Genomic DNA, 57,671 nt, shown 5'->3' on the forward strand with positions numbered 1-57,671 from the left:
GCACGGCCCTGCGTAACGCCAGGCGCCACATCACGATCGCGCCCGATGCGATTTTTCACTCCGATCGCGGCAGCAACTACACCTCCCGTGAGTTCGCCGCAACCGTCGCCCAACTCGGCATGCGCCAGTCCGTTGGCAGAACCGGCGTCTGCTACGATAACGCGATGGCCGAATCGTTCTTCGCCGCACTGAAGAACGAGCGCGTCCACCGCACCGTCTACGCCACCCGCGAACACGCCCGCCGCGACATCACGCGCTACATTGAGGCCTGGTACAACCCCACCAGAATCCACTCAGGGTTGGGCTACAAATCCCCCCTGGAAGTCCTCAAAGACTGGACTGATCTCCAGCAAGTCGCATAATCGAAACAAATTCAAGCGGTCCGAAATTTGCGTAGCAGATCACACGCGGCCGCCTCGGCTAGCAGGTCCAGCACCACAATCTGCTCACCCGACCGCGCAGCACGGATGATGATCTCCTCGGTCAGCCGCTCCGAGCCCTCCACAATCACCCTTACCTGGGTGCGGTCGAAACTCACGAGCATCTGCGGTCGCTTGTCACCGTCAGAGCCACCTCTAGCAATGGCTCAAGGAGGCAGCCCTGCACTACGCCGCGACGCGGAAGCAAACACCGGGTCCATCAGCGCGACTCATGCACGAACGTCGCCTGGCCAAGAGAGCACCGCAGCAGCTTCTAGTCCCTACTCGCCGTGACACACACCCGTAACGTATCGCTGTTCACTCACGAGCACCAAGCACTACCTGCGATCTGGCCTGGACAAGATGGTAGTAGGCCTTGAGGGAGATCATCACATGGCAGGCATTCACGTACCGATCGAGCAAGTTTCCTCAGTTCGACATCTGGAAGTCCTGGCTTCCCCAATCTGAGGGGACAGGTTCCGGCTAAGAGGTCTACACCGGATGGGTTGGGGTCGATCGATCGATCGGCGACAGCCTTACGCACGAGACCGTCTTGACGTTCGTCCCCATCAAGGACAGCGTCAACATAAGCTCCAACAGGGTCGTGGCTATCAGGGGTCGGGTTCGATTGTCGAATGGACTGCGGTTGCCTCTCCCGCTGCCTCTTGGCGCGACGGTGACGAGGAAACCGTCGTGGCCGTCGATGCCGCATTGCACGTCAAGCTCGAACCCCGCCTCGGCCAGTTTCCGGACGGAGAGAAAGGATGGTGCCTGACGCTTCTTGTCGCGATCGGACTCAGATCGGCGAGACTCTACAACTTCTCGTATCAGGTGACAGCGCTCTCCAGGATAGGAGAGGACCTGGAGCACGACCTATTCGCTGGCACTCTTCCTGAGGAGTAGCGCTCGCAAATCGGGGAGGCTAGTCGCGCCGATCGTGGCCCACCTCGCCGATATGGCCCACTCCCCCGGGAGAAGATCGCGCTCAGCATGCAGACCCGGTCTGGTGTCGCACCCGCGCCGCCGCATCGTGAGAACGCCACAGCGGTGATCGCCGACCTGCTCGCGGTCAATCCGCAGTTCACCAAGCCCAGCTTCCCGTGGACCAGACACCCGTGCTCGACGAGCTCACGCCGGGCTGGCCGCCTCGCGTTCCGGCTTGCCCACCTTCGCCAGCGGCAGGCGGTAGGTCTCTCGCATCGTGAGCGCAGCGATCGCCCCGATGAGCGCAGCACCGGAGCCCAACATCGCGACGGGCACCCAGTCCTCGAGCTTCGGTCCCGCGAGCGCAGCGGCGATCGTCGGGGCGAAGCCACCGAGGGCGAACCCGAACTGCGTTCCGACCGCCACTCCGGACATCCGGACCCGCGTGTCGAACTGCTCGTTCCACAATGCGAACGCGGCACCGCTGTAGGCGCTGTACACGATGCCCGACTGCACGATGCCGAAGACGAAGACCAGCACGATGTTCTGCTGGTTGATCGACCAGATGAAAGGCCAGATCAAGATCGCGGGGCCGAGGGCACCGATGATGTAGACGGGCTTGCGGCCGATCCGATCGGCCAGCATCCCCCATAGCGGGATCACCGCCAGCGCCACGACGTTCGCGAGAGCGACCATCCACAGCATGCTCGTACGGGACAGCCCCATGGTGTTGACGCCATAGGTCAGTGCGTAGATCGAGAAGAGCGTGCTGATCACCGACACCAGTGCCGCGAACAGCACCTTCACCACATCCGGCGTGTAGTTGCGGAACAGGACCGGAAGCGGTGCCCGCGGCACTTGCTGACGCTTCTTCTCCTCTTCGAACACCGGGCTCTCCGGCAAGGACCGGCGGATCCACAGACCGGCCACCATCACCACGACGCTGAGCAGGAACGGGATCCGCCATCCCCAGCTCAGCAGCGCATCCTCTGGAAGCGCACTGACCGGGATGAACACCACCGTGGCAAGGATGTTGCCGCCCTGAGTACCGGCCAGGGTGAAGCTCGTGTAATAGGCCCGCCGCTCCTCAGGGGCGTGTTCGAGCGTCGCGGAACTCGCACTGGACTGCTCGCCCGCCACGGCGAGACCCTGCGCCACCCGCAGGATCAGCAGCAGGATCGGCGCGATGATGCCGATCTGCGCGTACGTCGGCATGACCCCGATCAGGAACGTCGCCAACCCCATCCCGGTCAGCGTGATCACCAGGACGTTCTTCCGGCCGATCGTGTCGCCGAGGTGCCCGAGGATGAACGAGCCGACCGGCCGGGCCACGTAGGCCACACCGAATGTCGCCAAAGAGGCAACCGTTGCCGCGGTGGGGTTGCCCGCCGGGAAGAAGATCTTCGGGAAGACCAGCGCCGCGGCGGTGCCGTAGATGAAGAAGTCGTAGTACTCCAGGGCGCTGCCGATCCAGGAGCTGATCGCAGCCTTGCCGGGCGTCTTCGCCAGGTGCGTGGAGTTGTCCATGTCATCCTCTCTGATGACGTCGGAACGGGGTCCCGGCGGCGTGGCGGCAGCGGCCGCCTCCGCGAGTTGCGTCGAGGGGTACGTCGGAGCGCGCCGAGCTAATGTACTGAATAGTGAGGTACTGGATGGTGAGTTAGCGCGCCAAGGCTGTCAACCCCTGGGCCGGAACGGGATCGGTCAGGCCCGGCCCACGTGTGCGGTCAGGTACTCCAGGACCAGGTCGCCGAGCATCCGCCGGTAGTGGTCGCGACGGGCGGGATCCAGCAGGTCGCGCTCGAAGATGGCCTGGAACGTGTGCCGGTTGGCCGTGCGGAAGACGCAGAACGCGCTGATCAGCATGTGCACGTCGAGCGCGTCGACGTCCTCGCGAAACAGGCCTGCCCGCCGGCCGCGCTCGAGGATGCCGCCCAGCACGTCGACGGCCGGCGCCGCGAGCCCCGGCAGCATCGGCGAGGTGCGCAGGTGATCGGCGTGGTGGATGTTCTCGATGCTGACGAGGCGGATGAACGCGGGGTGCGACTCGTGGTGGTCGAAGGTGAGCTCGGCGACCGCGCGCATGGCACGGGCGGGGTCGAGATGGTCCACGTCCAGCTGCTGCTCCAGCGATCGGATCCCCTGGTAGGCGCGCTCCAGCGCGGCCACGTAGAGACCTTCCTTGCTGCCGAAGTAGTAGTAGATCATCCGCTTTGTGGTGCGCGTGCGGGCCGCGATCTCGTCCACCCGCGCACCGGCGTAGCCCTGGTCGGCGAACTCGGCGGTGGCGATGTCGAGGATCTCGGCACGGGTGCGCTCGGCGTCGCGCTGGCGCTCCACTGCGCCGACCTGCCCGCCGACCTGCCCGCCCACCTGCCCGCCCACCTGCCCACTGACCCGACCGCCGACCCGACCGCCCACCGGGCCGCTCGGTTGCTCGCTCACAGCGTGGCTCCGACTGCTCGACTCACGACTCGACGATATCCGCCCGATGTGCCCGCGAGCCTTTCCTTCACCGCACCGAACGGGTACAAGTAACTATCTCGTACATAAATCGATGCGGGAGGGGCCCTGGACATGCAGGAGGACGGCTTCGCGCCGCGTCAGATCCTGACCGGACTGATCGGCGCGGGCATCGGCCCGTCGCTCTCCCCCGCGCTGCACGAGCGCGAGGCCCGCGAGCTCGGACTGGAATGCACCTACACGCGGTTCGACCTCGACGATCTCGGTCTACCGCCGGACGCGGTCGGCGACCTGTTGACCAGTGCCCGCGCGGAGGGCCGCGCCGGGGTGAACGTGACCCACCCCTGCAAGCAGCTCGTCATCGCCCAACTCGACGAGCTCTCCCCAGATGCGGCCGCGATCGGCGCTGTGAACACCGTGGTGTTCGAGGGCGATCGCCTCGTCGGGCACAACACCGACTGGTCCGGCTTCCGCGACGGCTTCACTGCCGGGCTGCCGGACGTCGCCCTCGACGACGTCGTGCTGCTCGGCGCGGGCGGCGCGGGCGCCGCGGCAGCGCACGCCCTGCTCAGCCTGGGGGTCGGGACGCTGACAGTGCTCGACGTCGACGCGGACCGGGCGAACGGCCTGGCCCGGGACCTGTCCGGCCGATTCGGGGACCGGCGGGCCCGCGGCGGTGAGGTCGCCGAGCTCGGCAGCCGGGTGGCCGTGGCCGACGGGCTGGTGCACGCCACGCCGGTGGGCATGGCCGAGCACCCCGGCCTGCCGTTACCGGCGGAGCTGCTCCGGCCCGAGCTGTGGGTCGCCGAGATCGTCTACCGCCCACTCGAGACGCCGCTGCTGCGGGAGGCGCAGGCCCGCGGCTGTCGCACGCTCGACGGCGGCCGCATGGCGGTCCACCAGGCCGCAGAGGCACTGCGGTTGTTCACCGGCGTCGACCCGGATCCGGCCCGGATGCTGCGTCACCTCGCCGAACTCGTCGGCGCTGTACCCACCAGCACCGACTCCACCAGCGCCGACTCCACCAGCGCCGAGTCGGCGCAGGGCGGGGGTGCCGGCCGTGTCGCGTGAATTCGACGGAGCCCCCCGCACGGCGATCGCGACGGTGTGCCTGTCCGGTGCGCTGGAGGACAAGCTGGCGGCCGCGGCGGCGGCCGGGTTCGACGGCGTCGAGATCTTCGAACCCGATCTCGTCGCCTCCCCGATGCCAGCCGGCGAGGTCCGCCTGCGCTGCGCCGACCTGGGTCTGTCGATCGACCTCTACCAGCCCTTCCGCGATCTCGACTCGACCGACCCGGAGCGCTGCGCGGCGAGCCTGCGCCGCGCAGAGCACAAGTTCGCGGTCATGGAGGCGCTCGGCACGGACACGGTGCTCGTCTGCTCGTCCGTGGCGCCCGACGCCGTCGACGACGTCGACCTGCTCGCCGAGCAGCTGCACGCGCTCGCCGCCCGTGCTGCCGCGCATGGGCTGCGGGTCGCCTACGAGGCGCTGGCCTGGGGTCGGCACGTGAACACCTACGAGCGGTCGTGGGAGGCGGTGCGGCGGGCCGACCACCCCGCGCTCGGCCTCTGCCTGGACAGCTTCCACATCCTCTCCCGCGGCTCCGACCCCGCCGCCATCGCGGACATCCCCGGCGAGAAGATCTTCTTCCTGCAGCTCGCCGATGCCCCGGACCTGACGATGGACGTGCTGCAGTGGAGCCGCCACCACCGGTTGTTCCCGGGCCAGGGCTCCTTCGACCTGCCCGCGCTCCTCGCGCCCGTGCTGGCCGCCGGGTACACCGGGCCGCTGTCGCTGGAGGTGTTCAACGACGTCTTCCGGCAGGCCGACCCGGTCCGGGCCGCCGTCGACGCGCACCGGTCCCTGCTGGCGCTGGCCGAGGCGACCGCCGCCCGGGGCGCCAGGATCGTGGACCCGGTCGCCGTGCCCGCTCCCGAGCTGCACGGGCACGCGTTCGTCGAGCTGATGGCCGACAAGTCGCTGGCGCCCGTGCTGGCCGCGCTGGGGTTCGTCCACACTGGCACGCACCGCACCAAGCCCGTCGAGCGCTGGGAGCAGGGTGCCGCCCGGATCCTGGTGAACCGCTCCGGAGGGCCGCTGGCCATCGCCGCGCTCGCCGTCGAGTCGGTCGACCCGTCCGCAGCGGCCCGTCGGGCAGCGCGGCTGAGCGCACCGGCGCTGCCACGCCAGCACGGGCCTGCGGAGGCCGACCTCGCCGCCGTCACCGCCCCTGACGGGACCGCCCTGTTCTTCTGCCGGACGGGCGCGAACGCTGTTGAAGGGAACGACTGGACGGGCGACTTCGTCCCGACCGGGGAGCCGGCAGCCGGGCTCGACGCCACCGGAATCGGCGTGACCCGAATCGACCACGTCGGACTCGCCCAGCCCTTCGACTACTTCGACGAGGCCACCCTCTTCTACCGCACCGTGCTGGGCCTCGAACCCGCGGCGACCGCCGAGTTCGCGGCACCGTTCGGCCTCGTCCGCAGCCGCGCCGTCGTCGAGGAGCACCGCCGGGTACGGCTCGCCCTGACCGTCTCACTGCTCCGGCGCGGCGAATGGGTGCCCGGCGTGTCCGAACCGCAGTACGTCGCCCTCGCCGTCGACGACGTCCTCGCGGCCGCCTCCGCCGCCCGCGCGGCCGGTGCACCCCTGCTGGCGATCCCGGACAACTACTACGCCGACCTCGATGCCCGGCTGAGCGTGCCGGCCGAACGGCTGGCCGCCTACCGCGAGCTCGGCGTGCTGCACGAGGAGACCCCCGAAGGCACCTACCTGCAGGTCTGCACGGAAGTGCTGGGCGGACGCGTCTTCCTCGCCCTCGTGCAGCGCACCGGCAACCACGACGGCTACGGCTGGAGCGACGCACCCGTGCGCATGGCCGCCCACCGCCGGCGGCGCCTGGCCCGGGAATACCGAGCCGTGCCGTGACCGTCGCCGTGCCGTGACCAGCGGCGATTATGCCTTCGGCTCCCGGGCGGACCATGCTGATCGTCCACGTGCACGCCGACCTCTTGTGCAAGCCCAGGTGCCGCCGGGTTCTCTCCAGCAGAGTCGGCCTCGACCAGCTCCACGGCCAGCCGGTCCGATTCACCCCGCACGACTTCCGGATTCCTGCTCCGCAAGGTCGCCCTCGGCGACTGCCACCGCCCCTACGGCGACCTCGGGGAAAGCGAAGCTGGCCGAGCGGCTGCGCCTGTCGGTGCCAGGCGCGCACATCGTGCACATCGATGACATCGCCTGGGCGCATTCGCGGGTTCGGCGCGCCTGCACGAGTTGTGGTGCAGGCGTCACACCGGCCGTGGCACAGGGAACCTCCTGGCCCTATCCGCCCGGGTCAGAAGGGCACCTCCTGGGCGAGGAGCCCCTCGCCCGGCACCCGCCCTCCTAGCGTCCGGCAGAACGTGATCGCGTCGAGGGTGAGTTCGGGGCCACCGGTCCCGCTGCTGAAGTGGGCACCGGCGGGTCCGGTCAGGTGCAGCTGGAATGGTCGCCCGTGCCGGCGCGCCCATTCGGCGACGACGTCTGCGACGATGCGCCCGTCGTGCGCGGCGGTGAGCTCGAGCGAGCGCCCGGTCGCGGTGGCGATGTCGACCCGGTGCATCCAGGTGTCGCGGGTCAGGATCACGTCGAGGATGTACCCCAGGCGCCATGGCTCGGTGGTGCCGTCGTGCAGCTCGTTCGTGACCGGGATGGCGCGCATCAACCGGCGGCTTCCCCGCCACCGGGCCTGAGCCGGGCCCGCGGTTCGCATGCGCTGGATCAGCTCGTCCGTCGACAGCCCCGCGTTCCCGCGTACCTGCAAGTCGGTCATGGCGTCGACCATGGGCCCGGCGCCCTTCGCGCGGCTCGCCCCGATCATGGTCCGGGCGAACCGCGGCACGCTGGAGAACGACTCGGTCATGCCGAGCACGTGCCCGGCGATCGCGCGCACGTCCCACTTGGTGCAGTCGGTGGGCCGTGCCCAGTCGGCCGGCTCGAGGCTGCGCAGCAGCTCGACCATCCGAGCCGTCTCGGCCGCGCCCAGCTGAGCCGCCTCCGGACGCTGGATCGGCGGGTGATCCTCGACGCGCATGGTCCCGATCATCTCCTCGCCCTTCGGTATCGGATGCCACGAACTCATGACCGGACCGCGCACGCCGCACTGAACCGCGCCTCATAGGCATCGCCCAGCCCGTGCAGCGCCGCGACGCAATCGCCGGCGAACGCCGGACCGTGCATGAGCGCGAGGGTGCGTGGCTGCAGGTCGGCGAGGCGGCGCAGGGTCGGTGCCGTCGCCGCTGTGACCGCGGTGTACCCGAACAGGTCCTCGGCCGCGATCGCCGGGCCGACCGGGTCGTCGTGATGCACGATCGCCGGCGTGTCGCCGGTCCTGGTGAACAGGTCGCCGCAGAACAGGGTGCGGGTCGTCTCGTCGAACACGACCTGCGCCTCCCAGCCGTGCGGCAGGTGCGGGGTCATCAGCGTGCGGATGCGGTGCCCGCCGATGTCGTGAACGTCGTCCTCCGACGTACGCCGCGGGGGCCGGTCGGCGAGGTCGTCGAGCGACAGCATGCAACCGAGCGTGTTGAACGCCACCGCCGCACCGGGAGCGGCGGACAACCAAGCGTTCATCGACCCGCATTCGTCGGACTCGACGTGACCGAAGCTCAGCCAGCGCAGGCGCTCCGCCGGCACGATCCGTTCCACCGCGGCGGCGACCGCGGGGAACATCCGCCGCGGGCCGAGGTGGAACAGCATCGGCACCGGCGCGCCCGCCGCACCGAGCATGGTGCGGCAGCGCCGCGCGGCACCGTCGAAGCCGCCGGCGGTGAAGAACGCCTCGCACTCGCGCAGCCAGCGCACCGGGTCACCCCAACCGTCGCGCGTCGCCGCGCCGGCCACCAGCATGCGCACCCCGCGCATCAGCCCCGTCCCCCACGGACCGACCGGCATGAGCGCGTCGGCAGCGGCCAGGCTGGCCGCGGCCCCCTCGGCATCACCCTGCCGGCCACGCACGATCGCGTCGACGACGTGTTCCGTGTGGGCGAACATGAGCAGCCCGAGACCCCGGGCCGACGCGTCGAACTCCGCACGCGCCGCGGCACCGAGATCGTCGTCGTCAATCGTGTGCGCAATGACCCACAACGCCCGACCGGGGTATACCGACCGCAGCGGCGGGGCCACCCGGACGTGCTCCATCCCGATGTCGAGGTACACGAGCAGGGCCTCGAGATCGCCGGTGACGATCTCGTACGTGGCCAGCACGCGGCCGTACAGGTCGGCCAGGATCCGCGCGTCACTCGGGTCACGTGCCAGTGCGGCGTCGGCAGACGCCCGCATCGCGGCCTCGTCCCCGGCGAGCGCGTGCGCCCCGGCGAGCCACAGGTGGGCGACCGACTCGGTCGCGAGCCCGTACCGGCGGCTGGCGTCCACGCACGCCTGCGCAGCCGCGCGGCAGCCGTCCCGGTCGAAGTTGGAGAGGGCGAGGTCGGCCAGACTGAGGTCCATCACGGCCACGGTCACCATCGCCCCGTACTGCTGCGCCAGCTCGCGGGTCGTCCTCAGCTGCGACACGTCCCCACGGGCCCACGCGGCGATCGCCAGCTGCTGACGTACCCGCAGGTGCCAGGTAGTGAGCCCGGCACGCTCCGCGACCTCCGCGGCCTTCTCCTGCCACGGCGCCGCCGCGTCCGGTCCAGCCACCGACGCGACGCGACCCAGCACCTCCAGCGCCTCGCACTCCACGTCGGGCTGACCGGTGCTCCGCGCCGCGGCAACGGCCGCACCGGCCAGCGCCTCGGCCTCGGCCAGCCGCCCGTTCTCCAGCTCGACGTGCGCCGCCACGGCATCGATCCGGGCGCCCGCCGCCGTTGCCAGGCTGCCGTCCAGAGCGGAACGGGCAGCGCCGACGTGCTCAGCGGCCCGACCGGTATCGCCGCCTTGCACGGCGGCCCGGGCGAGCACGACGAGCAGGTCGGCCCGCCGGTGCGAATCGATGTCGGTGCGGGCGACCACGTCCTGACCGAGCGCCGATGCGACGGCCGGCTTGCCAGCGGCAACCAGGACCCTGACGAGCAGCTCAGCTGCGTCGAGGTCGGCGTCGCAGCCGTCCGGGGCGAGCCGCTGCGCCCGCCGCGCCGTGGCCTCCGCCGTGCCCAGCGCGCCCTGGTCCAGCGCCCGGCGGGCACTCTCCACGAGATGGCCGGCCGCCTCCGCGGGCGCGCCGGCCGTCTCGGCCAGCTCCGCGGCCAGCTCACACAACCCGCCAGGCAGCTCGGGGTAGGCCCGCTCGATCACCTGCCAGGCGCGCCGCGCCAGGTCCAGCCGGTCCGGCGGCAGCAGGTCGGCCAGCAGCGCCTCCCGCGTCAGCGCGTGCCGGAACAGGAAGTCGCCGTCCTCCACCTCGACGAGCTGCGCGGCGACCGCTGCTCGCAGCCCGTCCACGACCGCGCGACCGTCGACGTCGGCGACACCCGGCAGCAGCTGCCAGTCGAACCGCCGCCCCAGCACGGCCGCGGCGTCGACGACCTGGCGGCTCGTCGGATCGAGCGCGGCTGCCCGTTGCCGGATCGAGTCCTGCAGGCCCGACGGCACGGTCGGGGTCAGCTCCCCACCCCTGTTCCAGCACCCGCCGGTGAATGCCAGCGCGCCGGACGAGACCAGGCCGGCGAGCAGCTCCTCCACCAGGAACGGACTGCCCTCGGCGTGGGCACCGACGAACTCCCGCACGTCTGGCGGCGCCGCGGAGACCTGCAGACAGGCGGCCACCATGTGGTCGACGTCTTCCGGCAGCAATGGCTCCACCGGCAGCACGGAACCCGGATCGCGCCGGGCCAGCCGATCGACGAGCCCGGCCGCGGCGCCCTCGGGCCGGGTCGTGCACACGCAGAGCACCGGCGTAGTGGGCAGGGCGTCGGCCATGTAGTCGACCGCGTCGAGCGTCTCGGGATCGGCCCAGTGCAGGTCCTCCAGGACGAGCACGCACCCGGAGCCACGGCCCAGCACCGCCAGCAGGCGCACCACCGCCTCGCTGAGCAGCACCGGTGATTCCTCGACCCCCGCCGCTCCGCGCCACGCCGGCACTATCCGGCCGAGGTGGCCGTGGAACCCGGCGAGCTCCGGGGCGTCGGGCACTGGTGCGGCCCGGAACGCCGCGAGCATCGCCTCGGCAACGGGTCGGTACGGGACGGGGTTGCGGCCCGGCACCGCTCGCCCGATCAGCACAGCGGCGCCGGCCGCACGGGCCGCGTCCGCGACCTCCGCGGCCAGCCGGGACTTGCCGGCGCCCGCCTCCCCGACCAGGACGGCGAGCCCGCCCGCGCTCCTCGTCGCCGCCGTCACACGCTCGCGCAGCGCCGCAACCTCGACCCGCCGGCCCACCAGCTCGGTGCACAGCAACGACGGGCCGGAGCCGACCCCGAAGGCTCCCGCGCCTCGCACGTCGGCCATGGGGCCTCCCCGGACGAAATTCGCGGAGGGCCGAGGGTAGTCGCCACAGCGATGCGAAGGCCACGCCGCCGGCGCGCCAGAAGGCCTCGTCGACCTCATGGAGCTTCGTCGACAGATCCCCGACCGTCGTAACCCCCCGAAACCACCACGGGCCGACCATCGACCTGCGCGACTGCTACCGCGCGCACCGCGCCGATGTGGCCAGCGAACGGGGACCCGACCGAATCACCCGTTGTCAAATCCAGTACCGGCGCTGTGTTGTCCGCGGCGCCGACGACTACCACCGGCTGCGCACCGACACGAGCAGTCGCCAACGAGTACACGATGGTCCTCACCGTCCATACGGGGCCAAAGGTCTGCCGATCGGGATCTCGATGAGATCGGCGGGAAGCCCAAGGAGTTGATTGGCGCGGGGTGGCAGTTGTGTGGCTTCTTGGCATGGCGCTCGGAGACCCGTAGCTCTGCGTCGGTATCGCTTACACCCTCATCGCCCTTTACCGGTCTGCGTGGTGATGATCAGTCCAGGCCTCTGACGATGTTCGGCTCGTCGTCCGGCTCGCCGTCGGATGTTGGCACTGGTAGCTGATCTGTCGGGTCCGCAGGAACCGAGCCTTCGTCGTCAACCGGTGGGACGGTGTGGTTGGGCGTCGTCATGTCGCCACATACCCATCCAGTCGCGCTGCGCGCACACCGGACAAGTGCGGTTCACCCGCGTGGTTGATGGGCACTCGTGCTCGTGCAGGTGCACGCGAGCCTGGCACCGGGGGATCGGAGGGGTGGGGGAGATGTCGAACGCATGGCTGCGCCGGTGCGCAGGAGGCGTCGCGGTGATGGCGGTGCTCGCCGGATGTGGTGGGGTCGGCGGCGGCAGCGGGCAGAACCCGGCCGGTGGGGCGACGCTCTCGACGATGGGGTTCGGCCTCGTCGACGAGGTCGCACAGGTGCGGGTGGACCTGGCGAACAAGGCGATCGCCCCGGACGTGGTGCAGGTCGGCGGCAGCACGTTCGACGCCCAGCAGTTCCTGTCGGCCGTTGCCTCGGGCACCGCCCCGGACCTGGTGTTCCTCGACCGTCAGCTGGTGGGCACGTACGCCAGCCGGGGCACGCTCATGCCGTTGGGCGACTGCATCGCCCGCAACGGTGTCGACATGTCCCAGTACCGTGACGCCGCGGTTCAGGAGGTCACCCTCGACCGGAAGGTCTACGGGCTTCCCGAGTTCTTCAACAACCGCGTCGTCCTCATGAACGGCGCTGCGCTGCAGGCAGCGGGGATGACGTCGGCGGACCTGAGCACCAAGGACTGGCCGGCCCTGGCCGCAGCGGCCGCGAAGCTCACACGCACCACTCCCGACGGCAAGCTCGCGCGCATCGGCTTCGACCCGAAGATCCCCGAGTTCCTCCCGCTCTGGGCGAAGGCCAATGGGGTGGACATGATCAGCGCCGACGGTCGCACCGCGAACCTCGACGACCCCCGACTGCTGGAGGTGTTGGAGTTCACCCTCGGGCTGATCCAGCAGCAGGGCGGATGGGGGGCGTTCAAGGCCTACCGCGAGTCGTTCGACTTCTTCGGCAAGGAGAACCCGCTGGCGACCGACAAGCTGGCGGCGTGGCCGATGGAGGACTTCTACCTCAACCAGGTGGCGAACAACTCGCCGCAGGTCCAGCTGCTCGCGGCGCCCTTCACCGATCGGCGAGGGGCCCCGATCGACCTCGCGACCGGGTCGGCGTGGGCGATCCCGACCGGCAGCAAGCACCCGGAGCAGGCGTGCACCTGGATCAAGACGATGAGCGACGCTCCGACCTGGATCGCGGCGGCCCAGGCGCGCGCCGAGAAGCGCCGCGCCGACGGCAAGGCGTTCACCGGGATCTACACGGCGAACCGCAAGGCCGACGAGAAGATCTTCGGCGAGCTCGTCCGGCTCGAGGGCCAGCCGGTGTTCGAGTCGGCCGTGGCGGCCGTGTTGAAGGCGCAGGACTCGGCGTTCACCTTGCCGGCGTCGCCCGCAGGGGCGGAGTTCCGCACGGCGTGGCAGAGCGCCGTCACCAGGGTGCTCGAAGGCCGCCAACCGCCGGCCGCCGCGCTCGAGCAAGCGCAGCAAGAAGCGCAGCGCGCGCTCGACTCGGCACCGGGGCGCTGATCCGTGCCCGGCATCGACGTCTCCCCCGCAGCCGGATCCAGGCCCGCCCGCGGCGAGCGCGACCCGGAACGTCCGACGTCGTCGCGCCGCGGCCGGGGCGCCACGATGCGCCGGCGGGAGGCCATCGCCGCCTACGGCTTCATCGCGCCGTGGATCGTCGGATTCGTGATCTTCATGGCGGTGCCGATGATCATCAGCTTGGTGCTCTCGTTCACCGACTACGACGGGCTGCGCCAAAGCTCCTTCCTCGGGCTCGACAACTACGCCACGATGCTCGCCGACCCCCGCATCCGGCTCAGCCTGCTCAACACCATGATCTACGCGATCATGGTGGTGCCTGCGACGATGGCCGTCGCGCTGGCGCTGGCGATGCTGCTGTCGAACGTCGGCCGACGCTCGGCAGGCTTCTTCCGCACCGTGTTCTACCTGCCCGAGATCACCCCGAAGGTGGCCATCGGGGTCCTGTTCCTGCTCTTGCTGAACGGCGAGGTGGGCGTCGTCGACGCTGCACTCGGGGTGTTCGGGATCGACGGGCCGGGTTGGACCACGGACCCGGCCTGGATCAAACCCGGGCTGGTGCTGATGAACCTCTGGTCGGTCGGCGGCACAGTCGTGATCTACCTGGCAGCACTGCAGAACGTCCCGACCGACCTTTACGAGGCCGCCGCGATCGACGGCGCGTCTGCTTGGCAGCGGTTCCGCCGGATCACCCTGCCGATGATCAGCCCGGCGCTCTTCTTCACGTTGATCGTCCAGACGATCGCCGCGCTGCAGACCTTCGACGAGGCCTACGCCGCGTTCTACGGACCCTCAACGCAGACCGGCACGGCCACCGACGCCGCCCTGTTCTACCTGATCTACCTCTTCCAGCAGGCGTTCCAGTTCCTGCACCTGGGCTACGCCTCCGCGATGGCGTGGCTGCTGTTCGTCATCATCATGGTCATCACCGCGGTCCAAGTGCGGGTCAGCCGGCGCCTCGTCCACTACGAGGGCAATTGAGCATGTCGACCACGATCCGTCCCGGTCGGGCGGCGCGTCCATGGCGCTTCCGGCGACCCGGCTTCTGGCTGCTCCTGCTCGCGGCGTCGGCGCTGTTCAGCTACCCCTACCTGTGGGTGGTGAGCGCCTCGTTGAAGCCGCGATCGCAGGTGTTCGACAACCGGCTGTTCCCCCAGGAATGGGTGCCGTCCAACTTCGTCACCGTGTTCGAGCGCACGCCGATCCTGAGCTGGTTCATCAACAGCAGCTCGGTGGCGATCGCCGCCGCGGCAGCGGTGACGACATCCAGCGCGCTCGTCGCTTTCGGGTTCGCGCACTTCCGCTTCCCCGGCCGGAAACCGCTCTTCGGGCTGGTGCTCGCAACCATGATGCTGCCGACCGCCGTCACGATGATCCCCGTCTACCTGATCTGGAACACCGCCGGTCTCGCGACCACGCAGGTCCCGCTGTGGGCGGCCAACCTGTTCGGCAGCGCGTTCTACATCTTCCTGCTCCGGCAGTTCTTCCTCGGTTTGCCGAAGGAGCTGTTCGAAGCCGCCCGGCTGGATGGCGCGAGCTACTGGACGATCTTCTGGCGGATCGTCGTGCCCTTGTCGAAGCCCGCGCTGATCGTGACATTCATCTTCGAGTTGAAGGCGAGCTGGTCGGATCTGCTCAAGCCGCTGATCTACCTCCGTGATCCGGCGCTGTTCACCCTGCCCCGCGGGCTCAAGGCCATTTCCGACCAGTTCGGTCAGAGTGGCGAGCAGCAATGGGAGATCGTGTTGGCGGGCAGCATCATCACGACGCTGCCGTTGATCATCGTGTTCTTCATCGCGCAGCGGTACTTCGTCCAGGGGATCGCAACACAGGCCCGTACGAGATGACCTGGGACGCAGCGGAGCTCACCGACGCCGATATCGAACGGATCGTTGTCGCTCGGAGCGTCGCTGCGGCCCGCCTCGACGCAAGGTGACGCGCAGGCGATGACGACGGCGAACCGCGAGATCGCCGAGGCACCGCCCCGACGGGACGCGGACCACCTGGTCAGCGGACTCGACGCGCACCGCGCACACGCCGTGGAATCGCTGAGCGCCTTCATCAGAACGGCTGCCATCTGACGTTCGGAAGGACCTCGGGACAGCAAGCCCAAAACGCCGTCCCACGCTCGCCGCCAGGCTCGCGATCCGGCTGGGCCATGTCGTACGCATGCCTACAATCTCGACGAGTGAAGCACCTCGCCTCGCAAGATCACCGTCGACGCATCGCCTCGAGTGGGACTATGCCGAACGGTTCGTACCACGGCACGCACACCACGGCGTCGGCCGAGCACAGCAACGCCGGCACAGCCGAGCGGGCGACGGGACCGATGAGGTGCACTCTGTCCTGGACGCCCCGTTGGACGGCGAGCGCTCGCTGCAGCACGGCGTCCCACTCGACGCCATCTCGCGTGGTCGGCGCGGCGGGACCCGGTGAACGTCCGTGGCCGCACTAGCGACAAGATGCCCACGCCGGTCAGGGCCCGGCACCAGCGAACAATCGGTCGCAGCGGAGGGTCAGCGCGGGCGGCGCCAGGCGCGGGTGGACGCGATCCACTCGAGGGTCGCGCGCGGGTCCTCGCCCAGCTCCCTGGACAGTCGCATGATCGCCTCACCGGCGATGGCGGTGACCTCGGTCAGCACGTGCTCGACATAATTGCTGGTCGCGACCTCGTCGGTCAGGGCCGTGAGGTCCATCTTCTCCACCGTCGGCCGCTCCTCGGCACGGTGAGTGAGCGCATCCTCGACCTCCGCGGCCACCATCCGTCGCGCCAGGTCGGCCCACCTGTTCTCGTCTTGGGTGTTCACCCCTCGCATCATCCTCCCGCGCCTCGATCATGGTTCCGATTCCCGTGCCGGGGTTGTTCCGGCCGGCGGGCGCGGAGGCAGGAACTCGTGGCGGGGGATGCTCGCCGGCGCAATTGGGGGTTCGGTCGCGCCCGCGTCTCGGCGACGTCCTCGTTCCGCGGCTTCGGGTCGCCCTTGCCGTACCTGTGTGTCGGACCGTCACCCGGCAACGGGATGTCGAGTTGGGGGACGCCTGGCGGACGGGTGGCTCGGGATCGAGCCGCGGCTTCCACGAGGGAGAATTCATCGCCGCAGCTTCGGCCAGAAGGCCCCGCCCGACTTTGCGAGACCTTCACCGCCAGACACCTCGGTGAACCCTGCGCCGCCCCGGCACCGCTCCACATCGATCGTGACGGGTTCGTTCGCGGCCAGGCGGTGCGACAATCCGGTTTTCAGTGCGTCCAGGCCCAAGTCGAATGCCCCATCGGCGCGGCGGCTGCCGCGCGGACCGCGGCGCCGAGCGCGGGCAGGTCCTCGCGTTCGCTGCGATAGACGTCGTTCGGTGCCGCGAGGTCGAGGGCCGATCCCAGCGGGTAGCAGTAGCGCACGGTGATCCACAACACGACCTCGCGCTGCTCGTCAAGCTGCGCCCGCCAGGCGATGACGCGGTCCTCGCCCAACCAATCGCGCAGGCGGGTCCAGTGCGCGATGAAGGCCCGGTGCGCGAGCTTGCGGCCCTCGTCCATCGACAACGTTCTGACGAACACGCTCGGACTGCGCGCCATCCCTCACCTCCCGCACTCGACGTGCAGGCAGAGTGACCGGACCCACCAGCAAGATCAATTACCTGGCCAACGTTCGTGTCGAGCCACTAGGCCGTGTTCAGGAAGTCAGAGTCGATGCTCTTCGTGATCCAGATCGTCGCTGGCAAGGCGCCGCCACGATCCGTCGTACCAGGCGTACCCGGTCGTGGCGGCAACGCCGCCAGCGGCGATCTGGGCGCGAAGAGCGCGACCAGGACTTTCTGAACACGGCCTAGCGTGACGGCGCGGTGGGACATGGAGTCCTCGATGGCTGGTGCACGGGAAGGCCCCGCCTCCCGGAGGGAGACGGGGCTTTCGATGCCTGATATGAGAGCTGGTCAGACGACTCGCACGCCCGTGGCCTGCGGACCCTTCTGGCCCTGGCCGACCTCGAACTCCACGCGCTGCCCCTCGTCGAGGCTGCGGAAGCCGCCGGCGTCGATCTCGGAGTAGTGCACGAAGACGTCGGCGCCGCCGCCGTCGACCGAGATGAAGCCGAAGCCCTTCTCGCCGTTGAACCACTTCACGGTTCCCTGTGCCATTCTTCTGCTCCTCGCAGGTGCTGGGCATTTTCCCGCACTGCGCGGGGGCCCGGCCGACCCGAGCACCGCCGCGATCCCGCATCGTATGGTGCATCGCACGACAGGCACTCATTTGTTCCTGCGGGCGTGACGAGCACGAACACTGAAACGGAACGACCTACGACACGTCAACGACCGTGCGGGTCGTCGAGTTCCCCCAAGGTGTCGGGCGCCACACGTCGGGAGGGCCGTGCCGGCCGGCTTCATCGATCCCGACAACGCACCGCGGCTGCGTCACCGCGCTGGCCAGCCTCGACCGCGACGGCGGGTTCATGCGCGCCTCGCTGGCCTGGACCGACGTCGTCGCCGACCTGCGTCCGATCGTCCACCGCCTCGCCGCCGGCCGGCTCGTGCAGCCGCCCGCTCCGCCGACGGCGCAGAGCACATCCAGCTGCAGCATTCGGCTCACCGCCGCGCAACTGCGTGCCCTGATCCCCGTCGTGCTTGGTGTTGGCTGCATCGATTACGAGGTGATGCGGGTCTGGATGCCGGCGAGGATCATGTCCAGGTCGAATGTCAGCGCGTGCTCGGGATGCTGAGCGGCGTTGAACTATGCGCCGACGGCGCCACCGACTCAGGCGGACACGATGAGGTTGTCGTCGGCCATGACCTGGTCGAGGACCGGCGCCACGATGCTCCACCATTCGGCATCTGACATCCCGGACTCGGTCCGGGTTCGCGAGACGTTGCGGTGCGCGCGGGCGGTGCTGTCGACGTTGGCGGCACCCGTTCGGGACCGGGACGAACGTGTCGTCATGGCGCTACGTCTGCTCGGTTTCAGCGGATCGGAGTCGCCCGACCGCCTTCGCACCTGCCTGGACCGGCTTCAGGCGGGTGCTCTGCGCGCCGGCGAACTGCTCCGTGCCTCCCCCGCCGTCGAATTCGCCGAGCAAGTCCACGGGGAACCCTGCACGTAGCCGGCGGTGGCCGATGTCGCCGCTGCTCGACGACTACCCGTGTTCTGTACGCACACAGCAGCGCGGTGATGTTCGCCTATCCCGTTCACGGCGCTGGGCGCGCTCGCCTTTCACGCCGCGCTCCGGCTCGTCGAGCTTTCCGACTTCCGCCGCACCGAGCCGGTCATCGCGATCGCCACCACGGCGACGGTGCTCGCTGTCGGCATGCTCAACGGGGTGCTCGTTGCCGTCGCGCTGTCCACCCTCGACCTGCTGCGACACCTATCCCGCCCCGCAGGACGGCATCCCGGGCTTCGTCCACGACCTCTCCGGGATGCACGACGCGGACGACCACCCGAAGGCGACCTGGTCCAGGGTCCTGGTCAGATGGGGTAGCCACCAGGTGCGGCAGGTGACGTCGTGCAGGGCCCGGTAGCTTGCCGCCGCCGGCGTACCAGAACCAGCGCCCAGGTCCGGGTCGCTCGACCGTCACCCCAGCTGTCACTGCGTCGGTCACCCCAGCTGTCACTGCGTCGGTCACCGTGTCGGTCACCGTGTCGGTCACCGTGACATGGCCGTTGCCTCGCGTCTCACCAGAGACCGCCCTGCTCTCGCCTCACGGATAATTGTATCTTCGCAGTTGTTAAGGTCTGCAAGTCTGGTTGACGGCTGGGAGGGTAGTGGATGGCGGGCTGGCGTCCCCGGTCTCCTCGTCCGACGATCGCCGTGATGAGCGACGGGAGCCGGCATCCGAGGCTGGGCCTGGATGTGGTGCAGCGATCGGCGCAGACGATCGCCGGCGAGGTGCAGACCATCGGTGGTGTCGACGCCGACGTGGTGATCGTCTCCCCGGCCGGGGCTGGCCTGCTCGACGAGCTGGATCGTCTACCCGAGCGGTTTCACGCGGTGTTCCTCGTTCAGACCGACCCGGTACTGGCCAGTGCGGCGGTCGAGCGTGCGGCAGAGCGTGGGGGCCGGCTGGTCGTGACCGAGCAGGACTGTGGGGCGATCGCGTTGTGTGTGGCAACGCTGATGTACTTGCGGCGTATCGATCGGGAGTTGGATCGCGCGCGGGTGGTGATCGCTGGGGGTGCGGCGATTCCGTCGCTGGAGCCACTGCTGATGATCTGCGGGGTGTTCGACCTGACCTCGTGGCAGGCCTCGCTGGCCAGGGCCTTTCCGCTTGAGCAGATCGTTCGCGACGCTGATGTGCTGATCGATCTGCGGGCCGGCCCGGGTACGGGGCGGGACTCGGCATCGATTGCGCAGGATCGCGCCGAGGGTTCGGTTCTGGGGATCACGGCCATTGACGGGCGCAGCCTGCTCGCGCCCGGGGTCTTGCGGGTTGCGCTGGCGTGTCCGCCGGGATCGGTCCATGTCGACCTGAGCATGCTGCGCCAATGCGCGCTGGCCATCGTGGAGCAGCGATCGGCGCCGGGGTGGCGACAGGTCGAGCCGTCTGCGGTCGTCGACGTCGTAGCGGCCGCGGCGCGACGCGCGATCGATCCACGCCTCGCGGGATCGTAGGGCCGAGCGGGGCGTGCCGCGGCGGGCGGTGGTTGCCGACGCCCGCTACGGCGATGCCACCGAGTGCCGCCTCGCACCCGGCGCCCCGAGCCCACCGACTACTGGCTATCCACCTTGGCTCCCGAGACAGCGCTGCGCGAACTGGTCAGGCTGGCGAAGATGCGCCGGCGCATCGAGCACGACTACCACGAGCTGAAAGACGGCCTCGGCCTGGACCACTTCGAAGGTTCAGCTACTCGTCGTCTGGGCCGACGTCTGTCACACCTGCAAACACACCTTCCACGACACCACCTGACAAAGCACTACTGGTACCGGGCGGGAAATCTGACACCGAGGGAATGCGGAGCGACGCCGCATCGGGGCGTGCGGGAGCGGTGAGATCGACATGGTCGATCTGTGCCAGGAGCTGCGCGCAGGCCAGGAACTCGGCGACGCTCAGCGCCGCGCCCGCTGTGCCGGCCGCCGCCAGCAGCTGCGACGCGGCCACCGCCGTCATCATGCGGTCGACACTGATGACCCGAGCCGGCTCGTCGTGCCCACGCACCGAGCCGGCGCCGTCGCCCGGTTCGGGTCCGACGCAGCCCAGTAGGTCGATGACGGCGACGCGCCGGTTGAGGGTGCGCAGCGGGAAGTTGTGAGCGTCGTCGCGACCCCAGCTGTCGATCTCCCCGATCCCAGCCGCGACGGCCAGCGTGGCCACCATCGGATTGCGGTCCCCACCGACGATCACCATCCGGCCCGCGGACAGGGCGACACCCTCACCGACGAGCACGCGCAGCGTCGCGGCCACCAGCGCGACCGCCTGCGCCTGCCTGTCGGTGATCACGGTCACCGTGTCGGCGAGCGCGACCCGCGCCGCGTCGGCGCGCGCAGGGTTGATGTGAGCGAGATAGACGGCCCCGAGGTTCGTGGCGGCCCGGCGGACCCCGGCGATCAAGCTGTCGGTGTCAACGGCGCTGAGCAGCAGCGCCGTGGTCGAGATCCCGGAGTGTTTGCAGATCAACGACGCCCAGCTCAGCAGTTCGGTCATGATGCTCGACCCGGGCTCGCGGTGAAAGTCGCTGGCATCGCTGAGCACCGCCACGACCGGGGTGTCCCCATCGTGGCTGCCCACCACGGTCACCACGCCGCACCTGTTACGCCGGGCCCCGCGCCCGAGCTCCCGACATCGTGCCCGTTGTCGGGGTCGGCCTTCGTGCCGCTGTCGGTGTCGATGTCGGTGCACCGATTCCGCGACCAGCAGGCCGCGCTGGTCACCGCGATCCCGGGCCGGCGCGGCCCATCGGTGCGGGCCTGCGATGGTGTGTGACCGGGCGCAGAGGTCGTCAGCGACCCGATCGGCGCCAGGAGGCACGCCTCCTGCGGCAGCGACGGAGGAGTCGGCGCCGTCTCGGTCGTCGGCGTGGTCACGGTGGCTCACCCTTCGGTCAAGGTCAGCGGCGGCAGCGGCGGCAGCGGCGGCAGCGGCGGCAGCGGCGGCAGCGGCGGCAGCGGCGGCAGCGGCGGCAGCGGAGAATGGTCGACCCATCCGCTGACATCGATGCCGTAGCGGTTCGCCATGTCGAGCAGGTCTGCCAACCGCGCCCGATGCAGGTAGGTCTCGTAGGGAAGACCCGCCTGGATGGCGAGGTCGAGGTTGTGCTGCACGGTCTCGATCTGCGATTGCAACTCCTTGAGCACGACTACCGTCCTCCCTCCGGCCCCGGGAACTCATACTGTCCGCAATTGCAGACTTATGCAAGCCGTGTAACGGGGAGAGAGGGCTCAGGAATCGGTCAAGTCGGGCCCGGCGGATCGCCTGGCCGTGCGGTAGCCGCCATGCCTGAGGCCGAGTGCCCGGTAGGCCCTGCTTTCTAGAGGTCGTTGCCGGCGTAGGACAGATTGAAGCTCTTGTTGACCAGGGGGAAGTCCGGAACGATCGTGTCGGTCAGGGCAGCCGGGAGCGCCGGCCAGTTCAGGAAGCTGGGGTCGACAATCTTGCATCGGGTCAGCCGATCGGTGCCGTCGAGTTCGACCCTGTGCACGATCGTGCCCCGCCAGCCCTCGACGATGCCCACTCCCGATCTCGGCGTGCCGGACGGTGATGCACTGGCAACACGCTCGTTCGCTTTCTGGTTGGTGCCGAGGTCGCCGTCGAGGTGGGCGAGGAGGGTGGTGAGGATGGCGACGGAGTAGGTGATCTCGTCGGTGCGCGCACAGAACCTGGCCAAGACGTCACCGGCGGTGGTGGTGGGCTCGGCGCGGACGAACCGGGCGGTGTGGGTGGGGTGGTCGTGGCGTGCGTCTACTGCGAGTCCGCTGGCGCGCGCGACGTAGCCCAGTGCCCCGATGTCGTGGGCTTGTTGGGTGGTGAGGACCGCGGTACCGGTGAATCGGTCGCGGATGACGCTGTGGGCCAGGGCGAGCGCGGCGATCTCAGCGATGTCGCCTGCGAGGCTGGCGAGGTGGGTTGGGTCGGGTAGCGCGGCCAGGGTGGTGACGCCGGGGCGGATGGCGCCGCGGAGCAGGCGGTGACCGGTGACCTGGTCGTTGATCCGCAGCAGCTGCTCGCGAATCCGTTGGGCGTGGGCATTGAGGATGGAGTGGGCGACGTCGTTGCATAGGGCGCCGATGTCGGTGACGTGGTTGTAGAGCCGTTCGAGCTCGCACAAGACAGCTCGTCGGCGGGCCACGTTCTCGGACACCTGGATCGATCGGGCGTCCTCGACGGCCTGGCAGAAGGCCAGCGTGTGCCCGACGGAGGTGTCACCGCTGACGCGTTCGGCCAGTTCCACCCCGTGCTCGGGCGTGCGGTTCTGGAACAGTTTCTCGATGCCGCGGTGCACGAACCACAACCGGGCCTTGAGGTTGAGGATGGTCTCCCCGACCACGGAGAAGCGGAAGTGGCCGGGTTCGATCATGCCGGCGTGCACCGGCCCGACCGGGATCTCGTACACCCCGGGGCCTTCCACGGTGCGGAACGGGTAGGGGCCCTCGACGTCGCCGAACGCGGGCGGCGCGCCGGCATCGGACAGCATCGGGTGCCAGCCACGGGGCCAGTGGAAGTGCCGGACCAGGCGCTGGGGCAGCGGGTGATCGGTCACGAGGATGCCGAACAGGTCGTGCATCTCGCGTTCGAACCGACCGGCCGGGAACGACAACCGGGCCAGGCTGGGCAGCCGTGGCGCCGCCGGGTCGAGTCGAAGCTGCAGCTCGATCCGGGACTCGGCCCGCCCGAGGGTTTCGCCGCGGGTGAACAGGTAGACCACCCGCAGGCCAGTGCCATCGGAGCTGCCGTCGGGGCTGCCGCTGAGGCGGTCGTCGTGTGCGGCGATCAACGCGACGCGGTACCCGTCGTCGAGCAGCGCGGCGGCACGCTCGGGAAGCTGGTGCGGGTCCACTGGCACCGCCTGCGAGATGGTGGGCATCCGCGGATCCGGGATCTTCGTCATTGCGCTCCGGTCAGGGTGTGGGCGGCCGCGCCCAGCAGTGCCGACAGTGGGCCGGTGGTAACTCCCAGCGCGGCGGTGGCAACCAGACCCAGCAGCAGCGCGGCGGCGGCGGAGCGCGGCAGCACGATCGGTGCGAACGCGGCGCCAGGTCCCTCCCGCGCCGGTACCAGCGTCTTGTGGTCGTCGCCGAGCAGCATCCGGCTGGTGTGCCCGATCAGGGCGGCGGCGATCACGGCGACGATCACCAGCGCGGCGGCTGTGGCCCAGCCCAGGAGCGGCGAGCCAGTGTTGAATCCGGTGGCGAGTCCGGCGCGGGCGATGCCCAGCTCGCTCGCGAAGATGCTGAACGGTGGGAGCCCGATCAGTGCGAGGACACCGACCCCGAGGCAGCCGGCCAGCAAAGGTTGGCTGCCCGCGAGGCCGCGGACCTTGTCGATGTGGCTGGTTCCGGTGATCTGCAGCAGGCGACCGGCGCCGAGGAACAGCACACTTTTCACCATCCCGTGCCCGAGCACGTGCAACAGCACCGCCGCGATTGCTGCAGGGCCGCCGACGGCGGCGCCCAGGGCAAGCAGGCCCATGTGCTCGATGCTGGAGTAGGCCAGCATCCGTTTGTAGTCACGTTGGGCGATCAGCAGCGACGCCGCCACCAGCAACGAGGCCAGCGCGACCAGCACCAGCAGAGTGGCGGCGAACTCGGGCCCCATAGCGATGTCGGAGATGACCTTGACGCGCAGGATCGCGTAGAAGGCGACCGCGAGCAGCACACCCGACATCAGCGCCGACACCGGGGCGGGGGCCTGGCTGTGCGCGTCGGGAAGCCACGCGTGCAACGGCGCCAGACCGGCCTTGGTACCGAACCCCACGACAAGCAACACCACCGCGATCCGAGTGACCCCGGGGTCGAGCTGCGCAGCGGCGGCCTCCAGCCCGGTCCACGTCAACCCCGCCGTGCTGCCGGCGTCCGGGCCGCCGCCGAGCCGCGGGCTGTTCAGGTGTTGGGCAGCGAAGTTGAGCACCACGATGCCCAACAACGCCAGCGAGATCCCGGCCGAGCAGATCACCACGTACTTCCAGGCGGCCTCGACCGCGGTGCGGGTTCGGCGCTGCCCGACCAGGAACGCGGTGACGATCGTGGTGGCCTCCACCGCCACCCACACCACGCCCAGGTCCGCGGCCAGCACCGCGAGCGCCATCGCCGCCAGGAACGCCTGCACCAAGCCGCTGTGGCGGGCTGCGGTACGGGTGCTGGCCCGCCCGGCCGCGATCTCGGCATGCAGGTAGGTCGGGGTGGCCAGCGCGGCCAACACCGCCACCGCACTGATCACCACGACCATGTAGGTGCTCGCGGGATCGAGCAGCAGCACACCGCCCACCGCGAAAGCAGGGCCGTCGCGCAGCACCTGCGAAGCGAGCGCGATCGCCGAACCCAATACCGCCACCGCGCTCAGCGTGGCCACCCACACCGTCGCAGGCCGCCACCCGAGCAGCGCATACACCACCGCGGCCAGGGCCGGGACGAGGATCGGCGCAACCGCCAGCAGCGTCGCCGGGAGACCGAGCGCCGGGAGATCGGGTGTCATCAGTCGCTCAGCTCCCGCAGCTCGTCCAGGTCGGTCCCGCCGAACACCTCACGCATGCGGCCGGTCAGGATCTGCAGCACCAGCACCACCAGCAACACGTCCAGGGCGACCCCCACCTCCACGACCAGCCCGATCCCGGCCGTGGTCAAGAACCCGACCGCGGTGATGCCGTTGTCCATCAACAAGAACCCGACCAGCTGCGACACCGCGCGCCGGCGGGTGACCAGCACGAAGAACCCGATCAGCACCACCGCGATCCCGATCGGGACCGCCTGCGTCGCGGACGAGGGCGCCAGCGCAGTGATCGGCTGCGACACCGCCAGCGCCAGCAACGTCAGCACGGCCGCGGCCAGCAGCGACGCCGCCACGTTGACCAACGGCCGGGTCTCGCGGCGCTCCTGCGGGCCGGACGCCAGCGCGTACCGCAGCAACCCGGGAAGCACCCCGGCGCGCAGCACCAGCACCCCGACGGCGAACACCGCCAGCTCCAGCGACCCCTGCACGGCGCCCAGCACGGCGATCAACGCTGCCAGCGCGATGCCCTGCACAGCGAACACCCGGATGATCACCACGAGTTCCCGGCGCCACAACACCAGCACCGCGCTCAGCAGCAACGCGCCGGCACTGAGATTGAGGAGCTGGACATGCACCGCGCTCATCCTGTGCTCACCTCGAACTCACCCCGTGTCCGTCATGCCAGGACGTAGGACGAGGTCACGGCCAGCAGCGCGAGCAGGAACGACCCCGCCAACAGCTCCGGCACCCGAAAAAGCCGCACCTTCGCCAAGAACACCTCGACCAGCGCCAGCACCGCCCCCAGCACCGCCACCTTGACCGCGAACGCGACGACCCCGCCCAGCAGGGCCAGCACGCCGACCTCGGTGGCGATACCCCAGGGCAGGAACAGGTTGGCCAATAGCCCCAAATACACCGACAGCCGCATCGCCGAGCCGAGCTCGATCAGGGCGAGGTCTGGTCCGGCGTACTCGAGCACCATCGCCTCGTGCACCATCGTCAGCTCCAGGTGGGTGGCTGGGTTGTCCACCGGCAACCGCCCGGTCTCAGCGACGATCACCACGATCAGGGCCACCGCGGCCAGCAGGCTTCCCGGGGCGATCGCCTGCGCCGGGTGCGCCAGGCTCGACCCGACGATCGCCGACAGGTTCGTGGATCCGACCGGCACCGACAACGCGAAGATCGCCACCAGCACGGTGGGTTCGACCAGCGCGAGGATCGTGGTTTCCCGGCTGGCGCCCATCCCGCCGAACGCGGTGCCGGTGTCGATCCCGGCCAGCGCCAGCACCACCGTGGCGTGGGCCAGCAACGCGACCACCACGAACAGGTCCGCGATCTGCGGTATCGCCGAATCGGTAGTGACGAACGGGGCGACGACCACGACGACCAGCGTCATCGCCACCAACAGCACCGGGGCCGCCCGGAACATCTCGGTGGTGCCCCGCGGGGTGATGGCCTCCTTGCCCGCCAGTTTGCGCAGGTCACGCCAGGGTTGCCCGACCCCCGCACCGCGCCGGCCCTCCATCCGTGCCCGGACTTGGCGCATCACCCCGAGCAGCAGCGGGGAACCCCCGACGATGACCGCGACCTGCAGCGTGCCGCCGAGTGTCCCGAGCAGGCTCACCGCGTCACCACCAGCACGATCAGCAACGCGCACACCGTGTAGAAGCCGTAGCCCAGGTAGCGGTGCACGCTCCCGGTCGCCAATCCTCGACCGGCGCGTCCCCACGCCGCCGTCGCCGCGAGCACGGGTTGGTAGAGCCGCCGTTCCACCCGGTCGGGCACCCGGCGCCGATACGCCACCGACGACACCAGGTAGGCCGACTCCTGATGATGCGTCACGTCGATGTCCTGCACCGGTTGCAACACGTTGTCGAACACCCGCCCCAGCGGTTCCGCGAACGACGTCGCGGTGTACTGCATCCGCTCCGACAACGGCCCCGCACCGCAGTCCCACAACCGGGCCGCGCGCCGGGCCCGACCCGCGACCAGCATCCGCGGCACCGCCACCACCACGACCGACCCGACAGCCAGCGCAACGACCAGCAACACCGGCGACAACACCCCGGTGACCCCGACCAACTCCGCGCTCAGCGCTCCGCTCACCGGCGCACCCGACCGCACGAGGGCCCCCGCGATCTGACCCAGTGTCGGCAACACCGCGGTCGGTGCGACGGCCACCCCGACACAGCCCAGCCCAGCCAGCGCCATCGCCGTGAGCATGCTCGGTGGGCTCTCATGAGCCTGCGCGGCGGCGGTGCTGCGCGCGCGAGCCAGGAACCCGACCCCGAAGGCCTTGACGAAGGTGACCACGGCCAGCCCGGCGGTCAGTGCGATCGCCGCAACCATCATCGGCACCACGATCGAGGTGGCCACCCCCGGCGCGGGCAGTCCATGGATCAGCGCCTGCAGCAACACCCATTCGCTGACGAACGCCGTGCCCGGCGGCAGCGCCGACGCGGCCAGCGCGCCGAGCCCGAACGCCGCAGTGGTCACCGGCATCGCCGACCGCAGCCCACCCAGTTCGTCGAGGTCACGTGTGCCGGTGGCGTGCAGCACTGACCCCGCGGCCAGGAACAACAGGGTCTTGAACGCGGCGTGCCCGATGATGTGCAGCAGCGCGGCGGTCAGGGCCAGCGCGGCCAGCACCGGGCGCCCTGTCGAGGTGAACAGCCCACACGCACCCACCCCGACCAGCACGATGCCCATGTTCTCGGTGGTGGAGTAGGCCAGCAGACGTTTGAGATCGGTGCTGACGACTGCCTGCAAGATGCCATAGATCGCCGACCCTGCGCCCAGCAGCAACACCAGCAGCCACCACCACAGGGCACCGCCGCCCATCAAGTCGATCCCAACCCGGACGATCCCGTAGATCCCCATGGTCACCATCGCCGCCGACATCAACGCCGACACGTGGCTGGGGGCCTCCGGGTGCGCGCGCGGCAGCCACGCGTGCACGGGCACGATGCCGGCCTTCGAGCCGAACCCGATCAGGCACAGCACGAACACCGGACCGGCCACCGCCGGGGACAGCGTGCCCGCCGCCGCCCGCACCGCGTCCCAAGAATCGTCGGCCGCGGGCGCTGCCAGCACCAGAAGCCCGATCAGGATCGCGACGAACCCCAGATGAGTCATCACCACATACCAGCGCCCCGCCGACGCCACCTCACCCCGGCGCCGATGCTCGGCCACGACCAGCAGCAACGACGTCACCGCCATCAGCTCCCACGCCGCCAACAGCGTCGACACGCTCCCGGCCGCCGGCACCAGCAGCAACGACACCACGAACAGCGGCGTCGCGACTTGCACACCGCGACTGGCGAGACCGCCGCCACCACCACCGCGGCAATAGCCGATCCCGTAGATCGCCGCCGCCACGGCTACCGCGCCGCTCACTGCCAGGAACACCCCACCGAAGGCGTCGACCGACAACAGAACGCCCGACAGTGGAAGTACCCCGGGCAGCTGCACCGACCAGGTCTGCCCGGTCATCGCCGCCACCCCGGCCACGGTCCCGGCCACCCCGACCGCCGCGGTCAGCACGCCGACCACGGCGGGACGCGCCGCCCGCGTGAGCAGCACCGCTGCCACCACAGCGACCATCCCGAGCACCGCCGCCGCACCCAAACCCACCGCGACCAGCTGTGTTGCAACCACGTTCATCGGCCGGTCAGCGTCCGCAACGCCTCGACGATCGCCTCCGGGCGGGGCGGACACCCCGCCACCTCACCATCGACCGCGACCACATCAGCGACCGCACCGACAACGCCGTACGCGCCGGCGAACACCCCGCAGTTGCGGGCACAATCACCAACGGCGATCACCACCCGCGGCAGCGGCACCGCATCGACCGTGCGCCGCAACGGCTCGGCCATGTTCCGCGTGACCACTCCGGTGACCAGCACCGCATCCGCATGCCGAGGCGAGGCGACCAGCCGAGCCCCGTACCGCTCGAGGTCATACACCGGCCCGAACGCCGACCCGATCTCCACCTCGCACCCGTTGCACGACCCGGCATCAACATGGCGAACCTGCACCGAACCCCGCAACAGCGCCGCCCCGGCCGGCACCGCCGCCCCCGTGGAAGCAGGGGGCGGTGGCTCGGCAACCCGGCCGGTACGCCGGATCTTCCGCCACAGGCTCAGCACAGGCCCAGCCCTGAAACGGAGTGCCCCGATGCGGAGCGCCGTGATGGGTTGGCGGCCGCCGCGCTCAGGACGTGCGCAGATCCTGCAGCAGCTCGACCTGCTCGGACAGCACACCTGTCAGAATTGCGCGGGCGATGGCCATCAGCTCCGGTACCTGCGGACTGGTCACCGAATAGTGCACTGCGGACCCCTCCTTGCGGGTGGTCACCAACCCCGCCCGACGCAGCACCGCGAGCTGCTGAGACAAGCTCGCCGCCTCGACCTGAGTTGCGGCGAGCAGCTCGGACACCGCATGCTCGCGCACGCTGAGCAACTCCAGAACCCGGATCCGCACCGGATGCCCCAACGTCTTGAAGAACTCCGCTTTGAGTTGATACAGCGGTCGACTCATCCTCGCGCCACCGTGACCGCCGCGCCCACGCGCCATGACGCCCTCTCTCCGGCGCGGTCGCCGCCCACCACTGCCTCCCCGTCCGCATATCGCCGCTCACTCGCCGGAACGCAGCCCCGGTCAAGATGCAGACCTGCCGAACTATAGAAGTCACCAACGCTGCGAGTCGACCCGCACGATCAACGCCAGCACGCAGCGGCACTGGCCGCGGCCCCGCCGACGCTACTCCCGCGGCGCGGCGGCGCGGTCGAACCGCCAGCGTCGGAGCGAGCGAGAACCTACCAATCCGACGGTTGACACCGCCCAACCGGGCATCTCCGACGTTCCTGCAGCCCATCCAGGCGACAACCTCCACAGCGAACCATCCAAGATGCAATTGCTAAAAAGTGCAACCCGTGAACCCTATTGCTGCCCGGTCAGCGGCGGGGAAAGGGGTATCCAGCTGCGGGATCAACGGCGCAGGCGCCGCGGTCGCCGATCACCAGGAGGCGCGGCACGCGCCGTCTCGCGGATCAGGCGACGTACGCGGACGTGCCCACCAGCGCGTAGCTCTCCGTCCGCGGGAACGTCATGCCAAGCCGGTAGGCCTGCTCCCTGAACTCGCCGACGACCGCACCGACACCCTCGGCGTCGCTCTCCCCCGGCCACATCGTCAAGAGCACCCCGCTGCCGCTGCCCTGATCGTGCAGGATCTCAGCACCGCAGAACCCATGGCCACTGCGCAGCCGCGACAGCAGTTGATCGCGGAGCAGCGCCAGCCCGGCGGCAACCTTCGCCGCCTCAATCCAGAACCTGGTCAGCCGCACCGCCGCATCGGGTACTCCGGCCAGGGTGCCCTCATGCGCCTGCACCTCGAACGACTCGACAACCAGGTCCCCGCGAGCCGCAAGGACCGCGCCCTCGCGAGCGCGCGTCAACGAGGCCTCTGACGACTGGGCAAGGTCATCCCAGTAGGACAAGGCGACGATCACACCGGCGGATCGGTCGACCAGTGTCGTCAGCCCTCGATTGCCCGGGGTCGCCTCGACAGCTGCGCGGTCCGATCCCTCCAAATACGCAAGGCCGTCCTCGACCCGGTCCGGCTCACCGAAAATGCTGTTGGCTCGTGCAAACACAGCCGCCTCCTTCTCGTCCCAAGGGATGGGATCACTATGGACCTGCTGCCACTCGGTCCGTAGCAGGCACCGCAAGGCGACGGTGTGCTCTGCGCCACAGATTCGGCGAAGCGTCCTCCGGGCTCAGCACGACGCGGCGGGGGTTCTCCGGCGCCAGCTCCGATCTCGCGAACCCGGCCGGACCGCTCGCCGCTGGCGGCCGCATGCATCAACCCGAGACCCCGCGCTCGTGCATGGTGCTCGTCCCCGAAGAGTCGCTGGTCAAGAATGCAGAGGGGAGGACCATTGGGGCGCCGGGAGGAGGCCGCAACGCTGAGTGAGCATGATCGCCGGATCCTGGAAGAGATGGAGGCCGCCGTCACGCGGGAGAGCCGAAGCTGGCGCGTGCGCTGCGTCGGGCTGGCCACCTGCATCGCAGGCCCTACGACTGTCCTGGTCGGGATTGTGTTGGGCACTCGCCGAGCACGGCACCTTCAGCCTCGGCATGCTCGCCGCCGCAGCGATGGCCCAGGCCGCCCGGGTCAGCCCGCGCCAGTGGCGAGCCCGGACATCGGGCAGGTAGCTCTGCTGGAGGATCCCGACGTTCTGAGCGGCGTCAGATCATTGCCTCGATGGTGATGGGCAGGGTGCGGACACGACGGCCGGTGGCGTGGAAGACGGCGTTGGCGATCGCGGGGGCGATTCCGATCTGGACGACCTCGCCGATTCCCTTGACCCCGATCGGGTCGGCATGATCGTCGCGGCCGTCGAGGAAGATCGCTGTCAGGTTGGGTACGTCGGCGTTGACGGGCACGAGGTAGTCAGCGAGGTTGGGGTTGACGATCCGGCCGTCGCGGTGGTCGGTCACGGTGTGTTCGAGCAGCGCTGTGCCGATGCCCCCGACCATGCCGCCGATGGCCTGGCTCTCGGCCAGCCGTGGATTGATGATCCGGCCGGCGTCGTAGACGCCGAGCATGCGGCGGATCCTGATCAGCCCGAGGCGGTGGTCGACGCCCACCTCCACGAAGATCGCACCGTAGGCGTGCATCGATCGAGTTTCCTCGGCCGGCGGCGTGTACAGTCCGGTCGCCTCCAGCCAGGCGCGGCCGTTGCGGGTGAGAAGTGCCTGGTAGCTGTCGTTGCGACGCGGGTCGCGCGCGAGGTGGAGCCTTCCACCGGTCGCCACGACGTCGGTGGGGTCGGCGCCGTGCAGCGGAGAGCAGGGGTCGCCGACCGCCAGCTCGGCGGCTGACCGCCGGACCCGGTGAGCGCCGTCGTGGACCGCGGAGCCGACGCTGGCCATGGTTGTCGAGGCGCCGTGCGGCGGAGCCTGCGGCAGGTCGGAATCGCCGAGGTGAACGGTGACGTCGTGCATGTCGAGGCCGAGCTCGTCCGCGGCGACCTGGGTGAGGGCGGTGGCGGTTCCCGGTCCCATGTCGGTGGTGGCGGTCTGGATGACCGCTGTTCCGTCGGCACGGACACGCACCGCCGCGCGGGCGCCGGTGCGGGCGGTGTTGTACACCGCGGCGGCCACGCCGGTGCCGACGAGCTGGTCGCCGTCGCGGGTCGAGCCGGGCTCGGGATCGCGGTCGGCCCAGCCGAACACGCGCGCCCCGATGGTGAAGCACTCCTGCAGGCGCCGGGTGGAGAAGGGCAGGCCGGTTGCCGGGTCCGCGACCGGCTCGTTGCGTGCGCGCAGCTCGATCGGGTCGATGCCGATCTCGTGGGCCAGCTCGTCCAGCGCGGTCTCGAGGACGTGCACGGCGCTGACGTAGCCGGGACCGCGCATGTACGTCGGGGTGTTCACGTCGAGCGGGACGGTTCGGTAGACCTGGTGGACGGCGGGAGTGCGGTAGAGCATCTGTCCGGGCACCATCACCTCTTCGGTGAAGGTCTCGTAGCTGGAGGTCTCGGCACGGATGTCGTGGAGGGCGCCGATGAGGCGCCCGTCGCGGTGGGCACCCAGCCGCAGCCGGTACTCATACGCCGGCCGGTACCCGACGCCGAAGTAGAGCTGGCGGCGGGCCATCACCAGCTTCACGGCCCGGCCGGTCTCGCGGGCGGCGAGCGCGGCCACGGCCACGTGCGGCCAACAGCGCAGCGCGCTGCCGAAGGCGCCGCCGATGCAGGGCGACACGATGTGGACGTCGTCGGTGGACAGGCCGAAGACCGTGGCGAGCTCGCGCTGCGTGCCGTCGCCGACCCACTGGGTCTTGTCCCAGACGGTGAGGCGGCCGCGGTCCCAGCGGGCGATCGTGGCGTGCGGCTCCATCGGGTTGTGGTGGTTGCGGGCCAGCCCGTAGGTGAGGTCCAGGCGCACCGGCGCCGGGTCGAGGGCAGCCTCGGCGTCGCCGCGGACATAGGTGACGGGTTCGGCGCCGATCGCCGTGGACAGGTCGGTGGACGGCCGTTCAACGTGATAGGTGACCTCGACCAGGTGTGCCGCGTGCTGGGCGGCCTCCAACGACTCGGCGAGGACGACGGCGACCGGCTGCCCGAAGAAGTGCACCTGGTCGTCCTGGAAGACACGCAGGCGCCTGCCGGGTGGGTTGTACGAGCCGTCCGCGTTGTCCTCGTAGGGGAGCGTGGGCGCGTTGTGGTGACCGAGCACGCCGAGCACGCCCGGCTCCTCCTCGGCAGCCGCGGTGTCGATCGATGAGATCCGACCGCGCCCGATGCTGCTGTCGACCAGCACCGCGAACACGACGTCGTCGATGGCGTGGTCGGCCGCGTAGGTCGCCCGGCCGGTGACCTTGAGGCGGCCGTCGACCCGCTCGTGCGGGCGACCGACGGCGACCTCGGGCTGCGTGCTCATCACGGTTGCCCCACGATCCGGAGCTGGCGCTCGACCGTGCGCCGGAGCAGGTCGACCTTGAACGCGTTGTGCCGCAGGGGTTCGGCCCCGTCCGCAGCACACTCGGCGGCGAAGCGCCACAGCTGCGCCGACGGCCACCCCCCGACCAGCCGCTGCTCCACTGCGTGGAGTCGCCATGGCACGGTGCCGACCCCGCCGGCCGCGACCCTCGCCGCCCGGATCACCCCGTCGCGGGTCGCAAGCGCAACCGCGGCCGAGGCCAGCGCGAACTCGTAGCTCTGCCGGTCGCGCACCTTGAGATAACCCGACCGCACCGGCCGGGGCAGAGCCGGGACCTCCACCGCGGTGATCAGTTCCGCATCCCGCAGCGCGTGTTCGCGCTCGGGGGCGCTGCCCGGTCGGATGAGGAAGTCGGTGATGGCCACGCGGCGCGATCCGGATCCGCTCACCAGATGGATCACCGCGTCCAGCGCGGCGAGCGCCACCGCGAGATCGGACGGGTGGGTGGCCACGCACTCCGCGGAGGTGCCGAGGATGGCGTGGCTGCGGTTGTAGCCCTCGCGGGCTGCGCACCCCGACCCCGGCGCCCGCTTGTTGCAGGCGGCTGACAGGTCCCGGAAGTACGTGCAACGGGTTCGCTGCAGGACGTTCCCACCGATGGTGGCCATGTTGCGCAGCTGGGCCGACGCACTCAGCTCGAGCGCCTCGGAGATCAGCGGGTAGGACGTTCGGATGTGGGGATCGGCGGCCGCGGCCGCCATCGTCACCAACGCCCCTATGCGCAGACCCCCGCGCCCGGTCGCCACGATCTCGCGCATCTGCAGCGCGCTGATGTCGATCAGCGTGGCGGGCCGCTCGACCTCCTCGCGCATCAGGTCGACCAGGCAGGTGCCCCCGGCGATGAATCGGCCACCGCGACGCGCCGCCTCGAGGGCAGCAGCCTGGCTGCCGACCTTGAGGTAGTCGAACGGCTGCATGCCCCTCACGCTCCTTCGCCGGCAGCGACGTGCCGCACGGCGTCGACGATCCTGGGGTAGCAGCCGCAGCGGCAGATGTTCCCGCTCATCCACTCCCGGATCTCCGCCCTCGAGCCGGCCCGCCCCTCCCGGATGCACCCGATACCGGACATGATCTGCCCGGGTGTGCAGTAACCGCACTGGAAGGCGTCCCGGTCGATGAACGCCCGCTGCAGCGGGTGCAGGTCCCCGTCGCCCGTCGTCAGGCCTTCCACGGTGGTGACCTCGGCGTCCTGCAATCGGATCGCCAAGTTGAGGCAGGCGTTGACCCGTGCACCGTCGACCAGCACGGTGCACGCCCCGCACGCGCCCGCGTCGCACCCCTTCTTGGTGCCTGTGAGGTGGAGCCGTTCGCGCAGCAGATCGAGCAGCGAGGTGCGCTCGTCGATCTCGACCACCCGGAGCACGCCGTTGACCGTCAGCGAGACAGCGCGCCCCTCAGCGGACGAGTTCGGCATCGTTCGTGTGGTCGACGACGGCCGGGACGACCAGGTCCCACAGCTCCGGCGGCGGTTGCTGATGCCCGACACCGGGCAGCGGCACGAGCCGCGCGCCGGGGATCTCAGCGGCGAGGGCCCGGCCGTGCTCGATCGGGAACATCGGGTCAGCGGTGCCGTGCAGGACCATGGTGGGGGCGGTGATCCGGCTCAGCCGGGCGGCGGGCGGCGTGTCGTCGTCGAGGACGAAGTGGTTGGTCAGCAAGGCGGCCATGTCCCGGGTTCGGTCCACCTCCCGAGCCGCGAGTCGCCGGTAACGCTGCCGGTCGAACGGAAGGGTTCCGGCGTATGGCCGTTCGGCCTCGACCCGATGGGCGATGACCGCGTCACGGTCGTTCCAGTCGGGTTCCGGTGCGGGGTCGGTGAACGTGGCCATCACCTGCTGGCTCGGCGGAGGCAGCGAACGTCCGTGGTCGGCGGGCACCGCCGGGCTGGTGGAGGCGAGACACAGCGTGCGTACCCGGGCGGGGTGTTCGAGCGCGATGCGCTGCGCGATGCCGCCGCCCATCGACAGCCCCATCAGGTGCGCGCGGCTCACCCCGAGGGCATCCAGGATCCGCAGCGGGTCGGTGTGCAGCTCCCGCGAGGTGTATGACGGCCGTCCGGGCGGTGAGCTCGACGAGCGGCCGGTGTCACGGTGGTCGTAACGGACGACCCGCCTGCCGGCCTCGGCGAGCCGGGCACAGAACTCGTCCTCCCACCACACCATGGACTGCGCGCCGCCCGCGATCAACAGCACCGCGGGATCTGCGGGGTCGCCGAACGTCTCGAAGCACAGGTCCGCGCCGTCGATGGTCAGGATCTGCTCGGTCATGATGATGCGTGTCCTCTCGAAAGTGACGGGCAGGCGTATCCGTCCAGCATCGCGGCGAGCTCTGCGGGTCGGCTCAACGCAGGGCAATGGCCGCTCACGATCCCGTCTGGGATCGTGCCGAGCCGATCGGCAGCCAGTTGACGCTGGAAGGCCGCGGGGAACAGGCGATCTTCGGTGCACAGGACGTAGCGCGTCGGCGTGGCCGGATGCGCGTCCAGCGGCCACGGCTCGTAGTAGGCGGTCGTGGAAGGCGGAGGCGGCTCCCGGTGCTCCACCTGGTCGGCCAGCACCTTGGGTACGTCGTGGAAGTAGCCGACGTACGGGTCGGGGGAGCCAGTGAGGCCACCGTCCTCGGCGGCCTGGATCCTGACCGCCTCCTGATGTCCGGTGTTGCCCCACCAGTCCGCCGGCGGTTCGCCTGGCCGGGGAACCATGGCGGTGACGTAGATCAGTCCGGCGGTGGGAAGACGATCGGCGACCAGGGGCGCGGTGAACCCGCCGAAGGAGTGCGCAACGACGAAGAGCTCGTCCCGGGTGTCGATCATGTCGACAACCGTGTCCGCGTAATCGGTCAACGTGTCCGTGTCGTCACCGGTCCACAGCGTGGGAGCGACGGTGGTGTGCCCACGGGACCGGAGCTCGGTTTCGACGAGATGCCAGAACCAGCCGCCGCCGACGCCGGCGCCGTGGATGAGCGCGAACGTACTCATGTCTCACTGTCCCTCGTGACGTGGTGCAGCGGACGTCATCGGTGCGCCCGCCTCAAGATGGTTGGTGGGTCGGCCCGGCCGATCGCGCAGGAAACCCGCGAGTGCCCGCTGTGCCATGAAGAGCACGAGCCCCAGGCCGAGAGCGAAGGCACCCAACCAGGCTTCGCCGCTGTATTCCAGCAGCGCCGTGCCGAGGATCGGCCCGAGAACGGTGCCCAGGCTCCACGTGCTCGACGCGACGCCCAGGTACCCGCCACGAAGATCGGGCGGAGCCAGGTCGGCGAACGTCGCGCCGAACTGGACCGCCATCCCGACCTGCGCGAGGGCGAGCACGAAGACCGCAGCAGCGAAACCGGCGGCGCTCTGCGCCACGGTGGCCAGAGCGGCGCCCAGACCCGCCAGCAGCATCGAGGTCGCGAGCACGGCCCCGCGGTCGCGGCGCGCCAGCACAACGACTGCCCACGGCTGGAGGAGGACGATGACCAGCCCGTTGATGGCGAGCACGACACCGTAGGTGGCGGTGCCGTGCCCCCGGGCCGTCATCAGCAGCGGCAGCGTGGCGAACGCCTGCATGAGCAGCGTGAAGTAGACCACGTGGACCAGCACCATGGTGGCCATCAGCCGGTCGCCGAGCAGCGCGGGCAGCAGCGCACGTCGCGGGTGGCTCGATGCCGAGCGGGTTTCCGGCACCGCGACCACCACGATCGACGCCGCGGCCACCACGGCGACTGCGTTCAACCAGAAAAGCAGGCCGTAGCCGTAGCTCGCCAGCACTCCCGCGGCTGTTGCGGCGATGGCGTAGCCGAGGTTCGCGGCCCAGTAGAGAAGGCTGTAGGCGCGCACCCGCTGCCGGGCCGGCAGGTCGGCCACGGCTGCCGAGCCGGCCGGGCGGAACAGCCCCGCGGCCAGGCCGTATCCGACGGCCGCTGCCCAGATGTCCGGCACGTTGCCGGCCGATCCCAGCGCCGCCAGCGCGACCGCCGTTCCCAGGAATCCCAGCAGCATCGTCCGTCGACGACCGAACCGGTCCCCCAGCCACCCACCCAACCATTGGGATGCGAAGTCGCCGATGCCCACGGCCGCCACGACGGCACCGGCCGTCGTCGGGGTCATCTCCTGTTCCTGGGTCAGGTAAAGCACCAGCATCGGCTGCACGAACGCACCAGCTCGCGCAACGAGGTGGCAGGCCCCTAGCGACCACGCGACTGCGGGCAGCCCCAAGGGGAGCCGCCGGGCGCGGCTGCCTTCGTGGTCCATGGATCGGTTCTCCCTTGCGGTCGGTCGTGGTGGCGGCCTGCGCAGAGCCCGCCCGAGTGCTCCCGGAGCTGCGGACGTGCAGGTTGCCCACCCGGCACAGCGTGGCCACCGTGGAGGGACCGGGGGAATGCGTGGTGACCACGTGTCCGGCACGCGATCACCACTTGGGGCGGCCGCGGGAGATCAGCCCGCGCCGAAAAGCTCGACCGTGGTCTCGTGCTCGAACCGCGCACCCATCCGGCGCCACAGCTCGGCCGAGCCGGCGAGCGCGACGGCGTCGCCACGCAGCCGGCCGGCGGCCCGCAGCACGGTGGCGGTGGCCCAGTCGTTGCCGGCGCTGTCCGCCTCGGCCGCGGCGAGATCCGCCGCGGCCGACGGCAGGCCCGCGGCCACGGTGAGCTCGACGACGGCCGCGCGGGCGAGCGCCCGGTACCAGGAGGTGGCCGGCAGCCGCCGGGCTCGCTCGGCCAGCTCCGCGGCCTGGCCCAGGTCACCGAGCCGCAGCGCGAGCCGGGCGTCCACGAAGGTGACCAGCGGGTCCAGCACGCGCCAGCCCAGGCTCTGCGGGTCGCCGACCTCCGCACTCCGGGCCCGCCATACCGCCACGCGCTCCGCGTCACCCCGAAGGCCGTGCGCCAGCGCGGCGAGCGGCATCGTGAGCCACACCCCGTACGCCCAGGGCCGGCCGGCGCGCAGCCAGCCCATCCACATGTCCTCGGCGAGCCGCACCGCGTCGTCGAGGTCGCCGGACAGGACGAGCACGGGAACGGTCTTGCTGGCAGCCAGGTACACGCTATCGCCCGACAGCTCCGCGTCGGAGATCAACCGCGCGGCCGTTCGAGCGGCCGGTAGGTCGGCGGCCGCGACCGCAGTCAGCGAGGACAGCCCGCGCGCATCGCTGATCTCGACCGCGTGGTCCGGGCGACGCGGGTCGAGCAGGGCGAGCACGGCAAGCCGGTCGACGATGAGCCGGTGCCAGTCGGCAATGCGCCCGTCGTTGATCGCCGCCAAGCTCATCGCGTCCAGGCTCGCGCTGATCAGAACCGGGTCACCGGCCGCCCGAGCAGCGGCAACAGCTGCCGCGGCCAGCTCGGCGTCGGGCCGCATGGCACTCGGGGTGGCTGTCCACGCGGCCGCGCAGGCGATGCGGGCGGCGACGATGGGGTCCTGCGGGTCCCCGGCCGCGACCGCCTCGGCGAGCAATGCACGACGCCGCTCGAACGGGATCTCGTCGCGGAAGGCGATCGCGAACCGGCCGGCCTGATCAACGGCCTGCGCCAGCGCGCCGGCCCATAGGTTGCGGTCGCCACCCTCCCGTGCCCGGTCGGCGGCCGCGAGTCGCAGCTCGAACGCCCGGTCGACCTCGTTGCCGATCTGCGCGCAGTCCGCCGCACTTGCGAAATCCCGGGTCGCTTCGCGGGCGTCCGGCGCGCACCGGGCGGCGTGGCAGAACCAGCCGGGGGCCTGCCACAGGTAGCCGCGCGCGATGGTGAGCCGGCCGAGCGTGCGGGCGAGGCGGTGCGCCTCGGCGTCAGGCTGCTCGTGGCCGGCCAGCGCGGCCTGGAGATCACCCACCACCGCGTCGAACTCCGCATGCCAGGCCGGCGCGGACCGGCCGGCGAGATCGGTGGCCAGGTCCGCCGCCCAGCGCAGGTACCTCCGTCGCACCTCGGCGTGCTCGGGGTCGTCGGCGAGGCGTTCGGCGGCGAACGCCCGGACCGTGTCGAGCATCCGCCAGCTGCTGCCCCGGCGCTGGAGAAGGCTCTTGTCGACCAGCCGCCCCAGCACGTCGGCTGCGGTGGCTGCGTCCACTGCGCTGACCGCGGCCACCGCCGCCAGGTCGACGTCGCCGACGAACACCGACAGCCGCCGGAACACCGCCTGCTCCTCCTCCGTGAGCAGGTCGTGGCTCCACCCGATCACCCCGCGCAGCGACCGGTGCCGCACCACCGATCCGCGTCCACCGGCGAGCAGGCGCAGGTAGTCCCCCAGCCCGGTCAGCAGCCCGGTCGCGCCCAGCGACGCGCTGCGCGCCGCGGCCAGCTCGATCGCGAGCGGCAGGCCGTCGAGCCGGGAACACAGGTCGGCAACGGTCGCGGCGTCGTGCGTCCCCTCCTGGGATGCCAGCTGGGCGCGGTCGCGGAACAACTCCTCAGCATCCGAGCCGAGCGGCAGCGGCGCAATCGGATGGACGAGCTCGCCGGGGATCCCGAGCCGCTCCCGGCTGGTCGCGAGGATCGTCGTGGGGCTGACGGCCAGCACGCGCTCGACGAACTCGGCCACGGCATCGGGCAGGTGCTCGCAGTTGTCCAGCACGAGCAGCGACGGGCCGCGGCAAAGCCGGGAGACGACCGCTTCCGCCTCCTGCCCGTCCGCGTGCTCGGCCACCTCCAGCACCGCGGCCACGGCGTGCCCGAGCCGCCCGTCGCGCACCGGCACCAGGTCCACGAACGCGGCCCCGTAGCGGTACTCGGGCGCCACGGCGGTCGTGACCACCTCCGCGAGACGCGTCTTGCCCACCCCACCCGGCCCGACGAGCGTTACGAGCCGAGCCCGCACCAGAGCAGCCCGCACCGTCTCGACCTCGGCCCGCCGCCCGACGAAGCTCGTCCGCGAGCGCGAGAGCCCGGATACGTCGCCGGGGCGGGCGACCGTCTCGACGTTGCCCGCCCGCGCGGCGAGCGCCTGCCGGTCGGCGACCCCGTACTTGCGCAGCAACGACGAGACATGGCCCTCGACCGTGCGGATCGAGATCTGCATGCGGCGGGCGATCTGCGCGTTCGACAGGCCGGTACCGAGCGCTGCCAGCACCTCGGACTCGCGTGCCGACACCTGCAGCGACTCGTTCACGACGACATTCTTCATCGATCACGTCACCGGCCGGTAGGTGCCCGGCACGTGGTGGGGACGTGGTCGCCACGGGTGCCGACCGGGCAGCCGCCAACCCACACTGCAGCCGAGCACGTCGGCGACGAGGTCACCCCGCCCCACCCCACGCAGCGCTGCGACGGCTGGGCGTCCTGGTCGGAACGTGATCGCTCACCGGCCCGGTTCGACGCGCCCGGCGGACATCAGACGTGCTGCGCGGCACCGTCACCTTCCGCAGGCTCGCCGGCGGGTTCTTCCTGGCGCAAAGGCCATCCGCGTGCATGACCCGAGCGCGATCGCCGATGCCTTCGAGGACGCCACCATCGACCTCTCGGGGTCCGCGCACCGCCGGTGCAAGCGCCTGCGCACCTCCCGCACGTCGATCACGACGCCACCCGCCCGGTCACGACGATGCGGCCGTAGAGCTGCGCCCACCCGGGGTTCGCGCGCACGATCGCAGCGAGCAGTGCCGGATCGGGTCGGCCGGCGAGCGCCAGCCCGACGCACTCCCAGAACTCTGGTTCCCGGTTGGTGCCGAACACCTCCTGTGCGGCGCGGAGCTCGGGCAGCACCTCCTCGACGTCCCCACCGGCGACGATATGCCCGATCGCGGCTCGCATCCGAAGGTCGGCCCGATACATTGCGAGCAGCCGCTGCAGCTCGGCGAACGGGTCGGGGTGGTCGTCGACCCGCACGTCGATCCGCTCGCCGCCACCGACCACCAGCAGCGCGGCCGACTGTCGGCCCCGCACATCGCCACCGGCCTGCTCGCCCGCATGCAACGAGGCGAGCAGGCGGGCCGCGAGGTCGCCGTCAGCGCCGGCGATCCGCGCAACCATGGCCGTCCAGGCGGCGGTGGCGGTGAGCATGTTGCCCTGCGCCACTACCCCGTCGCCGACCGCGGTGCCGGCGAACGGGACGCAGCTCGAGCCAGTGTGGCCGGCCGCCACACCGTGCGCGTCGACGACCCCGACCTGCCGAAGCGGCGCTTCGGGATCGCGGGCGAGCAACCGCTCCACGGCGACGTCCGGCGGGGTGCGCTCGATGAGCGCCTGTGTGAGATCCGCGGCGTGCTGCGGCCCGGGAATGGACTGAATGACCCCTGCCCGACCCCCTCGACGGCCCAGGGGACGACCGAGCCCACCGCGAACGCGTGCGAAGCGATAGCAGCGCCGAGCTGCCCCATGCGGGCGCAGCTCCGAACGCTCGGAACAATCGATCTCATCGGCGAAGGCGCGGCGGCGGGAATCCACGAGCCGGCCAGTGAGCCCGGGCGTGCCCACCCCCTGGCAAGGACAGCTGCTCGGCGGACCACGCGCCGATGACCACCGCCACGCCTGCAGCCGCCACCCCCCAGCCGTCTGCGATCGCCGTCGCCGCTACGACCAGCAGTCCGACGAACACGGCTCCGAGCCCGAAGTCGCCTGTGCCCGAGCTCGGGCGCTCCAGCTGGTCACGTGCTCAGACGACGAGAACGGCCCTGCAACTGCCGCCCCAACAGCCCGACTACGACACCGCCGAGCCAGCCCGCCACGTTGATCGCCGCAACACCCGAAACCGCCGAGGAGGGACAGCTGCGCCGCGCAGTATGCACCGATCGCCACCGCGAACCCCGAAGCTGACACCGCCAGCGCCAACCGGGTCGGGAGCGTCCAGACCGACGAACCGACCAACACCGCGAGAGCCAACGCCATCGCGGGACCAGGCTCTTGCGGCAACCCTGCGGCCCAGGACGTCACAGTGGCCACCGCGGCAACTCCGAGCCCGACGGCCGCGGCTGCCACGCGGCGGTGTCGACGCAGTATCGCAGCGGCGCACACCACGAGCCCAGCGGCGACGTCGAAGAGCCAATAGCCGCCACCCCAGCTGTCCGCGATCGCCATCGCCGTGACGACCAGCAACCCGGCGAACCCGACGCCGAGTACGACGTCGACCGCGATCATTGCCTGCTGACGTTCTTGCATCACCTGTTCACTCCCAGAGATTCCATCCCACGACCGTCCGTGCTGCGACGCAGAGGAGGACGGCGCATCCAGGTGGCCCAGCGCCACACCCACTCCACGGGCCCTTGGAGGTAGTGGCGAAGCCAGACGGTGGCGAACACCCACTGGGCTACGAGGATGCAACCCGTGACCAGGAACGCCACCGATGAGGACTGCGCGATCTGCAGGCCGAGGAGGTGACTGCCAGCCAGAACGAGGAGAGTCGCCGTCAGATAGTTCGTCAGGGCAATCCGGCCCAGTGGTGCGAAGACGACCTGCAGCGCACGACGCAGCGGTGTTCTGAGCACGACCAGCAGGAAGCACACGTACATGCCGGCGACCAGCAGATCTGCCAACGTCGAGGTGGGTGTCGGCTGGCCCGCCTCCGCCCCCGCGCCGGCCCCCACCCATGCGGTGGCGGCCGCTCCTACCGCGAGGACCAGGCCCGTCAAGAGCGGTCCTCGCACCGACGTGTCGATCTTCTCAACCACTCCGTAACGGACCAGCGCCGAACCCAGCAGGAACAGGCCGGCGATGAGCAGCAGTCCACCCCCGCCGGCCACCGCCACCGCCAGGAACAGGGCGGACAGGACCGGCACGGCCCACCGCGGCAGCCAGATCGACGGCAACAACACCACGACGCCGACAAGGGCATACCTGGTCAGTATCTCGCCGGGCCACAGCAGAGTGTGCACGGCGCCTATCGCGAAGAGCGCTGCAAGCCTTCGCAGAAGGACCAGCCACGGGCGGCTTACCCGGCCCACTGCAGAATCGAGCAACAACGAGAACCCGACACCGAAGAGCAGCGAGAAGACCGGGAGCCCCAACCACGGATCCCAATCCCCCAAAGGCTGCGTCTCGACGGCGCTACCACGAGCGCCGATCAACTGGATGTTGGCGAGCAGGATCTCGCACAGCGTGAACCCACGTAGCACGTCGAGCGCAGCGATTCGCGCCCGAGGAAGAGAGTGATCGTCACAAGTCACGGGATCAGAATGTGAGACCGGCCCGCGGACGGCACCCGCCAGATGACCGGATCTGGCAGACACGATCGTACTTTCGGCCAGTCCTGATCCGGTTCACTGTATGTGCACGATCTACGGAGCATCCACCCGATGAGTATCGACCGATCGTACGGAGAAATCGCGCACCCGGGAGAAGAGCAGACGCCGCCGCCCGATCAATGAGGTAGTGGCTTGCAGAACCACCGGCCGTCCTCGGGCGGGGTCGTAGAGGTCGTGAACTCGACGCATCTTCACGATGAAGCCGGGTCGGTGGGGCCTTCGGTGGTCATGAATCGTCCTGAAAGGTGCATGATCCATGAAACGATGCGTCGAACCTTGGGTGCCGCTGCTTTGGGTGATGGCGCGGCAGAGGCGGCGCACGGCTTCTTTCGCGAGGCCGAACTCGCGCATAGTGGTCTCGATGCCCTTGCCGTGAGCCTTGAGACATCGCACCCGCTCATATCGATCCTTGGTGCGGATGACCAGAGCGGAGTTCTCGATCCGCTCAACCTGCACTTCGGCCGCGGTCTCGGCCAGGTCGGCTCTTCTGCCACAGGCGCCAGCGGTCGGCGACCTGGATCGCCTCGGGCACTCCAGCGCTGGCGCCTCGGCATCGGCGCCGGCGCGGTCTCGGCAGATCACCTCCGCGTTGAATCGAAGATCAACCGAAGATCAACACCGAGCGAGGCGAAGATCGCTAGCGGCGAACATGGTGTTCAAGAGGTACAGCTGCCCGCTGAGCTCGGCGTGGTGCAGCTTGACGTAGCTGAGGTCTGCCCCGAGCAGATTTGTTCGATGGAGCTTTACCCAGCTGACGTCGGCTCCTCTTAGGTCGGCTTCCACGAGGAAGGCGTCGGCGAGGTTCGCGGCGGTGAGATCCGCCTCGCTGAGGTTGCTTCGCTCGAAAGCGACCTCGCTCGAATCCGCCATGCGGAGGCTAACTCCGTGGAGGTTGGCTCCGCAGAGGTCGGCTCCTCGACATCGTGATGTGGTGAAGGACCTTGGCCATGACCGGCTCCCTCGGATCGGGTGCGCCCCGACCCTTCCGCCTGAACATCCATAGGTCCAATGCCAAGCTCAAATCAGTAGCATCAACCTCGTCGATGGTTCCGCTCCGCGATCCGCCAGCCGCCGACGTCGCGCACCACCCGGCCTCGGTGCCGGTCACCCCGCCACCTCTCCTCAACCGGGCGCTCCCACACCCCCGGTGCGGGCCGAAAGCTCGTCCGTTTCACTTCACGCACTCCCTTTACGCCGCTGAGCGTGCGATCTATCCTCCTCGAGGTTAGCCTAACCTAAGATGGCCGGAGGTAGCGTGCCAGCAACTGCTCGAACGACGTTCATGCTGCACAACGTCCTGGACACGGGACTCTTCCACGCATCCGCGGGCAGGCGGACAGGGCGGTGATGCCGTTGCGCACAACCGCGACGCCGATACCCGACGCGGCGGCCTCCATGCCGACCGGACTACGGACGTGATCTTCATCGGGGACGGCTCGCTCCTCTGGCGGGCCGCGCACCACGCCAGGGACACCGGCCTCGCGGTCGATCTGGTGTGCACCGGCGGCCGCACGCCGATCCCGCCGTCCGCGGAGAAAGATCGCATCAGAGTGGTGTCGCGCACCGATCCCCCGGGGGCGGAGCTTTGCGCTCTGACCGGCGACGGGGTCGTCTGGTCGATCGACAACCCGTTCATCCTCGGAGCCCCGCTCCTGCGGTCCGGACTGCGCGTCTACAACATCCACGGCGGCTCGCTACCCGAGTACCGCGGCATCCCGATGGCGACCGTGGCATACGCCATCCTGAACGGCGAGACCGAGTTCGCCGCAACGTTGCACGAGGTCGACGAGCGGATCGACGCCGGCCCGGTCGTGGCAGAGCGCCGATTCCCGATCGGTCCGCGAGACGGTTTCGAGGACGTGATGGTCGAGCTGGTGGAGGCCTGTCATCAGCTCTTCGTCGATCACCTCGATGCGGTGGTCGCCGGAACCCTGACCGGTCGTCGGCAGCCGGCAGCTCCGAGCGGCTACTACGGCCGCGAGGCCATCTCCCAGCTCGGCGCGCACCGCGACCACCCGCGATATGCACGCGCCACCGATCTCGGCCTCTTCGAGGACTTCTTCCCCGAACTGGCCAAGGCCTGGGGCTGAGCCTCGACCGACGACCCCGTCAGCACGCCTCGTCGCGCCTTCCGTGGACCGCACCGAGCTCCCGATCGGTCCGTATCGAGCTGCGTCGATCAGCGGGCGGCACGCCTCCAGCGAACGCTCCGCCGCTCTTCTCGCCCAGGTGGCTCGACTCCGCCACAGAGATCACATGAATGTGTCCAGCCGAACAGTCGATTGAACTTGGCTTTACCTTAGGTAAGGCTAGGCGAACTTCTTCGGCGGATTGGGGTGCGATGACTCAGGTGGGTTCGCTGGATCTGGTCGGGGTCGGTTTCGGACCCTCGAACCTGGCGTTGGCGGTCGCCGTGGCCGAGCACAACGCCGCGAACCCCGGCTCCGAGCCGATCACGGCACGGTTCGTGGAGCGGCAAGGCGAGTTCGGCTGGCACCGGGACATGCTGCTCGATGACGCGACGATGCAGGTCAGCTTCCTCAAGGACCTGGTGACCTTGCGCAACCCGGCCAGCCAGTACGGATTCCTCTCCTACCTGCACGACCACGGCCGGTTGGTGGACTTCATCAACTACGGCAGCGTCTTCCCGACCCGGTTGGAGTTCCACGACTACCTGGAGTGGGTCGCCGACAGGTTCCGCAGCGACGTCGACTACGGGACCGAAGTGGTGGCCGTGGACCGAGCACCGGGCGCACCTGACCAGCTGGACGTCGTGACCTCGCGCGGCGATGTGCTGCGCACCCGCAACGTCGTGCTGGCCACCGGGCTGACGCCGAACCTCCCGGACGGGGTGCTGCCGGGTCCGCGGATCTGGCACACCTCCGACCTGCTGAGCCGGCTCGACGGGATCCTCGACCCGGGCCGGGTGGTCGTGGTCGGAGCCGGGCAGAGTGCAGCCGAGACGCTCGACCACCTACATCGACGATTCGCCGATGCACAGGTGTGGGCGGTCTTCAACCGGTACGGCTACAGCCCTGCCGACGACACCTCGTTCGCCAACCGCATCTTCGATCCGAGCGCGGTCGACGACTTCTACCGGGCACCCGCCGACATCAAGCAGATGATCCTCGGCTACCACGCCAACACCAACTACTCGGTGGTCGACCCCGACCTGATCGAGTCGCTGTACCGCAGCCACTACCACGAGAAGGTCAGCGGGCAGGAGCGGCTGCGCTTCCTCAACGTCAGCCGGGTGACTGACGCGGTGATGGTCGGCGACCACGTCGAGCTGGCCGTGGAGTCCATGATCGACGGCCGCCGCGAGTTGTCGACCGCGGACCTGGTGATCTACGCGACCGGCTACCGACCCTCCGATCCGTGCGCCCTCCTCGGCGAGCTGAGCACCGACTGCCGTCGTGACGAGACCGGCCGGCTCGCGATCGACCGCGACTACCGGCTGGTCACCGATCCGGCGCTGCAGGCCGGCATCTACGTGCAGGGCGCCACCGAACACACACACGGACTGTCCTCGACGCTGCTGTCGAACATCGCCGTGCGCAGCGGCGAGATCGTCCGCTCGATCGCCGCGCATGCCAGCGCCCGAGTCTGACCTGCCCATCGCCCCGTCAGGCGACTCCCATGTCCAGCAACCCTTCCGGCGCCCCTGCACCCCACCTCCCACGTGCTCGTCAACGACGAGGGGCCGGCCGGCAGGGGTGCCTCGACCACGTCGAGCAGCACCGGACCGGCCTTCACCCGCGCAACCTGCAGCGCAGGTGAAGAAGCCTCCGGGACCCGGCCCCCGCCGCCCCCGCAGTTCCCCACCCGTTCACCGAGGAGCGTCCGAGTGAGTACCCGAACGTCGCGTCCATCCAGGCTGCACTGGCTGGCGGCCGTGGCCGCCACGCTGGCCGTGGCCCTGTCCGTGGCCCTGTCCGCCTGCGGCGCGCCAGCGCAGGCCCCCACGTCCTCGCCGCAGGCCCCGTCCGGCACCGGGCTGCCGGTCACCATCCAGCACGCACTCGGGTCCACCACCATCAGCGCACCCGCGCAGCGCGTGGTCACCATCGGGTGGAGCGACCAGGACGCCGTGCTCGCGCTCGGTGTGCAGCCGGTCGGCACCACCGAGTGGTTCAACGAGCAGCCCGGCGCAGTCTTCCCGTGGGCCACGGCGGCCGCGGCCGGCGCCGAGCCGGAGATCGTCTCGAACGCCGGGGAGATCAACTTCGAGAAGGTCGCCGCGCTCCGGCCGGACCTGATCCTCGCCCTCTACGAGGGCCTCGAACGCGCCGAGTACGACAAGCTCTCGGCGATCGCACCCACCGTCGCGCACTCGGCGCAGTACCAGGCGTTCGGCACGCCGTGGCAGGAGATGACCCTGACCACCGGGCGGGCGCTGGGTCGCGAGCAGCAGGCCGAGGACCTCATCGCCGGCGTGGAGCAGAAGTTCGCCGATGTGCGGGCCGCGCACCCCCAGTGGGCGCAGAAGACCATGCTGGTGATGGCCACCGCGGAGGGCGGCAAGTACGGGGTGTTCTCCCCACAGGACCCCAAGGCGCGGTTCTTCGCCGGCCTCGGTTTCCAAACCGAGCCACCATGGCTCGCCGGCCGCGTTCAGAACAACGTGGCCAGCATCAGCGCCGAGGAGTACAAGCTGCTCGACGTCGACCGGCTGGCCTGGACCTCCGACCCCGACACGATGAAGGTCCTGCAGGCCGACCCGATCTACAACCGGCTGGACGTGGTGCGCTCCGGTCGAGTCGGCTACTTCGACTACACCACGCCGCCCTTCCCGGGTGCCGCGATCACCTTCAGCACAGTGTTGAGCATCCCGTACGCCCTCGACCAGATCGTGCCCGCGCTGGAGAAGGTGGACACGGCCAAGTGACCGCGCTGAGCATCGACGAGCTGACGCCGTGGGCCCGCACTCCGGCACGGGAGGTCGAGGAGCAGCCCTGGTCCCGCCTGTTCGAGGTCCGGGCCGCGGAGCGACCGACGGCGACCGCCGTGATCTGCGAGGACGCCTCGCTGAGCTACCAGGAGCTCAACGAGCGCGCCAACCGGATGGCTCGGCTGCTGCGGGCGCGCGGGGTAGGGGCCGAGGACGTCGTCGGGCTCGCGCTGCCCCGCACACCGGAGCTGGTGGTGATGGTGCTCGCGGTGCTCAAGGCGGGAGCTGCGTTCCTCCCGCTGGACCTGGACCACCCCGCCGAGCGGATCGGCTACCTGCTCGCCGACTCCGGCACCGGCCTGGTGATCAGCACGGCGGAGCTGGCCGGGGAGCTGCCGGCGTCCACGACCAGGCTGGTCGTGGACGCCGCGGCCACCGCGGCCGAGCTGGCCGAGCTGCCCGGCACCGACCTGGACGACACCGAGCTCGGCGGCCCGATCGCGCTCGACCGGGCCGCCTACCTCATCTACACGTCCGGCTCCACGGGCCGACCGAAGGGTGCGGTGCTCACCCACGAGGGCGTCGGCAGCCTCGTCGCGACGGCGGTCGACCGGCTCGGGGTGCACGCCGGCAGCCGGGTCGCGCAATTCGCGTCCATCGGCTTCGACGTGGCGGTCTGGGACCTCACCATGTCGCTGTGCGTCGGTGGGACGGTGGTTCTGGTACCGGCGCATCGGCGGGTCGCCGGGCCCGACCTCACCGACTACCTGGTCGCACACCAGGTCACGCACATGATCCTGCCGCCGTCGCTGGTGGCCGCCCTGCCGTCGGACACGCGGCTGCCCGACGGGGCGGTGCTCGTGGTGGGCACCGAGACGGTGCCGCCGGAAGTGCTCCGGCGGTGGACCGGCCCGCTGCGGGTCGTGACTGCATACGGCCTCACCGAGGCCACGGTGAACTCCACGCTGTGGACCGCCGAACCCGGCTGGACGGGGCCGGCGCCCATCGGCCGCCCCGACCCCAACACGCACGCCTACGTGCTCGACGAGGCGCTGCGCCCGGTCGGGGTCGACGAGGTCGGCGAGCTGTACATCGCCGGCCGAGGGCTGGCCCGCGGCTACCGCGGGCGGCACGCGCTGACCGCGTCCCGCTTCGTCGCCGACCCGTTCGCCGCCGACGGCGCCCGGATGTACCGCACCGGCGACCGCGTCCAGTGGCGCGCCGACGGCATCCTGGACTTCCTCGGCCGCGCCGACCAGCAGGTGAAGCTGCGCGGCTACCGGATCGAGCCGGGCGAGATCGAGACCGCGCTGCTGGCGCAACCCGGTGTCACGCAGGCCGCGGTCGTGGTCCGCGAAGACGAACCGGGCCGGAAGATGCTGGTCGGGTACGTCGTGCTCGACAAGGCGGCCGCCGAGCCGGCGCAGGTGCGCGACGCGCTGGCCGGCACGCTGCCCGACTACATGGTGCCGACCGTGCTGGTGCCGCTGACCACGCTGCCGATGACGCCGAACGGGAAGCTGGACCGAGCAGCGCTGCCCGCTCCGGTGATCGCGGCCGGCGGCGGCCGGGCGCCCGCGACCGATGCGGAGCGGCTCTGGTGCCGGCGGCTGGCCGAGTCGCTGGAACTGCCCGAGGTGGGGGCGGAGGACGACTTCTTCGCCCTCGGCGGCGACAGCATCTCGGCGGTGCAGGTGATCCGCGCCGTGCGCAAGGACGGGCTGCGGGTGCGGGTGCGGGAGCTCATGGAGCTGCGCACCCCGGAGGCGCTGGCCGCCCGGTTCCCCGCCGCCGAGCCTTCGGAGGCTTCCGCCGAGGTCGCCGACGTCCCGCTCGTCGACCCGCAGGTCGCGGAGCAGGTGGCCGCCCGCTACGGCGTGACGCCCGACGCCGTCCTCCCGGCGACGCCCCTGCAGGCCGGGATGTACTTCCAGTCGATCTTCGAGGGCCCCGGGGACGCGGATCCCTACACGGGCCAGCACACGTTCGAGCTCGACCGGCGACTGGACGTGGAGCGACTGCGCCGGGCATGCGCCACGCTGCTGGGCCGCCACCCGATCCTGCGGGCCGGGCTGGTCGGTGAAGGCATCCCGTACCCGGTCCAGGTCGTCCTCCCGGCGGCCGAGGTGCCGATCGCGGAGGTCACCCTCGACACGCCGAACCAGCTGGCCGAGCTGTGCGCGGAGCAGCGCGCCCGCCGGTTCGACCTCGCCGCTGCGCCGCGGTTCCGACTGCTGGTCGCCCACCTTCCGGGCGACCGGACGCGACTGGTGCTCACCCAGCACCTGACGGCGTGGGACGGCTGGTCCCAGGCCGTCGTCCTGGAGGAACTGTTCACGTTCCTCACGCACGACGGTGCCGACCCGGGCCTGCCCGCCCCGCCGTCGCACCTCGACCACGCGCGCTGGCTGGCCGGACGCGACCGGGAGGCCGACCACGCCGCGTGGCGCGACGCGCTGGCGGGGCTCGACGGAGGCACGCTGGTCGCCGGCCCGCAGCAGGGCGCGCCCGTCCTGCCGTCGGCCGCCCGGCTCGAATTCCCGGCCGAGGCCGACGCGGCGCTGCAGGCCGGCGTCCGCGCACTCGGAGTCACCGTGAACACCGTGCTGAACGCCGCCTGGGCGATCACGCTCGGTGCCCTGGCCGGACGCACCGACGTGGTGTTCGGGACCACCGTGGCCGGCCGGGCGCCGGACCTGCCGGGCAGCGACCGGGCGATCGGCATGTTCCTGAACACGGTGCCGACCAGGATCCGGCTCGACCACACCGAGACAGTGGCCGCCCTGCTGCGCCGCATCCAGCAGGAGCGGGCCGCCGTGGTCGAGCACGACCACGTCGGGCTGGCCGAGATCCAGCGGATTGCCGGTGGCGGCACGCTGTTCGACACCCTCTTCGCGCTGCAGACCTTCCCGAAGCTGGATCCGGCGGTGCTCACCGCCGTCGGGGCGAGCTACGTCGACTACGACGACGCCACGCACTTCCCGCTGATCCTGGTGGTCAACCCCGAACCGAGGATGCACATCACCCTGCAGTACCGGCCGGACGTGCTGGAGCCCGCTACGGCGACCGCTTTGCTCGACCGGTTCGCGGCGACGGTCGAGCGGCTGCTCGCCGCGCCGGACGAGCTGGTCGGCCGGCTCGACGTGCTTGCCGGCGACGAGGCCGCGGCGCTGCGGGCCGGCTGGTCGGCGACCGAGCGGGAGCTGAGCGACACGTCCGTCGCCGAGCAGCTCGCGGCCGTCGCGCAGACCGCCCCGGACGACACGGCGCTGGTCTGCGCCAACGGAAAGGGGGCGGACGAGCGGCTCACCTTCGGCGAGCTGGACGCGCGGGTCGACCGGATCGCCCGGCTGCTGCTCGCGCGCGGCGTCGGCCCGGAGCAGGTCGTCGCGCTGGCCCTGCCCCGCTCGGCCGACCTCGTGGCGGCCTTGTTCGCGGTGCTGCGCACCGGCGCCGCGTACCTGCCGCTGGACCTGGAGCTGCCGGCCGCGCGGCTGGCGGCGATGGTCGCCGACGCGCGCCCCGTCTGCGTCGTGACGCTCGCCGACGACCTGGACCTGGACGTGCCGACGATCCGCCCGGACGACCCCGCGCCGCCGGCGCCGCCGGCGGGTTTCGCGCCGGGCACCCCCGGCCGGTTGGACCACCCGGCCTACCTGATGTACACGTCCGGCTCGACCGGCACCCCGAAGGGGGTGCTGACGCCGCACCGCGGCCTCACCAACATGCTGGCCCACTACCGCGCCGAGATCATCTCCCGCGCGGAGGCCGGTGTCGGTGGTCGCCGGCTGCGCGTCGCGCACACCACGTCGTTCTCCTTCGACATGTCGTGGGACGAGCTGCTGTGGATGGTCGCCGGCCACGAGCTCCACCTGTGCGAGGAGCAGCTGCGCCGCGACGCGCACGGACTGGTCGGGCACTGCCGTGCGCAGCGCGTCGACGTCGTCAACGTGACACCCACGTACGCCCGTGCGCTGCTCGACGCCGGCCTGCTCGACGGCGAGCACGTGCCGGCGTTCGTGGTGCTCGGTGGCGAGGCCGTCACCGACTCGATCTGGGCCGCGCTGCGCGCCGCGCCGCGCACCGACGGCCACAACCTGTACGGGCCCACCGAGTACACGATCAACGCGCTGGGCGCCGGCGTGACCGACAGCGCCACCCCCACGGTCGGCCGGCCGGTGCACAACACCCGCATCCACCTGCTCGACGCCGCGCTGCGCCCGGTGCTCGACGGCGCGCCCGGCGAGTTGTACCTCGCCGGCGCCGGGCTGGCGCGCGGCTACCACGGCCGGCCCGACCTGACCGCGGAACGGTTCGTCGCCGACCCGTTCTTCGCGGGCGGGCGCATGTACCGCACCGGCGATCTGGCCCGGCGCCGGCCCGACGGGACCATCGACTTCCTGGGCCGCACCGACGACCAGGTGAAGATCCGCGGCTACCGGGTCGAGCTCGGCGAGATCGTCGCGGCGCTGGAGGCGCACCCGCTGGTCGCGCAGGCCGCCGTCGTCGTCGACGTCGGCGCCGTGACCCGGCTGGCGGCCTACGTCGTGGCCGCCGACCCGGACACCGGGGCCCCGGCTGCTGCGCTGCGCAGCCACCTTGCCACCGTCCTGCCGGCGCACATGGTCCCGTCCGCGATCGCTGCGGTGCCCGAGCTGCCGCTCACCGCGAACGGCAAGCTGGATCACCGGGCGCTCCCGGCGCCCGTCTACACCGGGGGCGGCAGCCGGCCGCCGCGCACAGCGCCGGAACGGGCGCTCTGCGCCCTGTTCACCGAGCTGCTCGGGGCCACCGACGTCGGCATCGACGACGACTTCTTCCTGCTCGGCGGCGACAGCATCAGCTCGGTGACGCTGGTCGGGCGGGCCCGCGACCGCGGCCTGGTGCTCACGCCTCGACAGGTGTTCACCAGCCGCACCCCGGAAGCGCTCGCCCTGGTCGCCGTGGTCGACGAGCGCGGGCCGGCCCGGCCGCCGGTGGCGCCGCTGGAGCTGGTGCGGCTCGACCCGGCAGCTCTGGACGCGCTTCGGCAGCGCTTCGGCGACGTCGAGGACGTCTGGCCGCTCTCCCCGCTGCAGTCCGGCCTCTACTTCCAGTCGATCTTCGACGACTCGGTGTTCGACGGCACCGGCGCGCTCGACCTCTACACCGGGCAGACCGCGTTCGAGCTGGACCACCGCGCCGACCTGGGTCGCCTGCGCGCTGCGGTGCGGGCCGTGCAGCTGCGGCACCCCACCCTGCGCTGCGGGTTCGTCGACCTCGGGGACGGGGAGGTCTGCCAGGTCGTGCGGTCCGCCGCGGCCGACCCGCTGACCGTGTACGACCTGTCCGAGCTGTTGCCCGCCGCTGCCACCGGGCGGGCCGGCGCGATCGCGCACGCCGATCGGACCCGCCGGTTCGACCTCACCGCACCGCCGCTGTTCCGCGTGTCGCTGCTGCGCCTGCCCGGCGGCGTCGACCGGCTGCTGGTCACCTACCACCTGCTGGCCTGGGACGGCTGGTCGCACAGCACGCTGTTCGGCCAGCTCTTCGAGCTGTACGCCGGTGCGGCGCCGGAGGCCCTGCCGCCGGCCGGCAGCTACCCGGAGTACCTGCGGTGGCTGGCCGAGCGCGACGGCGACGCCGCCATTGCGGCCTGGGCCGCGGCGCTCGCCGGCCTGGACGGGCCCACCCTGGTCGGTTCCGGCCTGCCCGCCCGTTCCGGGCCGGCTGCGACGGTGCCGCGGCGCACCGCGATCACGCTGCCGGCGGCGGTCACCGAAGCGATCCAGGACGGCGCCCGCCGTTGCGGCGTCACGCTGAACACCGTGCTCAACGCGGCCTGGGCCCTGGTACTGGGCGGCCTCACCGGCCGCGACGAGGTGGTGTTCGGTACCACCGTCGCCGGCCGACCGCCGGAGCTGGCCGGTGCCGAGCACGTCGTCGGGCAGTTCCTGAACACCGTGCCGACGCGGGTGCGCACCGACCCGGGCGAGGCCGCGGGACCGTTCCTGCGACGCCTCCAGGACGAGCGGCTCGCGCTCGGCGAGCACGAGTTCCTCGGGCTCGGTGCCGTTCAGCGGGCCGCCGGGCAGCCGGTGCTGTTCGACACGCTGTTCGTGCTGCAGAACTTCGCCGACATCCCGCAGTCGACGATGGCCGCCGCTGGTGTGGTCGGGCGGCACCACGTCGACGCCACCCACTACCCGCTGGTGATCATCGCGACCCCCGGCGACCGGCTGGGCCTCACGCTCGAGCACGACGCCGCGGTGCCCGACCCGGCCGCCGTCGCGCTGCTGCAGCGGACGGCTGCGGTAGCGGCGGCGCTGGCCGCCGACCCGGAGCGCCCGCTCGGCCTGCTCGACCTGCTCGGCCCCGGGGAGCGCGCCGCACTGGAGGCGGAGTGGGCCGCTGCCGTCCGGCCCCTGGACACCGCGTCGGTCGCCGAGACGCTGGCCGGTACCGCCGCCGAGCAGGCCGGTGCCACCGCACTGGTGTGCGGCGGCGACCGGCTCTCGTTCACCGAGCTCGACGAGCGGATCAACCGGCTGGCCCGCCTGCTGCTGTCGCGCGGGGCCGGGCCGGAGCGTGTGGTCGGGCTCGCCCTGCCGCGCGGCGTCGACATGGTGGCCGCGCTGTTCGCGACGCTGCGCACCGGCGCTGCCTACCTGCCGCTGGACCTGGAGTACCCGGCGCAGCGGCTCGGGGTGATGCTGGCCGACGCCGATCCGGTCTGCGTGCTGTCCGTCGGTGGCGCCGCCGCCGCACTGCCACCGGACGTGCCGCTGGTGCAGCTCGACGACCCGACGGTCAGCGCCGAGCTGGCCGCGGCGGCGGCGGGGCCGCTGGGCGACGCGGAGCGTCCCCGGTTCGCCGCGGCCGATCCCGACCGGCTGGAGCACCCGGCGTACCTGATCTACACCTCCGGCTCCACCGGCGTCCCGAAGGGCGTGCTCACGCCGTACCGCGGGCTGACGAACATGCTGGCCAACCACCGCGCAGAGATCTTCGGCCCGGTGGTGGCCGCGGCCGGGCGGCGGCTACGGATCGCGCACACGGTGTCGTTCTCCTTCGACATGTCGTGGGAGGAGCTGCTCTGGCTCGTCGAGGGCCACGAGGTGCACGTGTGCGACGAGGAGCTGCGCCGCGATGCGCGGAAGCTCGTCGAGTACTGCCGGGACCACCGGATCGACGTCATAAACGTGACCCCCACGTTCGCGCACGCGCTGCTCGACGAGGGCCTGCTCGATGGTGACCCGGGTGCCGGGGAGCACCGGCCGGCGCTGGTCCTGCTCGGCGGGGAGGCCGTCACCGACTCCGTATGGGCCGCACTGCGCGACACCGACGGTGTGCTCGGCTACAACCTGTACGGGCCCACCGAGTACACGATCAACACCCTGGGTGGGGGCACCGAGGACAGTGCCACCCCCACGGTCGGGCGGCCGATCCACAACACCCGCGGCTACGTGCTGGACCGGGCGCTGCGCCCGGTTCCCGTCGGCGCTCCCGGTGAGCTGTACATCGCCGGGACCGGCCTGGCCCGCGGCTACCACCGGCAGGCCGCGCTCACCGCGGAGCGGTTCGTCGCCGACCCGTTCGCCGCCGAACGACCGGGCGCGCGGATGTACCGCACCGGCGACCTGGTGCGGCAGCGGCCGGACGGGAACATCGACTTCCTGGGCCGCACCGACGACCAGGTGAAGATCCGCGGCTTCCGGATCGAGCCGGGCGAGATCGTCTCCGCCCTGGAGGCGCTCGACGAGGTGGTCCGGGCGGCGGTCGTCGTGCACACCCACCAGCCGTCCGGGCTCAAGCGGCTGGCCGGCTACGTCGTGCCCGCCGATCCGGGGATCACGACCGAGGCACTGGTCGGCGCCGTCCGCGGGAGGCTCACCGAGCGTCTCCCGTCGCACATGGTGCCCGCCGCGCTGGTCCCGGTGCCCGCGCTGCCGCTGACCGTGAACGGCAAGCTCGACACCGCCGCGCTACCGGCGCCGGAGTTCACGTCGAGCCGGCCCCGACGCGCCCCGCGCACCGACCGCGAACGGGTGCTCTGCGCGCTGTTCGAACAGGCGCTGGGAGTGGCCGAGGTCGGCGTCGACGACGACTTCTTCGAGCTCGGCGGCGACAGCATCATCTCGATCGGCCTGGTGGGCCAGGCCCGGCGGCGTGGCATCGGGATCAGCCCCCGGCTGGTGTTCGAGCGGCGCACCCCGGCGGCGCTGGCGCTGGCCGCCGAGATCGCCCCGGTCACGCAGCGCGCGCCGGACTCGGGGATCGGCAAGGTCCTCCCGGTGCCGATCCTCGCCGGGCTGCGGGACGAGACCGTCGGCGTCAACGGGTTCTTCCAGTCGCTGTGCTTGCAGACACCCGCCGGCGCCGACCGGGCCGCGCTCGTCGGGCTGCTGCAGGCCCTGCTGGACCGGCACGACCTGCTGCGCGCCCGGCTGGACCGGGCCGACGGCTGGGCGATGCTCGTGCCCGAACCGGGCACGGTCGCGGCCGAGAGCCTGCTGAGCGTCGTCGCGGCGCCGGCCGACCCGGCCGAGCTGGGCACGCTCCTCGACACCTGCGAGGACCAGGCGGTGCGTCGGCTCGACCCGGACAGCGGCGTCATGCTGCAGGCGGTGTTCGTCGACGCCGGCCCGGCGCGGCGCGGCCGGCTGCTGCTCGTCGCCCACCACATCGTGGTCGACGGGGTGGCGTGGCGGATCCTCGGCGAGGACCTCGCCGAGATGTGGCGGGACGGCGGCCCGCCTGCCGCGGTGCCGACCTCCTTCCGCCGCTGGACGCAGGCGCTGCACCACGAGGCGGTGCGCGAGCAGCGGCTCGCCGAGCTGCCCCGCTGGCGGGCCGAGCTGGAGCCGGACGGGCTGTGCCCGATCGGGTCCCGGCCGCTGGACCCGGCCCGCGACACCATCGGCAACACGCGCTCGCACACGGTCGCGGTGCCGGCCGCCGTCACCGGGCGGCTGCTCGGCGCCGTCCCGGCCGCGTTCGGCGGCACCGTGAACGACGTCCTGCTCACCGCGCTCGCGCTCGCGCTCCGCGGAGACCGGGAGGACGGCGACCGGCAGGACGGCGACCGGGAGGACGGCGACCGGGAGGGCGGGGCCGTGCTGGTCGACC

General features: G+C 70.9%; 44 protein-coding genes and 3 pseudogenes (1 of these 47 running past the window's edge). 15 read left to right on the forward strand and 32 right to left on the reverse strand.

Annotation, left to right across the window (positions count from 1 at the left end; all coding sequences use genetic code 11):
• Nucleotides 1–362, forward strand: a 362-nt coding sequence (locus LL648_RS33970) for an integrase core domain-containing protein (RefSeq protein ID WP_232666916.1), incomplete at its 5' end; no start/stop codon positions are given.
• Between the two features lie 11 nt (nt 363–373).
• Here LL648_RS33970 and LL648_RS33975 read toward each other — a convergent pair.
• Entirely contained in the window at nt 374–538 is a 165-nt protein-coding gene (locus LL648_RS33975; RefSeq protein ID WP_232666917.1) for a hypothetical protein, read from the reverse strand.
• A 574-nt stretch (nt 539–1,112) separates the two neighbouring features.
• Here LL648_RS33975 and LL648_RS33980 point away from each other — a divergent pair.
• Entirely contained in the window at nt 1,113–1,322 is a 210-nt protein-coding gene (locus LL648_RS33980; protein ID WP_232666918.1) for a hypothetical protein, read from the forward strand.
• Between the two features lie 225 nt (nt 1,323–1,547).
• Here LL648_RS33980 and LL648_RS33985 read toward each other — a convergent pair whose 3' ends face one another.
• Both LL648_RS33985 and LL648_RS33990 read right to left on the reverse strand, forming a co-directional pair.
• Nucleotides 1,548–2,870, reverse strand: a complete 1,323-nt coding sequence (locus LL648_RS33985; RefSeq protein ID WP_232666919.1) for an MFS transporter — start codon at nt 2,868–2,870, stop codon at nt 1,548–1,550.
• A gap of 177 nt (nt 2,871–3,047) precedes the next feature.
• Nucleotides 3,048–3,716 (reverse strand): TetR/AcrR family transcriptional regulator, encoded by a 669-nt coding sequence (locus tag LL648_RS33990; protein WP_374112148.1) that lies wholly within the window; start codon nt 3,714–3,716, stop codon nt 3,048–3,050.
• 204 nt (nt 3,717–3,920) lie between these two features.
• Between LL648_RS33990 and LL648_RS33995 the strand changes: the two genes are divergently transcribed.
• Together LL648_RS33995 and LL648_RS34000 are read left to right on the forward strand one after the other, a co-directional pair.
• Nucleotides 3,921–4,877, forward strand: coding sequence for a shikimate dehydrogenase (locus LL648_RS33995; RefSeq protein ID WP_232666920.1), 957 nt, complete (start codon nt 3,921–3,923; stop codon nt 4,875–4,877).
• Nucleotides 4,867–6,738, forward strand: a complete 1,872-nt coding sequence (locus tag LL648_RS34000) for a sugar phosphate isomerase/epimerase and 4-hydroxyphenylpyruvate domain-containing protein (protein ID WP_232666921.1) — start codon at nt 4,867–4,869, stop codon at nt 6,736–6,738. Before LL648_RS33995 ends, LL648_RS34000 begins: the two co-directional genes overlap by 11 nt.
• Nucleotides 6,739–7,144: 406 nt before the next feature.
• Here LL648_RS34000 and LL648_RS34005 read toward each other — a convergent pair whose 3' ends face one another.
• Nucleotides 7,145–7,882, reverse strand: coding sequence for a maleylpyruvate isomerase family mycothiol-dependent enzyme (locus tag LL648_RS34005; RefSeq protein ID WP_232666922.1), 738 nt, complete (start codon nt 7,880–7,882; stop codon nt 7,145–7,147).
• A 44-nt stretch (nt 7,883–7,926) separates the two neighbouring features.
• A complete protein-coding gene (locus LL648_RS34010; protein ID WP_232666923.1) occupies nt 7,927–11,238 on the reverse strand; it encodes an AAA family ATPase in 3,312 nt (1,103 codons plus the stop codon).
• Nucleotides 11,239–12,023: 785 nt separating this feature from the next.
• On the opposite strand from LL648_RS34010, the gene LL648_RS34015 reads away from it, so the two are divergent.
• The 4 genes from LL648_RS34015 to LL648_RS44525 all read left to right on the forward strand — a co-directional run bounded on the left by LL648_RS34015 (nt 12,024) and on the right by LL648_RS44525 (nt 15,475).
• A complete protein-coding gene (locus LL648_RS34015) occupies nt 12,024–13,376 on the forward strand; it encodes an extracellular solute-binding protein (protein WP_232666924.1) in 1,353 nt (450 codons plus the stop codon).
• Nucleotides 13,377–13,379: 3 nt separating this feature from the next.
• Nucleotides 13,380–14,375 (forward strand): carbohydrate ABC transporter permease, encoded by a 996-nt coding sequence (locus LL648_RS34020; RefSeq protein ID WP_232666925.1) that lies wholly within the window; start codon nt 13,380–13,382, stop codon nt 14,373–14,375.
• A gap of 2 nt (nt 14,376–14,377) precedes the next feature.
• Nucleotides 14,378–15,241 (forward strand): carbohydrate ABC transporter permease, encoded by an 864-nt coding sequence (locus LL648_RS34025; protein ID WP_232666926.1) that lies wholly within the window; start codon nt 14,378–14,380, stop codon nt 15,239–15,241.
• A gap of 99 nt (nt 15,242–15,340) precedes the next feature.
• The gene (locus LL648_RS44525) at nt 15,341–15,475 is read left to right on the forward strand and encodes a hypothetical protein (RefSeq protein WP_255687119.1); all 135 of its coding nucleotides are present in this window, start codon (nt 15,341–15,343) and stop codon (nt 15,473–15,475) included.
• 142 nt (nt 15,476–15,617) lie between these two features.
• Here LL648_RS44525 and LL648_RS34030 read toward each other — a convergent pair.
• From LL648_RS34030 to LL648_RS34045, 4 genes and pseudogenes are all read right to left on the reverse strand, one after another.
• Nucleotides 15,618–15,770, reverse strand: a pseudogene (locus LL648_RS34030) (glycosyltransferase); the annotation flags it as partial.
• A 140-nt stretch (nt 15,771–15,910) separates the two neighbouring features.
• Nucleotides 15,911–16,201 (reverse strand): hypothetical protein, encoded by a 291-nt coding sequence (locus LL648_RS34035; RefSeq protein ID WP_232666927.1) that lies wholly within the window; start codon nt 16,199–16,201, stop codon nt 15,911–15,913.
• A 431-nt stretch (nt 16,202–16,632) separates the two neighbouring features.
• Complete coding sequence (locus LL648_RS34040) at nt 16,633–16,965, reverse strand: hypothetical protein (RefSeq protein ID WP_232666928.1); 333 nt, start codon at nt 16,963–16,965, stop codon at nt 16,633–16,635.
• A 356-nt stretch (nt 16,966–17,321) separates the two neighbouring features.
• Nucleotides 17,322–17,525, reverse strand: a complete 204-nt coding sequence (locus tag LL648_RS34045) for a cold-shock protein (protein WP_232666929.1) — start codon at nt 17,523–17,525, stop codon at nt 17,322–17,324.
• Between the two features lie 311 nt (nt 17,526–17,836).
• On the opposite strand from LL648_RS34045, the gene LL648_RS34050 reads away from it, so the two are divergent.
• Entirely contained in the window at nt 17,837–18,103 is a 267-nt protein-coding gene (locus LL648_RS34050) for a hypothetical protein (RefSeq protein ID WP_232666930.1), read from the forward strand.
• Nucleotides 18,104–18,138: 35 nt separating this feature from the next.
• Here the strand turns inward: LL648_RS34050 and LL648_RS34055 are convergent, their stop codons facing one another.
• Nucleotides 18,139–18,321: a hypothetical protein gene (locus LL648_RS34055; protein ID WP_232666931.1), complete on the reverse strand. Its 183-nt coding sequence runs from the start codon at nt 18,319–18,321 to the stop codon at nt 18,139–18,141.
• A gap of 868 nt (nt 18,322–19,189) precedes the next feature.
• On the opposite strand from LL648_RS34055, the gene LL648_RS34060 reads away from it, so the two are divergent.
• Both LL648_RS34060 and LL648_RS45885 read left to right on the forward strand, forming a co-directional pair.
• Nucleotides 19,190–19,987, forward strand: coding sequence for a hypothetical protein (locus tag LL648_RS34060; protein ID WP_232666932.1), 798 nt, complete (start codon nt 19,190–19,192; stop codon nt 19,985–19,987).
• 90 nt (nt 19,988–20,077) lie between these two features.
• Nucleotides 20,078–20,215, forward strand: a pseudogene (locus LL648_RS45885) (IS701 family transposase); the annotation flags it as partial.
• 4 nt (nt 20,216–20,219) lie between these two features.
• Here the strand turns inward: LL648_RS45885 and LL648_RS34065 are convergent.
• The 22 genes from LL648_RS34065 to LL648_RS34170 all read right to left on the reverse strand — a co-directional run bounded on the left by LL648_RS34065 (nt 20,220) and on the right by LL648_RS34170 (nt 44,638).
• Nucleotides 20,220–21,113 carry a hypothetical protein gene (locus LL648_RS34065; protein ID WP_232666933.1) on the reverse strand — a complete coding sequence of 298 codons (894 nt, stop codon included), beginning with the start codon at nt 21,111–21,113 and terminating at the stop codon, nt 20,220–20,222.
• On the reverse strand, nt 21,107–21,397 hold the full coding sequence (locus tag LL648_RS34070; protein WP_232666934.1) for a hypothetical protein: 291 nt from the start codon (nt 21,395–21,397) through the stop codon (nt 21,107–21,109). Before LL648_RS34070 ends, LL648_RS34065 begins: the two co-directional genes overlap by 7 nt.
• 6 nt (nt 21,398–21,403) lie before the next feature.
• Nucleotides 21,404–21,667 (reverse strand): hypothetical protein, encoded by a 264-nt coding sequence (locus LL648_RS34075; RefSeq protein ID WP_232666935.1) that lies wholly within the window; start codon nt 21,665–21,667, stop codon nt 21,404–21,406.
• A 173-nt stretch (nt 21,668–21,840) separates the two neighbouring features.
• A complete protein-coding gene (locus LL648_RS34080) occupies nt 21,841–23,418 on the reverse strand; it encodes a hydrogenase large subunit (RefSeq protein ID WP_232666936.1) in 1,578 nt (525 codons plus the stop codon).
• Complete coding sequence (locus LL648_RS34085; protein WP_232666937.1) at nt 23,415–25,001, reverse strand: proton-conducting transporter transmembrane domain-containing protein; 1,587 nt, start codon at nt 24,999–25,001, stop codon at nt 23,415–23,417. The genes LL648_RS34080 and LL648_RS34085 overlap by 4 nt, the downstream gene beginning before the upstream one ends.
• Nucleotides 25,001–25,660, reverse strand: a complete 660-nt coding sequence (locus LL648_RS34090; protein ID WP_232666938.1) for a hypothetical protein — start codon at nt 25,658–25,660, stop codon at nt 25,001–25,003. Before LL648_RS34090 ends, LL648_RS34085 begins: the two co-directional genes overlap by 1 nt.
• Before the next feature lie 32 nt (nt 25,661–25,692).
• Entirely contained in the window at nt 25,693–26,640 is a 948-nt protein-coding gene (locus tag LL648_RS34095) for a respiratory chain complex I subunit 1 family protein (protein ID WP_232666939.1), read from the reverse strand.
• Nucleotides 26,637–28,679 (reverse strand): proton-conducting transporter transmembrane domain-containing protein, encoded by a 2,043-nt coding sequence (locus tag LL648_RS34100; RefSeq protein WP_232666940.1) that lies wholly within the window; start codon nt 28,677–28,679, stop codon nt 26,637–26,639. Before LL648_RS34100 ends, LL648_RS34095 begins: the two co-directional genes overlap by 4 nt.
• On the reverse strand, nt 28,676–29,278 hold the full coding sequence (locus tag LL648_RS45510; RefSeq protein WP_308190430.1) for an NADH-quinone oxidoreductase subunit B family protein: 603 nt from the start codon (nt 29,276–29,278) through the stop codon (nt 28,676–28,678). Before LL648_RS45510 ends, LL648_RS34100 begins: the two co-directional genes overlap by 4 nt.
• Nucleotides 29,229–29,555: an ArsR/SmtB family transcription factor gene (locus LL648_RS34110; RefSeq protein WP_232666942.1), complete on the reverse strand. Its 327-nt coding sequence runs from the start codon at nt 29,553–29,555 to the stop codon at nt 29,229–29,231. Before LL648_RS34110 ends, LL648_RS45510 begins: the two co-directional genes overlap by 50 nt.
• Before the next feature lie 512 nt (nt 29,556–30,067).
• Nucleotides 30,068–30,670, reverse strand: a complete 603-nt coding sequence (locus LL648_RS34115; RefSeq protein WP_232666943.1) for a hypothetical protein — start codon at nt 30,668–30,670, stop codon at nt 30,068–30,070.
• A gap of 595 nt (nt 30,671–31,265) precedes the next feature.
• A complete protein-coding gene (locus LL648_RS34120) occupies nt 31,266–33,464 on the reverse strand; it encodes a xanthine dehydrogenase family protein molybdopterin-binding subunit (RefSeq protein WP_232666944.1) in 2,199 nt (732 codons plus the stop codon).
• The gene (locus LL648_RS34125; RefSeq protein ID WP_232666945.1) at nt 33,464–34,441 is read right to left on the reverse strand and encodes an FAD binding domain-containing protein; all 978 of its coding nucleotides are present in this window, start codon (nt 34,439–34,441) and stop codon (nt 33,464–33,466) included. The genes LL648_RS34120 and LL648_RS34125 overlap by 1 nt, the downstream gene beginning before the upstream one ends.
• A 5-nt stretch (nt 34,442–34,446) precedes the next feature.
• The gene (locus LL648_RS34130) at nt 34,447–34,938 is read right to left on the reverse strand and encodes a (2Fe-2S)-binding protein (protein WP_232666946.1); all 492 of its coding nucleotides are present in this window, start codon (nt 34,936–34,938) and stop codon (nt 34,447–34,449) included.
• Nucleotides 34,919–35,791: an alpha/beta fold hydrolase gene (locus tag LL648_RS34135; RefSeq protein WP_232666947.1), complete on the reverse strand. Its 873-nt coding sequence runs from the start codon at nt 35,789–35,791 to the stop codon at nt 34,919–34,921. The genes LL648_RS34130 and LL648_RS34135 overlap by 20 nt, the downstream gene beginning before the upstream one ends.
• On the reverse strand, nt 35,788–36,501 hold the full coding sequence (locus tag LL648_RS34140) for an alpha/beta hydrolase (protein WP_232666948.1): 714 nt from the start codon (nt 36,499–36,501) through the stop codon (nt 35,788–35,790). The genes LL648_RS34135 and LL648_RS34140 overlap by 4 nt, the downstream gene beginning before the upstream one ends.
• 3 nt (nt 36,502–36,504) lie before the next feature.
• Nucleotides 36,505–37,758 (reverse strand): MFS transporter, encoded by a 1,254-nt coding sequence (locus LL648_RS34145; RefSeq protein ID WP_255687120.1) that lies wholly within the window; start codon nt 37,756–37,758, stop codon nt 36,505–36,507.
• Between the two features lie 183 nt (nt 37,759–37,941).
• Nucleotides 37,942–40,608: an ATP-binding protein gene (locus tag LL648_RS34150; protein ID WP_232666949.1), complete on the reverse strand. Its 2,667-nt coding sequence runs from the start codon at nt 40,606–40,608 to the stop codon at nt 37,942–37,944.
• A gap of 401 nt (nt 40,609–41,009) precedes the next feature.
• A complete protein-coding gene (locus LL648_RS34155) occupies nt 41,010–41,909 on the reverse strand; it encodes a DUF1028 domain-containing protein (protein ID WP_308190431.1) in 900 nt (299 codons plus the stop codon).
• A 680-nt stretch (nt 41,910–42,589) separates the two neighbouring features.
• Nucleotides 42,590–43,594 carry a DUF418 domain-containing protein gene (locus tag LL648_RS45515; protein ID WP_232666951.1) on the reverse strand — a complete coding sequence of 335 codons (1,005 nt, stop codon included), beginning with the start codon at nt 43,592–43,594 and terminating at the stop codon, nt 42,590–42,592.
• Between the two features lie 111 nt (nt 43,595–43,705).
• Nucleotides 43,706–44,254 (reverse strand): hypothetical protein, encoded by a 549-nt coding sequence (locus LL648_RS34165; RefSeq protein WP_232666952.1) that lies wholly within the window; start codon nt 44,252–44,254, stop codon nt 43,706–43,708.
• Nucleotides 44,255–44,284: 30 nt separating this feature from the next.
• On the reverse strand, nt 44,285–44,638 hold the full coding sequence (locus LL648_RS34170) for a pentapeptide repeat-containing protein (RefSeq protein ID WP_308190433.1): 354 nt from the start codon (nt 44,636–44,638) through the stop codon (nt 44,285–44,287).
• A gap of 449 nt (nt 44,639–45,087) precedes the next feature.
• Here LL648_RS34170 and LL648_RS45520 point away from each other — a divergent pair, with 449 nt between their 5' ends.
• The 4 genes and pseudogenes from LL648_RS45520 to LL648_RS34190 all read left to right on the forward strand — a co-directional run.
• Nucleotides 45,088–45,762: a formyltransferase family protein gene (locus LL648_RS45520; protein ID WP_232666954.1), complete on the forward strand. Its 675-nt coding sequence runs from the start codon at nt 45,088–45,090 to the stop codon at nt 45,760–45,762.
• 251 nt (nt 45,763–46,013) lie between these two features.
• Complete coding sequence (locus tag LL648_RS34180) at nt 46,014–47,282, forward strand: lysine N(6)-hydroxylase/L-ornithine N(5)-oxygenase family protein (protein WP_232666955.1); 1,269 nt, start codon at nt 46,014–46,016, stop codon at nt 47,280–47,282.
• Nucleotides 47,283–47,519: 237 nt separating this feature from the next.
• Nucleotides 47,520–48,560: an iron-siderophore ABC transporter substrate-binding protein gene (locus LL648_RS34185; protein WP_232666956.1), complete on the forward strand. Its 1,041-nt coding sequence runs from the start codon at nt 47,520–47,522 to the stop codon at nt 48,558–48,560.
• Nucleotides 48,561–48,607: 47 nt separating this feature from the next.
• Nucleotides 48,608–57,671 (forward strand): annotated as a pseudogene (locus LL648_RS34190) (amino acid adenylation domain-containing protein); its annotated part runs 5,180 nt beyond the window's last position; the annotation flags it as partial.

It is taken from the genome of Pseudonocardia sp. TRM90224, from assembly GCF_021245725.1.
Classification (GTDB): Bacteria; Actinomycetota; Actinomycetes; order Mycobacteriales; family Pseudonocardiaceae; genus Pseudonocardia.

Coding starts and splice junctions, on each gene's coding strand:
- LL648_RS33985 (WP_232666919.1), bottom strand. CDS start 2,870: ATGGACAACTCCACGCACCTGGCGAAGACGCCCGGCAAGGCTGCGATC.
- LL648_RS33995 (WP_232666920.1), top strand. CDS start 3,921: ATGCAGGAGGACGGCTTCGCGCCGCGTCAGATCCTGACCGGACTGATC.
- LL648_RS34005 (WP_232666922.1), bottom strand. CDS start 7,882: ATGCGCGTCGAGGATCACCCGCCGATCCAGCGTCCGGAGGCGGCTCAG.
- LL648_RS34010 (WP_232666923.1), bottom strand. CDS start 11,238: ATGGCCGACGTGCGAGGCGCGGGAGCCTTCGGGGTCGGCTCCGGCCCG.
- LL648_RS34015 (WP_232666924.1), top strand. CDS start 12,024: ATGTCGAACGCATGGCTGCGCCGGTGCGCAGGAGGCGTCGCGGTGATG.
- LL648_RS34025 (WP_232666926.1), top strand. CDS start 14,378: ATGTCGACCACGATCCGTCCCGGTCGGGCGGCGCGTCCATGGCGCTTC.
- LL648_RS44525 (WP_255687119.1), top strand. CDS start 15,341: ATGACGACGGCGAACCGCGAGATCGCCGAGGCACCGCCCCGACGGGAC.
- LL648_RS34040 (WP_232666928.1), bottom strand. CDS start 16,965: ATGGCGCGCAGTCCGAGCGTGTTCGTCAGAACGTTGTCGATGGACGAG.
- LL648_RS34045 (WP_232666929.1), bottom strand. CDS start 17,525: ATGGCACAGGGAACCGTGAAGTGGTTCAACGGCGAGAAGGGCTTCGGC.
- LL648_RS34050 (WP_232666930.1), top strand. CDS start 17,837: ATGCGCGCCTCGCTGGCCTGGACCGACGTCGTCGCCGACCTGCGTCCG.
- LL648_RS34055 (WP_232666931.1), bottom strand. CDS start 18,321: ATGACGACACGTTCGTCCCGGTCCCGAACGGGTGCCGCCAACGTCGAC.
- LL648_RS34060 (WP_232666932.1), top strand. CDS start 19,190: ATGAGCGACGGGAGCCGGCATCCGAGGCTGGGCCTGGATGTGGTGCAG.
- LL648_RS34080 (WP_232666936.1), bottom strand. CDS start 23,418: ATGACGAAGATCCCGGATCCGCGGATGCCCACCATCTCGCAGGCGGTG.
- LL648_RS34085 (WP_232666937.1), bottom strand. CDS start 25,001: ATGACACCCGATCTCCCGGCGCTCGGTCTCCCGGCGACGCTGCTGGCG.
- LL648_RS34090 (WP_232666938.1), bottom strand. CDS start 25,660: ATGAGCGCGGTGCATGTCCAGCTCCTCAATCTCAGTGCCGGCGCGTTG.
- LL648_RS34100 (WP_232666940.1), bottom strand. CDS start 28,679: ATGAACGTGGTTGCAACACAGCTGGTCGCGGTGGGTTTGGGTGCGGCG.
- LL648_RS34110 (WP_232666942.1), bottom strand. CDS start 29,555: ATGAGTCGACCGCTGTATCAACTCAAAGCGGAGTTCTTCAAGACGTTG.
- LL648_RS34120 (WP_232666944.1), bottom strand. CDS start 33,464: ATGAGCACGCAGCCCGAGGTCGCCGTCGGTCGCCCGCACGAGCGGGTC.
- LL648_RS34125 (WP_232666945.1), bottom strand. CDS start 34,441: ATGCAGCCGTTCGACTACCTCAAGGTCGGCAGCCAGGCTGCTGCCCTC.
- LL648_RS34130 (WP_232666946.1), bottom strand. CDS start 34,938: ATGCCGAACTCGTCCGCTGAGGGGCGCGCTGTCTCGCTGACGGTCAAC.
- LL648_RS34135 (WP_232666947.1), bottom strand. CDS start 35,791: ATGACCGAGCAGATCCTGACCATCGACGGCGCGGACCTGTGCTTCGAG.
- LL648_RS34140 (WP_232666948.1), bottom strand. CDS start 36,501: ATGAGTACGTTCGCGCTCATCCACGGCGCCGGCGTCGGCGGCGGCTGG.
- LL648_RS34145 (WP_255687120.1), bottom strand. CDS start 37,758: ATGGACCACGAAGGCAGCCGCGCCCGGCGGCTCCCCTTGGGGCTGCCC.
- LL648_RS34180 (WP_232666955.1), top strand. CDS start 46,014: ATGACTCAGGTGGGTTCGCTGGATCTGGTCGGGGTCGGTTTCGGACCC.